The sequence below is a fragment of the Aeromonas sp. R4-2 genome (genome assembly GCF_040908295.1).
GTDB lineage: Bacteria > Pseudomonadota > Gammaproteobacteria > Enterobacterales > Aeromonadaceae > Aeromonas > Aeromonas veronii.
Genome location: NZ_JBFODL010000024.1, coordinates 2,501 through 58,787, shown reverse-complemented (window position 1 = coordinate 58,787; position 56,287 = coordinate 2,501). Strand labels below are relative to the sequence as shown.

At 55.7% G+C, this 56,287-nt stretch carries 52 protein-coding genes and 2 pseudogenes (2 of these 54 cut by a window edge); 23 read left to right on the top strand and 31 right to left on the bottom strand.

The window, feature by feature from the left end; genetic code table 11:
* The 7 genes from AB5Y99_RS18455 to AB5Y99_RS18425 all read right to left on the bottom strand — a co-directional run.
* On the bottom strand, positions 1–211 hold the 5' portion of the coding sequence (locus tag AB5Y99_RS18455) for a nitrous oxide-stimulated promoter family protein (protein ID WP_139732665.1). It extends 194 nt beyond the left edge of the window; the window shows 211 of its 405 coding nt (coding positions 1–211); it begins with the start codon at positions 209–211; its stop codon lies off the left edge, out of view.
* Between the two features lie 87 nt (positions 212–298).
* Positions 299–2,101, bottom strand: coding sequence for an aminopeptidase P family protein (locus AB5Y99_RS18450; RefSeq protein WP_368210443.1), 1,803 nt, complete (start codon positions 2,099–2,101; stop codon positions 299–301).
* A 33-nt stretch (positions 2,102–2,134) separates the two neighbouring features.
* Entirely contained in the window at positions 2,135–2,800 is a 666-nt protein-coding gene (locus AB5Y99_RS18445; RefSeq protein WP_368210440.1) for a GntR family transcriptional regulator, read from the bottom strand.
* Between the two features lie 193 nt (positions 2,801–2,993).
* Positions 2,994–4,619 (bottom strand): phosphoenolpyruvate carboxykinase (ATP), encoded by a 1,626-nt coding sequence (gene pckA / locus AB5Y99_RS18440; protein WP_368210437.1) that lies wholly within the window; start codon positions 4,617–4,619, stop codon positions 2,994–2,996.
* A 149-nt stretch (positions 4,620–4,768) separates the two neighbouring features.
* Positions 4,769–5,653, bottom strand: a complete 885-nt coding sequence (hslO, locus tag AB5Y99_RS18435; RefSeq protein WP_005340140.1) for an Hsp33 family molecular chaperone HslO — start codon at positions 5,651–5,653, stop codon at positions 4,769–4,771.
* Between the two features lie 77 nt (positions 5,654–5,730).
* The gene (gene hslR / locus AB5Y99_RS18430; RefSeq protein ID WP_005340141.1) at positions 5,731–6,129 is read right to left on the bottom strand and encodes a ribosome-associated heat shock protein Hsp15; all 399 of its coding nucleotides are present in this window, start codon (positions 6,127–6,129) and stop codon (positions 5,731–5,733) included.
* 255 nt (positions 6,130–6,384) lie between these two features.
* Positions 6,385–6,765, bottom strand: a complete 381-nt coding sequence (locus AB5Y99_RS18425) for a hypothetical protein (RefSeq protein ID WP_005340143.1) — start codon at positions 6,763–6,765, stop codon at positions 6,385–6,387.
* A gap of 185 nt (positions 6,766–6,950) precedes the next feature.
* Here AB5Y99_RS18425 and AB5Y99_RS18420 point away from each other — a divergent pair, with 185 nt between their 5' ends.
* Together AB5Y99_RS18420 and ydiK are read left to right on the top strand one after the other, a co-directional pair.
* Positions 6,951–8,339 (top strand): phosphatase PAP2 family protein, encoded by a 1,389-nt coding sequence (locus tag AB5Y99_RS18420; RefSeq protein ID WP_368210435.1) that lies wholly within the window; start codon positions 6,951–6,953, stop codon positions 8,337–8,339.
* A complete protein-coding gene (gene ydiK, locus AB5Y99_RS18415; protein WP_058059023.1) occupies positions 8,336–9,421 on the top strand; it encodes an AI-2E family transporter YdiK in 1,086 nt (361 codons plus the stop codon). The genes AB5Y99_RS18420 and ydiK overlap by 4 nt, the downstream gene beginning before the upstream one ends.
* Positions 9,422–9,791: 370 nt before the next feature.
* On the opposite strand, the gene AB5Y99_RS18410 is transcribed toward ydiK, so the two are convergent.
* Complete coding sequence (locus AB5Y99_RS18410; RefSeq protein ID WP_368210432.1) at positions 9,792–10,358, bottom strand: GNAT family N-acetyltransferase; 567 nt, start codon at positions 10,356–10,358, stop codon at positions 9,792–9,794.
* Between the two features lie 134 nt (positions 10,359–10,492).
* On the bottom strand, positions 10,493–11,059 hold the full coding sequence (locus AB5Y99_RS18405; protein WP_368210430.1) for a hypothetical protein: 567 nt from the start codon (positions 11,057–11,059) through the stop codon (positions 10,493–10,495).
* Between the two features lie 366 nt (positions 11,060–11,425).
* On the opposite strand from AB5Y99_RS18405, the gene dhaR reads away from it, so the two are divergent.
* Positions 11,426–13,327: a dihydroxyacetone kinase operon transcriptional regulator DhaR gene (gene dhaR / locus AB5Y99_RS18400; protein ID WP_368210428.1), complete on the top strand. Its 1,902-nt coding sequence runs from the start codon at positions 11,426–11,428 to the stop codon at positions 13,325–13,327.
* An 89-nt stretch (positions 13,328–13,416) separates the two neighbouring features.
* Here the strand turns inward: dhaR and AB5Y99_RS18395 are convergent, their stop codons facing one another.
* The 8 genes from AB5Y99_RS18395 to AB5Y99_RS18360 all read right to left on the bottom strand — a co-directional run bounded on the left by AB5Y99_RS18395 (position 13,417) and on the right by AB5Y99_RS18360 (position 21,102).
* On the bottom strand, positions 13,417–14,499 hold the full coding sequence (locus AB5Y99_RS18395) for a glycerol dehydrogenase (protein ID WP_120416030.1): 1,083 nt from the start codon (positions 14,497–14,499) through the stop codon (positions 13,417–13,419).
* A gap of 132 nt (positions 14,500–14,631) precedes the next feature.
* Positions 14,632–15,348 (bottom strand): dihydroxyacetone kinase phosphoryl donor subunit DhaM, encoded by a 717-nt coding sequence (dhaM, locus tag AB5Y99_RS18390; protein WP_368210425.1) that lies wholly within the window; start codon positions 15,346–15,348, stop codon positions 14,632–14,634.
* A 1-nt stretch (position 15,349) separates the two neighbouring features.
* Entirely contained in the window at positions 15,350–15,979 is a 630-nt protein-coding gene (dhaL, locus tag AB5Y99_RS18385) for a dihydroxyacetone kinase subunit DhaL (protein ID WP_368210422.1), read from the bottom strand.
* A gap of 9 nt (positions 15,980–15,988) precedes the next feature.
* On the bottom strand, positions 15,989–17,059 hold the full coding sequence (gene dhaK / locus AB5Y99_RS18380; protein ID WP_040067692.1) for a dihydroxyacetone kinase subunit DhaK: 1,071 nt from the start codon (positions 17,057–17,059) through the stop codon (positions 15,989–15,991).
* A 238-nt stretch (positions 17,060–17,297) separates the two neighbouring features.
* Positions 17,298–18,656, bottom strand: a complete 1,359-nt coding sequence (locus AB5Y99_RS18375) for an NCS2 family permease (RefSeq protein ID WP_069529272.1) — start codon at positions 18,654–18,656, stop codon at positions 17,298–17,300.
* A gap of 305 nt (positions 18,657–18,961) precedes the next feature.
* Positions 18,962–19,174 carry an RNA chaperone/antiterminator CspA gene (gene cspA / locus AB5Y99_RS18370; RefSeq protein WP_005316548.1) on the bottom strand — a complete coding sequence of 71 codons (213 nt, stop codon included), beginning with the start codon at positions 19,172–19,174 and terminating at the stop codon, positions 18,962–18,964.
* Positions 19,175–19,768: 594 nt separating this feature from the next.
* Positions 19,769–20,053, bottom strand: a complete 285-nt coding sequence (yjbD, locus tag AB5Y99_RS18365) for a DUF3811 domain-containing protein (protein WP_005340165.1) — start codon at positions 20,051–20,053, stop codon at positions 19,769–19,771.
* Between the two features lie 146 nt (positions 20,054–20,199).
* Positions 20,200–21,102, bottom strand: a complete 903-nt coding sequence (locus AB5Y99_RS18360; RefSeq protein WP_335873684.1) for a cation diffusion facilitator family transporter — start codon at positions 21,100–21,102, stop codon at positions 20,200–20,202.
* 460 nt (positions 21,103–21,562) lie between these two features.
* On the opposite strand from AB5Y99_RS18360, the gene AB5Y99_RS18355 reads away from it, so the two are divergent.
* A complete protein-coding gene (locus tag AB5Y99_RS18355; RefSeq protein WP_019445191.1) occupies positions 21,563–21,688 on the top strand; it encodes a hypothetical protein in 126 nt (41 codons plus the stop codon).
* 72 nt (positions 21,689–21,760) lie between these two features.
* Here the strand turns inward: AB5Y99_RS18355 and AB5Y99_RS18350 are convergent, their stop codons facing one another.
* Positions 21,761–22,504, bottom strand: a complete 744-nt coding sequence (locus AB5Y99_RS18350; protein WP_335873787.1) for a transporter substrate-binding domain-containing protein — start codon at positions 22,502–22,504, stop codon at positions 21,761–21,763.
* Positions 22,505–22,927: 423 nt separating this feature from the next.
* Between AB5Y99_RS18350 and AB5Y99_RS18345 the strand changes: the two are divergent.
* A pseudogene (locus tag AB5Y99_RS18345) lies at positions 22,928–23,969 on the top strand (IS481-like element ISAs19 family transposase).
* 123 nt (positions 23,970–24,092) lie between these two features.
* Here AB5Y99_RS18345 and AB5Y99_RS18340 read toward each other — a convergent pair.
* The 3 genes and pseudogenes from AB5Y99_RS18340 to AB5Y99_RS18330 all read right to left on the bottom strand — a co-directional run bounded on the left by AB5Y99_RS18340 (position 24,093) and on the right by AB5Y99_RS18330 (position 25,560).
* A complete protein-coding gene (locus AB5Y99_RS18340) occupies positions 24,093–24,755 on the bottom strand; it encodes a DJ-1/PfpI family protein (protein WP_368210419.1) in 663 nt (220 codons plus the stop codon).
* Between the two features lie 109 nt (positions 24,756–24,864).
* Positions 24,865–25,135, bottom strand: a pseudogene (locus AB5Y99_RS18335) (IS3 family transposase); the annotation flags it as partial.
* Positions 25,136–25,299: 164 nt separating this feature from the next.
* On the bottom strand, positions 25,300–25,560 hold the full coding sequence (locus tag AB5Y99_RS18330; RefSeq protein WP_368210417.1) for a hypothetical protein: 261 nt from the start codon (positions 25,558–25,560) through the stop codon (positions 25,300–25,302).
* Between the two features lie 165 nt (positions 25,561–25,725).
* Here AB5Y99_RS18330 and AB5Y99_RS18325 point away from each other — a divergent pair, with 165 nt between their 5' ends.
* The 4 genes from AB5Y99_RS18325 to AB5Y99_RS18310 all read left to right on the top strand — a co-directional run bounded on the left by AB5Y99_RS18325 (position 25,726) and on the right by AB5Y99_RS18310 (position 28,525).
* The gene (locus AB5Y99_RS18325; RefSeq protein ID WP_148503515.1) at positions 25,726–25,938 is read left to right on the top strand and encodes a 3-keto-5-aminohexanoate cleavage protein; all 213 of its coding nucleotides are present in this window, start codon (positions 25,726–25,728) and stop codon (positions 25,936–25,938) included.
* Between the two features lie 95 nt (positions 25,939–26,033).
* The gene (gene hemB / locus AB5Y99_RS18320; protein WP_368210414.1) at positions 26,034–27,059 is read left to right on the top strand and encodes a porphobilinogen synthase; all 1,026 of its coding nucleotides are present in this window, start codon (positions 26,034–26,036) and stop codon (positions 27,057–27,059) included.
* An 88-nt stretch (positions 27,060–27,147) separates the two neighbouring features.
* Positions 27,148–27,384, top strand: a complete 237-nt coding sequence (locus AB5Y99_RS18315; RefSeq protein ID WP_368210413.1) for a hypothetical protein — start codon at positions 27,148–27,150, stop codon at positions 27,382–27,384.
* Positions 27,385–27,847: 463 nt separating this feature from the next.
* Positions 27,848–28,525 carry an ester cyclase gene (locus tag AB5Y99_RS18310; protein WP_368210410.1) on the top strand — a complete coding sequence of 226 codons (678 nt, stop codon included), beginning with the start codon at positions 27,848–27,850 and terminating at the stop codon, positions 28,523–28,525.
* 357 nt (positions 28,526–28,882) lie between these two features.
* Here AB5Y99_RS18310 and AB5Y99_RS18305 read toward each other — a convergent pair whose 3' ends face one another.
* From AB5Y99_RS18305 to AB5Y99_RS18285, 5 genes are all read right to left on the bottom strand, one after another.
* Positions 28,883–29,302, bottom strand: coding sequence for a hypothetical protein (locus AB5Y99_RS18305; RefSeq protein WP_076665050.1), 420 nt, complete (start codon positions 29,300–29,302; stop codon positions 28,883–28,885).
* A 5-nt stretch (positions 29,303–29,307) separates the two neighbouring features.
* Positions 29,308–31,677, bottom strand: coding sequence for a hypothetical protein (locus tag AB5Y99_RS18300; protein WP_368210409.1), 2,370 nt, complete (start codon positions 31,675–31,677; stop codon positions 29,308–29,310).
* Positions 31,670–33,223, bottom strand: a complete 1,554-nt coding sequence (locus AB5Y99_RS18295; RefSeq protein WP_368210407.1) for a site-specific integrase — start codon at positions 33,221–33,223, stop codon at positions 31,670–31,672. Before AB5Y99_RS18295 ends, AB5Y99_RS18300 begins: the two co-directional genes overlap by 8 nt.
* A gap of 5 nt (positions 33,224–33,228) precedes the next feature.
* Positions 33,229–34,551: a tyrosine-type recombinase/integrase gene (locus AB5Y99_RS18290; RefSeq protein ID WP_368210406.1), complete on the bottom strand. Its 1,323-nt coding sequence runs from the start codon at positions 34,549–34,551 to the stop codon at positions 33,229–33,231.
* 173 nt (positions 34,552–34,724) lie between these two features.
* Positions 34,725–35,312 (bottom strand): single-stranded DNA-binding protein, encoded by a 588-nt coding sequence (locus AB5Y99_RS18285; RefSeq protein WP_005340181.1) that lies wholly within the window; start codon positions 35,310–35,312, stop codon positions 34,725–34,727.
* 426 nt (positions 35,313–35,738) lie between these two features.
* On the opposite strand from AB5Y99_RS18285, the gene AB5Y99_RS18280 reads away from it, so the two are divergent.
* The 9 genes from AB5Y99_RS18280 (at position 35,739) to AB5Y99_RS18240 (ending at position 45,559) form a co-directional block, all read left to right on the top strand.
* On the top strand, positions 35,739–36,386 hold the full coding sequence (locus AB5Y99_RS18280) for a LuxR C-terminal-related transcriptional regulator (RefSeq protein ID WP_368210403.1): 648 nt from the start codon (positions 35,739–35,741) through the stop codon (positions 36,384–36,386).
* The gene (locus AB5Y99_RS18275) at positions 36,386–36,829 is read left to right on the top strand and encodes a curli production assembly/transport protein CsgE (RefSeq protein ID WP_201958546.1); all 444 of its coding nucleotides are present in this window, start codon (positions 36,386–36,388) and stop codon (positions 36,827–36,829) included. Before AB5Y99_RS18280 ends, AB5Y99_RS18275 begins: the two co-directional genes overlap by 1 nt.
* Positions 36,830–36,840: 11 nt before the next feature.
* Complete coding sequence (locus AB5Y99_RS18270) at positions 36,841–37,242, top strand: curli assembly protein CsgF (RefSeq protein ID WP_019445195.1); 402 nt, start codon at positions 36,841–36,843, stop codon at positions 37,240–37,242.
* Positions 37,243–37,249: 7 nt separating this feature from the next.
* Entirely contained in the window at positions 37,250–38,089 is an 840-nt protein-coding gene (locus AB5Y99_RS18265; protein ID WP_005355003.1) for a CsgG/HfaB family protein, read from the top strand.
* Positions 38,090–38,276: 187 nt separating this feature from the next.
* Entirely contained in the window at positions 38,277–38,798 is a 522-nt protein-coding gene (locus AB5Y99_RS18260) for a curlin (protein WP_064341412.1), read from the top strand.
* 34 nt (positions 38,799–38,832) lie between these two features.
* Entirely contained in the window at positions 38,833–40,422 is a 1,590-nt protein-coding gene (locus AB5Y99_RS18255; protein WP_368210402.1) for a curlin, read from the top strand.
* Positions 40,422–40,847 (top strand): hypothetical protein, encoded by a 426-nt coding sequence (locus tag AB5Y99_RS18250; RefSeq protein WP_368210399.1) that lies wholly within the window; start codon positions 40,422–40,424, stop codon positions 40,845–40,847. The genes AB5Y99_RS18255 and AB5Y99_RS18250 overlap by 1 nt, the downstream gene beginning before the upstream one ends.
* An 89-nt stretch (positions 40,848–40,936) precedes the next feature.
* On the top strand, positions 40,937–43,765 hold the full coding sequence (gene uvrA / locus AB5Y99_RS18245) for an excinuclease ABC subunit UvrA (RefSeq protein WP_158110948.1): 2,829 nt from the start codon (positions 40,937–40,939) through the stop codon (positions 43,763–43,765).
* A gap of 120 nt (positions 43,766–43,885) precedes the next feature.
* Positions 43,886–45,559: a diguanylate cyclase gene (locus tag AB5Y99_RS18240; protein WP_368210396.1), complete on the top strand. Its 1,674-nt coding sequence runs from the start codon at positions 43,886–43,888 to the stop codon at positions 45,557–45,559.
* Here AB5Y99_RS18240 and AB5Y99_RS18235 read toward each other — a convergent pair.
* Positions 45,556–45,687 (bottom strand): hypothetical protein, encoded by a 132-nt coding sequence (locus tag AB5Y99_RS18235; protein WP_019445201.1) that lies wholly within the window; start codon positions 45,685–45,687, stop codon positions 45,556–45,558. The genes AB5Y99_RS18240 and AB5Y99_RS18235 overlap by 4 nt on opposite strands.
* Positions 45,688–46,017: 330 nt before the next feature.
* On the opposite strand from AB5Y99_RS18235, the gene AB5Y99_RS18230 reads away from it, so the two are divergent.
* The 3 genes from AB5Y99_RS18230 (at position 46,018) to AB5Y99_RS18220 (ending at position 50,306) form a co-directional block, all read left to right on the top strand.
* Positions 46,018–46,614, top strand: coding sequence for an OmpW family outer membrane protein (locus AB5Y99_RS18230; RefSeq protein ID WP_005340187.1), 597 nt, complete (start codon positions 46,018–46,020; stop codon positions 46,612–46,614).
* Between the two features lie 222 nt (positions 46,615–46,836).
* Positions 46,837–48,816 (top strand): methyl-accepting chemotaxis protein, encoded by a 1,980-nt coding sequence (locus AB5Y99_RS18225; RefSeq protein WP_323894303.1) that lies wholly within the window; start codon positions 46,837–46,839, stop codon positions 48,814–48,816.
* 8 nt (positions 48,817–48,824) lie between these two features.
* Positions 48,825–50,306 (top strand): ABC transporter substrate-binding protein, encoded by a 1,482-nt coding sequence (locus tag AB5Y99_RS18220; protein WP_368210394.1) that lies wholly within the window; start codon positions 48,825–48,827, stop codon positions 50,304–50,306.
* Positions 50,307–50,379: 73 nt separating this feature from the next.
* On the opposite strand, the gene AB5Y99_RS18215 is transcribed toward AB5Y99_RS18220, so the two are convergent.
* Positions 50,380–51,180, bottom strand: coding sequence for a GNAT family N-acetyltransferase (locus AB5Y99_RS18215; RefSeq protein WP_368210391.1), 801 nt, complete (start codon positions 51,178–51,180; stop codon positions 50,380–50,382).
* Between the two features lie 329 nt (positions 51,181–51,509).
* Between AB5Y99_RS18215 and metF the strand changes: the two genes are divergently transcribed.
* Entirely contained in the window at positions 51,510–52,400 is an 891-nt protein-coding gene (metF, locus tag AB5Y99_RS18210) for a methylenetetrahydrofolate reductase (protein ID WP_005340191.1), read from the top strand.
* Between the two features lie 69 nt (positions 52,401–52,469).
* Here the strand turns inward: metF and AB5Y99_RS18205 are convergent, their stop codons facing one another.
* Positions 52,470–53,534, bottom strand: coding sequence for a DUF3103 family protein (locus tag AB5Y99_RS18205; protein ID WP_368210389.1), 1,065 nt, complete (start codon positions 53,532–53,534; stop codon positions 52,470–52,472).
* A 122-nt stretch (positions 53,535–53,656) separates the two neighbouring features.
* Positions 53,657–54,832: a benzoate/H(+) symporter BenE family transporter gene (locus AB5Y99_RS18200; RefSeq protein WP_368210386.1), complete on the bottom strand. Its 1,176-nt coding sequence runs from the start codon at positions 54,830–54,832 to the stop codon at positions 53,657–53,659.
* Positions 54,833–54,951: 119 nt separating this feature from the next.
* Between AB5Y99_RS18200 and AB5Y99_RS18195 the strand changes: the two genes are divergently transcribed.
* A complete protein-coding gene (locus AB5Y99_RS18195) occupies positions 54,952–55,521 on the top strand; it encodes a helix-turn-helix domain-containing protein (RefSeq protein WP_368210383.1) in 570 nt (189 codons plus the stop codon).
* Positions 55,522–55,537: 16 nt separating this feature from the next.
* On the opposite strand, the gene AB5Y99_RS18190 is transcribed toward AB5Y99_RS18195, so the two are convergent.
* Positions 55,538–56,287: the 3' portion of an NnrS family protein gene (locus tag AB5Y99_RS18190; protein WP_368210382.1), read on the bottom strand. Its footprint extends 447 nt past the window's final position; the window shows 750 of its 1,197 coding nt (coding positions 448–1,197); its start codon lies off the right edge, out of view — the gene reads right to left on this strand; it ends in the stop codon at positions 55,538–55,540.

The window sequence follows — 56,287 nt, the reverse complement described above, 5'->3', positions numbered from 1 at the left end:
GGCCATAACGGCAGCGACGCAGGCGCTGATGGGCGAAATCCCGCAACTGGCGACAGTGGCGGCAATGGGGATCCTGATGATGGTGCTGGCAGTAGAGGCGGATCATGGCGCTGACCGTCTGCTGCTCGCGCATGAGTCTGGGATGGTCACTCGCCTTTTTGCTGACTGCGGCGTGTGAGCCCCGGGCTGGGCTGGCATGATGACTTTTCATGGCCGCCATTCTCCTGACCTGCTCGCTTGGGGTGTTGATACAGGTCAAAAGGGGGGATAAAAAACAGGGCCCGCAGGCCCTGTGTCATCAGATGAGGCTGGTTGCCTGCTCCAGCCAGGCGAGATCCTCGCCCTCGAGCAGCGGGCTCAGGCGGCGGAACACCTCGACATGGTATTCGTTGATCCAGCGGAATTCGGCCGGGCTCAGCAGGCTGCGGTCGATCAGGCGGGTATCGAACGGCACGTAGGTCAGCCGCTCGAAGCCCAGCATCGGCAGCTCGCCAACCTGTTCCTGCTCGGTCACGACTACCAGGTTCTCGCAGCGGATACCGAAGCCATCTTCGCGGTAGTAGCCCGGCTCGTTGGAGAGCACCATGCCCGGTTGCAGGGCGACCAAGCTCCCTTTCGGCGCGATGCGCTGGGGCCCTTCGTGGACGCTCAGGAAGTGGCCGACGCCGTGGCCGGTGCCGTGGTCGTAGTTGTAACCGGCTTGCCACAGCGGCATGCGGGCCAGCACGTCGAGCTGAATTCCGGCGGTGCCGCGCGGGAAGCGGGCCTGATCCAGCGCGATATGACCCTGCAGTACGCGGGTAAACATCGCTTTCTGCTCGTCGCTCACCTCACCCACCTTGATGGTGCGGGTGATGTCGGTGGTGCCATCCATATACTGGGCGCCGGAGTCCAGCAGATAGAGGCTGTCCTGGCCAAACGCGCGCGGGGTGCCATTGGTGTGGTGGTAGTGGCACATGGCGGCGTTGGGGCCGAGCGCGGAGATGGTATCGAAGCTCGGCTCGACGTAGTGCTCCTGCTCGCGGCGGAACGCTTCCACCTGATCTGCCAGAGTGCCTTCATCCACCCCTTCGAACTCGCCGGAGGCGACCAGCCGATCCAGCCAGGCGAGGAAGCGGGTCATGGCCACGCCATCACGCAGGTGAGCGGCACGCATGCCGGTCAGCTCGATCTCGTTTTTGCATGCTTTCGGCAGCATGGTGGGGTCTTGGCCAGCCACCAGAATGGCACCCGCCTCTTCCATGACGAGCTGGGTCCAGGCGTTGGCGCTGTCCGGATCGGCCAGCACCTTCTGCTGATCTTCACCGATGCGCTGCAGCACGTCACCCAGCTTGTCGATGGGGTAGACGGAGACATCCTGCCCTACGTGTTGGGTGAAGGCGAAGCAGTCAATTTTGTCGGTATCGACGAAGAAATCCATGCTGGTGTTGGCGTAGAGCACCGCAAAGCCCAGCACCACCGGCAGCCGGTCGATATCGCGGCCGCGCAGGTTGAGCAGCCAGTTGATGGGCTCGGCCTGGGTCAGCAGCACCGCATCCAGCCCGCGCTTGCGCAGGTCGGCCGCCAGCTGTTCACGTTTGGACTGGCTGGACTGGCCCGCCAGCTCCTCGCTGTAGAGGATGACCGGGCTCTTGGTCGGCTCCGGGCGATCGCTCCAGTTCAGGTCGATGGGGTTCTGCTCGACGCGGATCAGCTCGATACCGCGCTCGGCCAGCACGGCCTTGGCATTCTTGTACCAGGTCAGGCTGTGCAGACGGGCATCGAAGCCAACCCGGGAGCCTGACGGCAGCTGCTCGGCCAGCCACTGCACATGGGGATTTTCAACGAGGTGGAGGAATTCGAACAGTTCGGCGGGAGTTTGCATCCGCGCCTGCACCGTATAGCGACCATCGACAAAGAGGGCTGCTCGCTGGGCCATGATGATGGCGACCCCGGCAGAGCCGTTGAAACCGGTGATCCAGTCAAGCCGCTCGGCATAGGCGGGGATGTACTCGCCGAGGTGCTCATCATCGTGGGGGACGATAAAGGCGTCCAACTCCTGCATGGCCAGCTCGGCCCTGACTTGGGCGACGCGGGTTTCAATTATCTCGAAATTATTCATGTCGTTAGTGCCAGATGGTTGCTATATGAGTGTTCAGTTTTTATGGCCGCTGGCCAGGATCCGCTTGATCGACTGACCCGCTGCTTCGATATGCTGCCTGAGCAGCACCACCGCCTCGTGCTTGCGCCGGGCGCGGCACAGTTCCAGCAATTGGGCGTGTTCACGCTCCGCCTTGTCCACCCCGTCGCTGGCAAACAGCAGCTCGAAGCGGACATAGCGGTCACAGCTCAGATTGATCTGGGCGATCAGTTCAAGTGCCTGGGGGCGACCGGCTGCCTGATAGAGGGTGGCGTGAAAGCTGTGGTTCAACTCGGCCCAATGTTCGATCTGGGTGCCTGACTCCAGGGCGTGATCAAACTGGGCGAGGATCGCCTCCGCTTGCGCGAAGGTGGCTTCCGTCATCTTGTCGACGGCGTGAAACAGGGTATCGGCTTCCAGCAGCGCTCGCAAATAAAAGAGCTCGTCGATGGCCGAGGCGTCCAGCATGGTGACCACGGCGCCGCGATGGGCTTCGAACTTCACCAACCCCTGCGCTTCCAATTGCATCAGGGCTTCGCGTACCGGGATGCGGCTCACGGCCAGCTCCTTGGCGATGGCATCCTGACGCAAGGGGGCGCCAGCGGGGAACTCCCCACGGAGGATCCGGCCACGGAGGTTTTCCATCACCATCTGGGTTCGGGTCTTGTAGGGTGGGGTCATGGTCGGGTCACGATTGGGCGTTACAGAATTGTATATTGTATAAAGTTTGGCTGAATCTAACCTGTCACAATGGGCAAAGGCAAGGTTTTGCCCCCTTTAACGGGGCCGATGGCGGCGTTCGGGGCTCCACAAAAACAAAAATGCCGGTCAGCATGGCTGACCGGCATGGTGTCACTGATACGAAGCGAGCCTGTTACAGCTGCGGGCCTGCCGCAACCAGACGTTTGCCTTCGTCGTTATCGGTGAAGCGCTCGAAGTTCTTGATGAAGCGCCCTGCCAGATCGACGGCCTTGGCATCCCACTCGGCCTTGTCGGCGTAAGTGTCGCGCGGGTCGAGGATCGCCGGGTTCACATCGTGCAGCGCGGTCGGGATCTCCAGATTGAAGATCGGCAGCACCTTGGTCTCGGCCTTCTCGATGGAGCCATCCAAGATGGCGTCGATGATGGCGCGGGTATCCTTGATGGAGATGCGCTTGCCGGTGCCGTTCCAGCCGGTGTTGACCAGATAGGCCTCTGCACCTGCCGCTTCCATCCGTTTCACCAGCTCCTGACCGTACTTGGTCGGGTGCAGGGAGAGGAAGGCTGCGCCGAAGCAGGAGGAGAAGGTTGGAGTCGGCTCTGTGATGCCGCGCTCGGTACCGGCCAGTTTGGCGGTGAAGCCAGAGAGGAAGTGGTACTTGGTCTGCTCCTTGGTCAGCTTGGAGACCGGGGGCAGCACGCCGAAGGCGTCGGCAGTCAGGAAGATCACCTTGGTGGCGTGACCTGCCTTGGAGACCGGCTTGACGATGTTGTCGATGTGATAGATGGGGTAGGAGACGCGGGTGTTCTCGGTCTTGGAGCCATCATCGAAGTCGATGGTGCCATCTGCGGCAACAGTCACGTTCTCCAGCAGCGCATCGCGACGGATAGCGTGGTAGATGTCCGGCTCAGCCTCTTCGGAGAGCTTGATGGTCTTGGCGTAGCAGCCCCCTTCGAAGTTGAACACGCCGTGGTCATCCCAGCCGTGCTCGTCATCGCCGATCAGCTGACGCTTGGGATCGGTGGAGAGGGTGGTCTTGCCGGTGCCGGAGAGGCCGAAGAAGATGGCGACGTCGCCGTCCTGACCCACGTTGGCGGAGCAGTGCATGGAGGCAATGCCGCGCAGGGGCAGGAAGTAGTTCATCATGGAGAACATGCCCTTCTTCATCTCGCCACCGTACCAGGTGCCACCGATGAGCTGCATCTTCTCGCTCATGTTAAAGGCAACAAAGTTCTCGGAGTTGAGACCCTGCTCCTTCCAGTTCGGGTTGGTGCACTTGGCACCGTTCATCACCACGAAGTCAGGCTTGAAGGTTTTCAGCTCTTCATCGCTCGGACGGATGAACATGTTTTTCACGAAGTGTGCCTGCCAGGCCACCTCGGTGATGATGCGCACGGCCAGGCGGGTATCCGGGTTAGCACCGCAGAAACCATCGACCACAAACAGGCGCTTGCCGGAGAGCTGTTTGGTGACCAGCCCTTTCAGATGTGACCACACTTCCGGGGTAATCGCTTTGTTATCGTTTTTACCCTGGTCAGACCACCATACAGTATCCTGGGTAGTGGCATCTTTGACGATATATTTATCTTTCGGGGAGCGACCGGTGAAGATACCGGTGTTTACGTTGACGGCGCCCAGCTCGGTCACCACACCGCGCTCGAACCCTTCCAGGTCAGGGCGTGTCTCTTCCGCGAAAAGCTGCTCGTAAGAGGGGTTGCGAACGATTTCTTGGCTGTTTTTGATGCCGTACTGGTCCAGTCCTAATTGTTGGGCCAGGGTGGGTTCTGCCACGATTGTCATTGTATTCTCCTGGGTTCAGAGGTTGGTAGGGTTCTATCTGACGGTCATCCTATCACTTAGGTGGTAGAGTTTAGCGATCGCCATCAAACTTTATAAAATAGGGTATTTTTTTGTTATTAAAGTTAAAGGCGGGTTTTGCCCGCCTTTAATTAGTGTAACTGGTTTGCATCATTGCCGGGAGCCCTGCTGAACAGGGTTTCGACATCGATCCCATTAAATTGGTACTGGGCGCCGCAATAATCACAGTGCATGTCGATCTTGCCGAGCTCCTGCACCATCTCCATGACCTCTTCCTTTTCTATCTGCAACAGGGCCCCTTCGCAGCGCTCGCGGGAGCAGGTGCAGCGGAACTCGACCGCCTGCGGATCGAACACCCGCACCTTGTCCTGATGGTAGAGACGGTAGAGGATCTCTTCTGCCTGCAGGCCGAACAGCTCTTCATCCTTGATGGTGCTGGTGAGCTGGGTCAAGTGATCGAAGTCGTTGCTGTGATCCTCGCTCTGGGCGGGCAGCTCCTGCAGCATGATGCCGGCAGCGCGCGGCGCACCTTCGTGATAGCCGGTGCGGATCCACAGCTTGGTGGCCAGCTGTTCGGAGCGGGCAAAGTAGTGCTCCAGGCAGCCCGCCAGAGTATCGGCGTCCAGCGCGATGATGCCCTGATAGCGCTCGCCCTGCTCCGGGGTGATGGTGATGATCAGCTGGCCGTTGCCAATCAGGCTCTGCAGCTTGCCATCGCTCGGCAGCTCGCCTTCATAGCGGGCCACGCCGCGCAGCTGCTGGTTGTTGTCACCGTTGATCACGGCCAGACGCACCGGGCCATCGCCCTGCAGCTGCACCGTGATGGAGCCTTCAAACTTGAGGGTGGCGGTCAGCAGGCTGGTGGCGACCAGCAGCTCGCCCAGCAGTTTTTGCACCTGCACCGGGTAGTTCTGGGCTTCCACTACGTGGCGGTAGGTGTGATCCAGCTGGACCAGCTCGCCACGCACTTCGTACTCTTCAAACAGATAGCGATACAGCAGATCTTGGTTGCTCATCATGTATTCCTGGCTTTTCGGTGAGGTAAATCGGGCGGGCTGGGGTTGATGCCAGCCCGGTATCAAATCGGGGTCGGTCAGTACTGTTTGACCTTGAGCAACTGGCGTCGCTCCTGCTTGTCGGGGCGGCGCTCGGGGCTGGGGGCAAACTGGCTGTTGAAGCGGCGCGCCTCGCTGTTCTCGGCCCGTTTTTTCAAGCTCTCGGCGGTCTCTTCATAGAGCTGCTGGGCCAGCGGGGCCGATTTGCGCTGCTCGCTCAAGGCCAGCACCCGCACTTCGCGTTCATCCTGCCCCTGCCAGAAGCGGATCAATGCACCCACTTCCACCTGTTTGCCCGGTTTGCTGCGCTGACCATTGTAGTGCACCTTGCCCCCGTCTATCTGATCCCGCGCAATGGAGCGGGTTTTGTAGAAACGGGCCGCCCACAACCACTTGTCGAGACGAACCTCGAGGGCACTTTCTGCATGATTGGGCATGAACAGGCTCCATAACGGGGAAAAGAGGTGGTCGATTATACCAGAGCACGGGGTCGGGATAGAAACCGGGCAGCCGCCGTGCGGGGCGCAAACCATGTCAAGGTGATGCAACATATGGGCAGTTTGCTGATTCACAAGGGAAAGCGCTGCTTTATCGGGTATCCATGGGGGCTGGGAAGGGCCTTCATACCGCGCATATAACGCTGCCGCCCCGGTTGGGGGCGGCAGCGTTCACATCCATCGACCATATCAGAGTCAGAAGTGATCGTGCTGATCCGGCTTCTTCTGGTCGTGGGGACCTTCGCTGTGGGCGATGGCGGTGCGGATCAGATCAACCCCGGCACGGATAATCAGCACCCCCATGTTGACCAGCTTGACGCAGACCCACATGAAGGTGATGAGCAGGATCAGCTTGAGCACGGTCTGGAAGGCTTCCAGGAAGTTCTGCTCCAGCTGGGCGGTCAGGCCGTTGGCGCTGGTCATCAGCCAGGTGTAGACCTCGCGCACGAACGGGATGCGGCTTGGCATCTCCAGCACATCCAGTGCGGCAGGGAGCGCCTGGAAGATGACGATGCTGCCGAACAGGATCAAAATGACACCGATGGCGATGCCGAGGAAAAAGCCGAACTGTCTCATGGAGGGCTCCAGCGTTTGCTGCATGAAATTGAAGATAGCCGCCAATAGTAGGGAGTGCCCTGCTTCATCGCAATCTTCCGTGCACCGCCAGCGCGGCGGGAACGGCGGCAATCCGGCCGCTACCGTTGCCCAACTATCTGATTTCTGGGAGGCTTGTCGCCATTGTGCATAGGGAAAGCAAATTGATGTCGAGAACCCTCTTTTTACTGTTGCTGGCGCTGTTTGCCACTCTGCCAGCCCTGAGTGCCGAACCGGCGGCTCCCTCGGCGGCGGCCTGCGCCATCCGCCATCAGGATCAACTGCTGCTGGTGCAGGATCGCATCTCCTCCCGCTACAGCCTGAGCGGCGGCTATATCGATGGCGACGAGCGCCCCGAGCAGGCGGCGCTGCGCGAACTCTATGAAGAGACCGGCTTGCAGGGGGAGGTGGTGCAGGAGCTGGGTCGCTGGCAGAAAGCGCAGGTCTTTGCCTGCCGCACTCTGGAGCCTATCGTCGCCCAGCAAGATTCCGATTTTGTCTCGCTGCTGAAGGCCCCCAATCTGGGTGGGGAGATCCTTAACGCCCGCTTGATCGCGGTGGATAAGCTCCCCCGCGCGCAGCGCCGTTTCCCGGATCAGCTCGACTGGCTGCAAGCCAGGCTTGATCAGGTGCCCGAGAGCGAGGTGCGCTGGCAGGCCGATTTTGTGGCGCAGGGCAATGCGCTGCATCAGGCCGAGATCCCGCTGATGATGCGTCTGCAACAGTGGCTGGGGCCCGATGTCTGGTGGCTGTTGGTCAGCAATCTGTTTGGTTCAGGCGGCTTTCAGCTTGCCCTGATACCTTTGCTGCTCCCGCTGCTGGGGTGGCCGCGGCTGCGTCAGCTGCTCTTTGCCATGCTCTGGCTCGGGCTGCTGGTGCAGGCGAGCAAGGAGGGGATCGGCTGGCCGCGTCCCTTCCATCTGCAACCTGAACTGGCGACTCACAGCGCCCAGGGCTTTGGCATGCCGAGCGGCCATACCGCCTCGGCCCTGCTGTTCTGGGGGGCGCTGCTTGGCTGGCTCTGGCCTGCCCGGCGCGGGCTGGCCTATTCGCTGGCGCTGCTGCTGGCCCTCACCACCGGTCTGGCGCGGGTCTGGCTTGGGGTGCACTTTATCTCCGATGTGGCGGTTGGCCTGCTGATTGGCGCCTTGTCGCTGGCCGCTCGCCCCTGCTGGCGTGCCGACAGGCAGTCGGCGGCTTGGCTGCTGCTGATTGCATCTGCGCTGGCGCTCGGGGGGCTGACCCAGTCGGCCCATCTGGCCGGGATCAGCATGGCGGCCCTCGGGCTCTGGGTTGGCGGTTTGCGCTCCCTGACCCGCGGCGGTTATCCCCCCATTGTGATCGGCGCGGTCACCTTGGCGGGGGGCGCGGTGATAGGGGCGGGGCTCTGGGCGCTGCCGCTGCTGACCAGCAGTTCGCTGGCTATCCTGCTTGGTCAGTTTGTGCTCTTTTTCGGGCTGGGGCTCTGGTTGAGCGCTGGCCTCTGGTGGATACTCTCTTTCTTGAAATGCGACACACGACCCAAGGGCAACGGCTCTGACAAGGGAACTCTATGAATGTGAAAAAAGTGGATTTGGCCAAGATAACCCTGGGGGTGCTGTTTCTCAGCATCCTGATTATCTCCTGTTTCTTGGTGTTGCAGCCCTTCCTGCCTGCGCTGGTGTGGGCCACCATGATCACCATCGCCACCTGGCCGCTGATGTTGATGGTGCAGCGCCTGTTGTGGGGCAAGCGCACCCTGGCGGCCCTATTTATGACGCTGGTGCTGCTGCTGATGTTTGTCATCCCGCTCTTTATGACGCTGGCCAATGTGGCGGAGAAGGCACCTATGCTGATCGAGCTGGGTACCCATATCAGCCAGTCACCGCCGCCGGAGCTGCTCTGGCTGCAGCAGATCCCGCTGGTGGGCGACAAGCTCTATGACTTCTGGCAGCAAATTCTGGCGAGCGGTGGTCAGGTGCTGTTTGCCAAGCTGGCCCCCTATTTCGGTCAGACCGCCCGCTGGTTGGCCTCTCAGGCCGGTAATCTGGGGCTGCTGTTCGTCCACTTCCTGCTGACGGTCGGTATCTGCGGGGTGCTCTATCACTCCGGTGAAGTGGTGGCGACCGGCATTCGCCGCTTCGCCCACCGGCTGGCGGGTCAGCGTGGCGACAACGCTACAGTGCTGGCTTCACAGGCGATCCGTGCCGTGGCGATGGGGGTGGTGGTGACCGCACTGGTGCAATCCTCGGTGGCCGGTGTCGGCCTGCTGATTGCCGGTATCCCCTACGCCATGGTGCTGGTGGTGGTGATGTTCCTGTTGATCGTCGCCCAGATCGGCCCCTTCCCGGTGCTGCTGGCCTGTATTGGCTACCTCTACTGGAGCGGCGACACCACCTGGGGCACCTTCCTGCTGGTGTGGTCACTGATTGCGGGCACCATGGACAACTTCCTGCGCCCCTTCCTGATCAAGCGGGGCGCCGACCTGCCGCTCATCCTCATTCTGGTGGGTGTTATCGGCGGCTTGTTGACCATGGGGATCATCGGTCTCTTTATCGGCCCGGTGGTGCTGGCGGTGGGCTACACCCTGCTGGATGCCTGGATCAAGGAAGATGACCAACCGGCGACTGCGGCGGTTGAAGCGCCCAAGGCCGAGTGACGATTCGGTAAAAAGACGATTCAGTCTCCATCTATGATGCAAAGAGCCGCCCGGTGTGAACTGGGCGGCTCTTTTGTTTGTGGTGATCGTGGTTTATGGCGATCGAGTCAGATTGGTTGATCCTTGCCAGCCTCCATATCCCACATATGACCGTCTCATGTAGGTTCGATTAGCGAAGCGTAATCGGACGATCGAGATGCCGCTGTTCCGGTATTTCCTTGAATCAGCGGCACCTGGCAGAGGGGAAATTCGAGTAGCCGTTATAGCGGGGGAATTGATTTACGCGAACGTCCGATTACGCCTTACGGCTAATCGAACCTACAGGCTAATGGAGCGAAGCGGAACGATGCTTGACCACTTTGTTATATTTTCATAGCCCAATGATACTTTCAATATCTTTATCATTTAATAAAAAAATTGGTGCACCTAGAGTTCCCTCGTGGGTTTTCATAACGCATAAGTCAGCATATAGACCTTTAGACAATTGAAAGTTCTCACCAGATTGAGTTTCAAGTTTTTGAACAAAACTGAAGCCAAACTTTTCATAAAACGATATTTTTTCAGCGGGACACAAAAGACAAACATCCGAGCCATCTATAATAGAGGATAATATTTTCGTGCCAATTCCGCTCCTTCTATATTGCTCTTTGACAAATATTTTATGTAGATATTTTGGATATTTTTCCTCTGGATGAACAAACATTAGAGCGTACCCATAAAGCTCCTCATTTTCGTGGGATATCGCTACTTTCAAATGTCCGCAATCGTAACACTCAGCCAAAATAGACTTTATGTATGCTAATGCATTGTTGCGATCTGATTCCTCAAAACCCATAAAGTGAAGAATTAAATTTGGATTAACCGCAAGATCAGCAAGCATACCACCGGCTTCGAGATTATAAATTTCATCAATAAAGCAACTAGGGTCGTACTTCATAGTTCGCCTCAAAATATAACGCCGTGTTAAGGTGGGAATACCGCCTAGATAAACTGTCCGCAGACCGCGCTCACCACCCAAAATCACCTCATACCGAAAATGCCACTCAGTATGAATCCCTCTTAAGCGCCTTGTTATGGCACTGCACACATGAAGATCGGCTGTACTCGACTTAAAAACAACTTCTCAATATCAAACCGCTTAATAAAAGGGTCATTACAACCAAGCTCTCGGTATAGAAAGACCGTTTTGCAAATTAAAAATGCTGTAAGCTTTATAATATCATCATTATGAATAGTGTTAGCACTTTGCTCATAAGCATATCTGCTTTGGGTAAACAAATCTTTGTTTGTAGTAATAACCTCAACGCCAAAGGTATCAAATAAATAACGTTGCACATTCATTGGCAGTGCGTCGTACAGTACAAGTAAGTCATGGGCATTTGAGTTTTTAGGCAGAGACCTTTTCTTATTGAACTCATAAGTTTCATTGAGCTTCCCATGATTACTAGTCACAGTGGCATGGAAACTTTTAAGTATTATCTCAATACTCAATGCACACATTGTTCTTTGGATTTCCATCCGCTGATGGGGCGACTCAGTGCAAATCGTGTAGTAGTCGTATGCATTTTCGAGCATCCACGGCCTAAAATCTACACTATCAATCCCAGCAATACTCGGACAAAATATAACATCACTCAATGAATTGTCCCTCTGCGCCATAACAGTGATTAGATGGAAGGCGGTACTAATCCGTTAATAGAGCCTTCCATATAACTCCGGTTCACCCTGTTTTTCGCTACTGAGCAAAAATACACTTTCGGAGCGGCAATGGAAAGCGCCATCCAACCTCCTTTTCATAAACAAGTCAGTAGTGTGATCGGGGGCTATATATCAAAAAATCGCAGGAGTGCCGCGCCTTCTGCCACTGGCTCGGCCAGCAATTTACCGATGGCGAACCCGACCGGGAGGAGGGCGGGGTTACCACCCTCTGAGGCAGGTCACTGAATCGGGGGCGCTGGCGTGGTTAAATGGTCGGCTTACATCTTGCCGGATATTGCTGTGACCATGCCATCTGACCTTCAGCCGCTTCTTGCTTGGCCTGACTATCTGCAGGCATCCTGGCTGCGCTGCGCCCACCAGACCAGTGCCACCCTCTGGCATCCGCCCCACTGCGCCAAGGGGCAGACCTTGCAGAGCCTGCGTCAGCGCAAGCGCGACCTGCTCACCACCGGCGAGATGGCCCTCGAAGATCTCTACGAATTTATGGAGGGGCGCCCCTGCGCCCTGCTGCTCACCGACGAGAGCGGCTGCCTGCTGGCCCAGACCGGCCATCCCGACACCCTGCGCGAGCTGGCGGCGCTGGGGTTTGGCCCCGGCGCCTTTTTCAGCGAGGGGCGCATCGGCACCAACGCCATCAATCTGGCGGCGCTGGAGGGAGTGCCGCTCTGCGTCAGCGGCCCCCAGCACTTCAATCAGACCCTCCACCCCTGGCACAGCTGCGCCAGCCCGGTCTACAACAGCAATGGCCGTCAGGTCGCCATCATTGCGTTGATCTGCAAGGTGGAGGAGGCGAGCGCCGGCGATCTGGCGCTCACCGTCAGCGCCGGGCGCGAGCTGGCCCATCTGCTGCAGATGGAGACCCTGATGCAGGAGTCCCAGCACCACCTGAGCGAGCTCTACGCCCTGCTCGATGGCATGGATGACGGTGTGCTGGCCTGGGATCCGCAAGGGCGGCTGCGCTACCTCAACGCGCTGGCGGCCAACCGGCTGCGGCTCGATCCGGCGCTCTGTCTCGGCCAACCGCTGGAGCAGCATCTGCTGTTACCGCAGCGGTTGCAGCTGGCCATCAAGGGGCAGACGCCGCTCAGCCATGTGGAGGTGACGCTGGAGCGGCTCGGCGCGCAGGAGGGGGAGTTCATCAATGCGCTGGTGAGCCTCAAGCCGCTACCGGGGCCGGAGGGGGTCAGCTTTATCGCCCTGCTGCACCCGGTCGATCGGCTGCGGGCCATTCACCAGCTGCGCCAGACGGTGCCCGAGCTGTCGGCGCTGGTGGGGGAATCGAGCGCCATGCGCAAGCTGCTGCGCTACGCTCGGCAGGCGGCCCAGAGTCAGGGGCCGATCCTGCTGCGCGGTGAGGAGGAGGTGGGCAAGGCCCAGCTGGCGGAGGCGATCCACTTCGGTAGCGAACGGGCCGCCGGGCCGCTTATTACCCTCAACTGCAAGGCGCTGCCGAGCGAGCGGATGGCGCTGGAGCTGATGGGTTCCGACGAGGCGGGGCAGGAGCGGGCGGGCAAGTTCGAGCTGGCCCACGGCGGTACCCTGGTGCTGGAGCAGGTGGAGTGCCTCTCCGCTCCCATGCAGGCGGCGCTGCTGCAACTGCTCAAGACCGGCCGCATCCAGCGCTTCGATTCGGCCCGCATCCTGCCGCTCAAGGTGCGGATCATCGCCACCAGCAGCGCCCCGCTGGAGCAGCTGGTGCAGGAGGGGCTGTTTGGCCGCCAGCTGCTCTATGCCTTGCAGGCGTGCGAGCTCTGGCTGCCGGGGCTGCGGGAGCGCGCGGCGGATCTGCCGGGCCTGATCAGCCAGCAGCTAGGAGCGATGGGGCGCGAGCCGGTGCGTCAGTTCAGTCCGGCGGCCCTCGATTGTCTGCTCGCCTATCCCTGGCCCGGCAATCTGGGGGAGCTGCGCAGCGCCGTCGAGCATGCGCTGCTTCATGCCGGTCAGGGGCCGATCCCGCCTGAGGCGCTGCCCGCCGCCATTCGCCACGGCTATCAGCGGGTGGCGGACGAGGTAGTGGGGCAACCGCTGCTCACGCTGGCGGAGCTGGAGCGGCAAGCCATCTTGCGCTGCGCTCACGCCTGCAAGGGGCAGGTGAGCCAGATGGCCCAACATTTGGGTATCAGTCGCACCACCCTGTGGCGGCGGCTCAAGTTGCTCGAGATCGATCCCGCCGACTATCACGGCTGACGGTGAGCCGTCGCCAAGAGGCCCGCAGAAAACGAAAAGGCCCCGCAGATGCGGGGCCGATTTATATGGCAAGCTCTGCCGTGGCGCGGTTACAGCCCCAGCTGGTGGGCAGTGACGATGGCCGCCAGCACATCCTCGGCGGTGACCTTGAACGGCATATTGTGGATGGTCTCGCCCTCGGCGGTGGAGGCTTTGGCCACCTCCATCAGGCGCGCCATATCCAGCTCCTTGACCCCCATCATATGCAGGTTGGTCGGGAGACCCACCGAGCGGCAGAAGTCCAGCACTGTCTCGATCTCAGCCATCGGCGCGTTCTCCAGCACCAGCTGTACCAGGGTACCGAACGCCACTTTTTCACCGTGGTAGAGGTGGTGACACTCGGCGAGCTGGGTCAGGCCGTTGTGGATGGCGTGGGCGGCGGCCAGCCCGCTGCTCTCGAAGCCGATACCGCTCAGATAGGTGTTGGCCTCAATGATGTTCTCCACCGCCTTGGTGCAGAGCCCCTGTTCTACCGCCAGCTTGGCTTTGTAGCCATCGGCCAGCAGGGTCTTGTAGCAGAGCTCGGCGATGGCCTGCGCCGCCAGCGTGGAGGCGCCCCCGGCCATGGTCTGGCAACCGGAAACCTTGTTGGCGCGCGCCTCGAAATAGGTGGAGAGCGCATCCCCCATGCCGGAGACCAACAGCCGCACCGGGGCGCGGGAGACCACGCCGGTATCCATGATGACCATGTTGGGGTTGGTCGGGATCATCAGGTATTCGCTGAACTGCCCTTCCGGGGTGTAGATGACCGCCAGCGCGCTGGTGGGGGCATCGGTGGAGGCGATGGTCGGCACTATGACCACCGGCACCTTCTGGTAGAAGGCGACCGACTTGGCGGTATCCAGCGTCTTGCCGCCGCCGATGCCGATGATGACGTCAAACGGGGTCTGCTGGCAGCGGGCCAGCAGGCGGTCGATCTCGGGGCGGGAGCACTCGCCATTGAAGCAGTCGAACTCGGGCTTGATGCCTGCGCCGTGGAAGCTGGTGGCCACGGTATCGCCCACCAGCTTGGTGACGAAGGCGTCAGCCAGGATCAGTGGCTTGCTGCCGAGCGCTTTGACGTAGTTGCCGATATTGGCGAGGGCCCCGTTGCCTTGCACGTATTTGCTGGGGCTGATGATAATGCGGTCCATATTCTATCCCTCTCTCTTTACTAATTAAGAATCGGGGCGAAGGGGCGGCTGTGCCGGGGACTCCTTCGTCTTGAATGAAGCTGCACTGGCTCAGCGAGCGAGTGCAGCCCCTTGAAACAATGGTGTGCGGCGTCAGTCGCCAAAGCGCTCGTCGGCCAGCTGCTGGAAGCAGGCCAGTGCGGCGGTGGCATCCTCGCCGCGCGCCAGCAGGGTGAGCTGGTCGCCCTGACGCACGTTGAGCATGGCGAGCCGGGTCAGGCTGCGGGGGTTGGCTTCTTTGTCCCCCTTTTGCAACTTGAGTTCAGCGGCAAAGGGCTTGAGGGCTGCCACTAGTCGGGCGGCGGGGCGCACATGCAGGCCGTGGGGGTTATCCACCACCACCTCACAGCGCAACCAGCCGTCGTCGGCAACGGGTGCCGTCTCGGTAGCGGTCTGCGCCGCGCTGGCTGGCAGCATCGCCTGTTTCGGGCCCAGCGCGCCGAGCGCTTCGGCGGCTACCTCGTCCAGCGTCAGGCCGGAACCGGCCGCCACCACGGCGGCCAGGGTACCCTCCACCAGCGGGGCGGGGCAGAGCCGCACCCTCGCGCTCAGCTCCGGGGGCAGCAGTTCGAGGGCGGTCTCTGCGCTCAAGAGGGCGCTGCCCAAGTCCATCAGCACCAGCACACCGCTGCCGTCGTCCGCTTCTTCAATCGCACTCATCACCGCGATGGCATCGGTACCGATGGGGTGGTCGGGGTCATCGACCCCGGCCGCCAGCAGCAGGCGGGCCGGGCTGCCGAGCTGGTCGGCCAGCGCTTTCAAACCGGCCGCCAGCATGGCGCAGTGAGAGACAACTACGATTCCGATCATGTCACAACCTCGCTCTGTCACGCAGGGCGGTCAGCAGTAGCAGGGTCGAGGTGGCCCCGGCATCCTGATGGCCGATGCTGCGCTCGCCAAGATAGCTGGCGCGCCCCTTGCGGGCCTGCATCTGGATGGTGGCCTCGGTACCGGCAGCGGCAGCCGTGACTGCCTTGTCCAGCGCGTCGTTGAGGGGCAGATCTTGCTGCTGCGCCTGTTGCAGGGCGGCCAGTGCCGGCCACCAGGCGTCACACATGGTCTTGTCGCCCGGCTCGGCACGGCCGCGAGAAACAATGCCCTCGACCCCGTCACTCAGCATTTTGCACAGCTGACTGAGGCTCAGGCTCTGGCAGGCATCGCTGCTGGCTGCCGCTCGGATAAAGAAGGTGCCGTAGAGCGGGCCGCTGGCACCGCCGACCGAGGAGAGCAATGTCATGCCGGTGGTTTTCAGTACCTGCCCGATATCCTTGTCTGCCACTGCTGGCAGCTTCTCGGCCACCTTGGCGAAGCCGCGCTGCATATTGAGGCCGTGGTCGCCGTCGCCGATGTCGGTATCCAGCGCGGTGAGGTAGTCACGCTGCTCGGTAAAGATGTGTTCGCAGTCGAGCAGCCAGTTGACGATGTGATGCTTGCTTAACATGGGTTCTCCTTAGCAGCCGCGACGCAGGGCGGGGGTGTGAACGGGGGCATCCCACAGGGTCATCAGCTCATCATCCACCTTGAGCAGGGTGATGGAGATGCCGGTCATGTCGAGGGAGGTGCAGTAGGGGCCGATCAGGTTGCGCACCAGATGGATGCCCGCCTCCTCGCACAGGGTGGCAAGGCGACCATAGACGCCATAGAGCTCGGAGATGGGGGTGCCACCGAGGCTGTTGACCAGCGCGATGACTCGATCGCCCGCATTCAGCGGTTCGATAAAGGTGTGCTCCTCCTGCCAACTGCCGCTGGTGCGATCCCAGTGGCGCAGGGTGCGACCATAGGGGGTGTTGTCAGCAAGCTCGCTGAACATGTCATCCACCAGGGTATTGAGGTCGGTGAAGGGGCGGCGCTCGATGCCCGGTTCGCCGTGGATACCAACGCCGAACTCCAGCTCGTTGTCCGCCAGAGTGAAGGAGGGCTTGCCAGCGGCCGGCACTGTGCAGGCATGCATGGCCACGCCTATGGTGCGGCTCTGGTTGTTGATGCGACGGGCCAGCGCCTCGCAACGCGCCAGGTCGTAGCCCGCTTCGGCGGCGGCACCGACCAGCTTCTCGCACAGCACGGTCGTGGCAACCCCACGGCGACCGGCGGTGTAGAGGCTGTCTTTGACCGCCACATCGTCATCGATCAGGGCGAAGCCCACCTTGACCCCGTCACCGTGCAGCAGCTCGACCGCGGTCTCGAAGTTGAGCACGTCGCCGGTGTAGTTCTTCACCAGAAACAGCACGCCCGCGCCGCCATCAACGGCCTGACCGCACTCGTACATCTGATCCGGGGTCGGAGAGGTAAAGATCTCGCCGGGGCAGGCGCCATCCAGCATCCCTTTGCCCACCAGACCACCGTGCATCGGCTCGTGGCCGCTGCCACCGCCGGAGACCAGCGCCACCTTGCCCATCACGGGGGAGTCGGCGCGGGTGATGTAGTGGGGTTCGATACGTACCTTGAGCTCGGGGTGGGCGGCTGCCATCCCCATCAGTTGTTCACGGACCACAGCATCGACGGCATTGATCAGTTTCTTCATGGCTCACTCCTTGGCTTGCCACCGCACGGGTGGGCAAATGGTTGATGGAGCCAGTCTAACGACAGAAAAAGGGATAAAAATGACGGCCTGTTTGGTTCGGATTTGAAACAGCAGAAGGGGTATGGGTGTTTCAATCTGAAACGACGCAGGGCAAACAGGCGGGAAACTGTTAGCTGACTCACAGCCATGAAAAAGGGCCCCGCAGGGCCCTTCGCTATAACCGGAATATGCGGACGGGTTAGATGGCCCAGCCACCGGCATAGAAGATCACCAGCGCCAGGGCGATGATGACGGTGCCGACGTTCAGCTTCTTCCACTCGGCAGCGAAGATGCGGCCAACGACCAGCGCCACGAAGCCCAGCATGATGCCGGTCACGATGTTGCAGGTCAGTACGATGAAGACGGCGCACAGCATGCCGGAGAGCGCATCGACCGAGTCGCTGAAGTCCAGCTTGGTGACGTTGCCCAGCATCAGCAGACCGACGTACATCAGGGCCGGTGCGGTGGCGTAAGCCGGTACCAGATAGCTGAGCGGGGAGAGGAAGATCATCAGCAGGAACAGCACGCCTACCAGCGCGGCGGTCAGACCGGTCTTGCCACCGGCCGCGGTGCCTGCGGCGGATTCGATGTAGACGGCAGCCGGAGCACCACCAACGGCGCCTGCCACCATGCTGCTGACGGAGTCGGCAGTCAGGGCCTTGCCGCCGCTGATGATGTGGCCACGTTCGTTGATTAGGCCCGCCTGTCCGGCCACGGCACGGATGGTGCCGGTGGCGTCAAACACAGCAGTCATCACCAGCGCCAGTACGGTCGGAATCACCACCGGATTGAGGGCGCCCAGCAGATCCATGCTGCCTACCAGCGAGCCCTTCTCACCGGTCAGGCTCGGCATGGCGAAGAAGCCCTGCCAGGTCACTTTCGGGTCGAAGATAAGGCCGAGGATGGAGATGGCGATAATCACCATCAGGATTCCACCCGGCACCTTGCGACGCTCCAGACCGAAGATGGCGGCCAGACCCAGCACCGTCATGATCACCGGGAAGGAGGTTACTTCACCCAGTTGAACCGGCAGACCGGCCCCTTCGTTCTTGATCACCATGCCAACGCCGTTGGTGGCGATCAGCAGCAGGAACAGACCGATACCGATACCGGTGCCGTGGGCGATGCCGGAGGGGAGGTTGTCCAGGATCCACTGGCGCACGCCAGTGACGCTGATCAGGGTAAACAGCACACCCATCAAGAAGATGGCGCCCAGCGCGACCGGAATGCTCAGTCCCTGACCCAGCACCAGACTGAAGGCGGTAAAGGCGGTGAGGGAGATGGCGCAACCGATAGCCATCGGCAGCTTGGCCCACAGGCCCATCAGCAGGGAGCCGAAGGCGGCGATCAAACAGGTGGCCACAAACACCGGGCCCTGCTCAAAGCCGGCAGCGCCCAGCATGTTCGGCACCACTATGATGCTGTAGACCATCGCCAGGAAGGTGGTCAGCCCCGCGACCAGCTCCTGACGCACGCTGCTGCCGCGCGCAGAAATGGAAAAATAAGAGTCCAGAAAGCCGCCTGTCCCTGTTTGGGCGGCCATATCTTGCTTTGCCATAACTAATCCTGAAAGTGTGAAGGAAATCGTTTGCGTTGGTGGCGCGCAAAATAGCAAGAATTCGCGGCAAATACAGCGGATAACCTGACTTTTTCGTCACTATTTTACATTTTGAGTCCATTCGGAGCTCATTCTAAGACTCAAGCGGTGAGAGCATGTAAGGGAGGGAGCAAGCGGTCGGGGGAGGGGAGATCTGTGAGGAAAAAGCGGGGAAAAACAAAAAACCCGCCTAAGCGGGTTTTTTTAAATTCTTGCAGAGCGGTCAGCAGTTGGCATGAGCCATCAGCAGCATGCTCCGGCTTGAATTACAGACCAACTACGTTGGCAGCAGCCGGGCCTTTCTGGCCTTGCTCGATGGTGAACTCAACGCGCTGACCTTCGTCCAGGGTTTTGAAGCTGGTGGACTGGATAGCGGAGAAGTGTACGAACACGTCTTTGCTGCCGTCAGCCGGGGAGATGAAACCAAAACCTTTCTCAGCGTTGAAGAACTTAACGGTACCAGTCATTTTGTTAGACATAATAATTTCCTTAAATAGTGTTGAATGCCACCTAAATGGCAATTTTTGATTTTTCGTCAGCAATACGTATGGGGAGCACTAAAGAAGGAGAATTATTTGATAAGAATTATCCGAGGATAACGCTTATGCTAATCACTGCTTTACTAAAATGACTGCCTAACATAATCAGGTCTGAACTGCCGAACCATCGAGAAAGATTAAAACACGCTCTCATTTTTAAAGCAAACTTTATCTCGATATTAATGTTTTGTAACAGCCAAAAATATCGTTTTTTATAGTAAACATGATGCATTTCAACGGCATAGAAAAATCAGTGCAGACTCATATCACCCTGTGACAAGCCAGATTCGGCTTTTTTGTCCTGACTATGTAGCCAGTTCTGGCAAAAAATATGAGAAAAAATGTAAAGGTGGCGATAGATGGGGATTGTCAGTTGTCGTTCTCTCTAACTCACAATGTAAATCACTTCTTTGCTGCTGCGATTAGCTTCTGAGCGGCAAAACAATGGCAGCGCCAAATCTGGCTCATCGAGCATCGCCCAGACATGCAAACGCCCGCAGGCACAAGTGCCAGCGGGCGTTTTGCAAGAAGGGATCAGCGCTTGCTGCGAAACTTGTTGCTGACCGAATCAATCCAGCTGAAGGTTTCCGGCAGTACCTGGTTCTTGGCGCGCTCTTTGGCTTTCTCGCGAGCCAGCTTGGAGGCTGCCTTGGCTGCTTCGGCGCGGTCGGCCACAATTTTCAGGCGACCCTCTTCGCGGATCTTGTTCCGCTCTCCGTTGGTCAGCTGGTGGTCTGCATTGGCTTGTGCCTTTTGCAATAACAAGGCTATCTCGGCTTTTTCGGCCTCGGTCAGATCTTTCATTTCCAGCTTTTTCACGGCGCGCTCCTGCGGCAGGGTGGTTAGACACCCTAACACAGTTGTGCCGATCACTTCTTATGCAATCGGCTTTCCGGCAGTAAAAATGCGGGTTTGTGCCAACTTTCCGTTATTTCGCTGCCACTTTCCCGCCTGTTTGCCACATTTCAATTTATGGCGAGCGGTGAGGGCATCTCTTGCTCCTCCGGCTCGACGTGGATCAGCACGATGGCGTGGGGCAACTGCGCCATGATGGCGTGTTCGATGCGATCACAGATATCGTGGGCTTCGCCGATGCTCATCTCCGGGGGCAGGGTGAGGTGGAAGTCGATATGGCGACGACGACCGGCACGACGGCTGCGCAGATCGTGAAAACCGCTGGCGGCAGGGCAGCATTCGGTGATGATGCGGCTGGTCATCACCAGCTCTTCCGGGCTCATGCTCTGGTCGATCAGCGGCTGGAAGGCCTCGTTGAGCATGCTGATCGCCTCTCTGACAATAAAGATGGCGACCGCAATGGCGACCAGCGGGTCGAGGATGGCGAGTGAATAGCCGAACAGACCGGCCAGCCAGATCCCGCCAAGACCGACGGCGACCCCGGCGGAGGTGAGCACATCCGCCTTGAGATGGAGCGCATCGGCCGCCAATGCAACTGACTCTTCTTCCCGGGCCACCTTGTAGAGGTAGGTTGAGACGCCGCTGTTGACCAGCGCCGAGATCACCATCACCAGCACGCCCCAGCCAATGCTTTCAATCGGGCTGGGGGTGAGCAGCTTGTCGACGGCTTCGAAGATGATCCAGCCCGCGGCCAGCAAGATAAGCAGTGCTTCGATGACGCCGGAGACATTTTCAATCTTGTCGTGACCATAGGGGTGGCGCTCATCGGGCGGGAGATCGGACTTTTTCACCGCGAACAGGGCGATCAGGGCCGCCACCAGATCCATGGCGGAGTGGATCGCCTCCGAGATGATACTGACCGAGCCGCTGGCGAAACCGGCCACCATTTTCATGATGATCAGACTGATATTGGAGCAGACCGACACCATGGCGGCTCTGGTTTTTCTGTTCATGTACAGCTTCCTGAATAAAAACGGATATTTCGGTGCGGCGCGCATTATATCCGGCTGACCGGAAATAACCTATTCGGTGTTGTAACCTGATGTTTCCGATGATATTGCGAATGCTTATTAAAATGGTGGCCTCTTGAGCGGCAATAAATAATGAGAGGGATTTATATTTATCCGTGAAAATATCTAGGTAACGATGGCTTAATATAAGCGTGACAACATTTAATAATGCGAATTACTCTTTTTTGGTCTTTCCTGTCGAGGTCGTTTGGCCTCCCCGCTCAAGGGGCTGCGCGCGACATCTTTTGGACGAGAATGAGGCTGGATCCGGATGCCACTGGAGGGTATGCTGGGTCTGGTGATGGTCTTGCACCATCCCACCAAGCGTACTGAAGTTGATGATTCGGATGGCATGCTGGCTCCCATGAGGAACCAACTGTCTGGGTAACATTTTTGGAGTTTGATGATGAGTAACAAAGAACATCACAACGGCAAAGATGCCAAGAAAAAACCGCAGATGTCACTGAAAGAGAAACGCGAAGCCAAACGTCAGAAAGCAGAACTGAAAAACGGCAGCGCAATGAAGTAACGCTCCCCTACTGCTGTTCCTTCGGAGCCAGTACAAAGCCAGCCCTTACCGGCTGGCTTTTATGTTTGTGGCTCACGGCGTGGCGCCGTAAGCCGCGAAAATCTGGTGATAACGACCATCCTGACGCATCGCCTCAAGGCGCTTATCAAACAGATTGCGGGCATCGGCCGTTCGGAAGGCAAAGTGATAGACGGTGGGCGGGAAGAGGTCTGCTTGCCTGACCTGATTGCGCTCGTAGTGCTCGCCTGCCTGAGCGGTGGCAATCAGATGATCGAGGTAGTAGTAGAACACCCGCTCCTCCAGTACGACTGCATCCACCCTGCCGCGCATTAGCTGATGTACCTGCACCTGCTGCTTGGCTACCTCCTCATAGTGGGGATTCTGGTTGGCCATGGTGGCGAACGCGCCCCCCAGAATGATCCTTGCCCGTTGAAAAGCGGTGACCCGTTTTGAATGCAGGTCGTCCAGAGTACTGATGTGGGTGCTGCGCAGGGTGAAGATCCGGTTATGGAAGGTGATAACGGGCTGGGTCAGAACGTGAGGATCAACCATACCGGGTCTGACGTTGATGATGGCATCCAGCTTTCCTGACTCGAACAGGCGGAAGGTACGCTCCAGTGGCAGAAATTCAAAGCTGGGCTCATAGCCGCTGCCAGCGAACGCCTCTTTCAGCAGATCCAGCTCGATGCCGCGATTCTCGCCTTCGATGACATAAGGGGGGATGGCAAAGCTGACCCCGACCTTGAGTGGCTTTGCCTGCAACTGGCCGGAGAGCATGCTGGTCAGCATTAGCAATAAAGGGGTGAGCAGTTTCATTGCACTTTTCACAAAGCGTTCCTGTGGAGAATATCCATCACTGTAGGGAAGGCAACCAAAAAGCGTTATATCCCTTTCGGGCTGAGAGGTTAGCCTGAGTGCATAAAAAAAGACCCTGAGTTATCAGGGCCTTTTCAATATTCTGTTCTTAGAACGGTTATGGTTACCTTGAGAAAATGGACAGTCCATTAAGTCATTGTTAAACAACACATAAGAGCCAACCACAATCAAAACTGTAAAGAATTACGTTAAAAAAGTCACGAAAACCAATAAAACTTTACAAAAACACATCAAGCTATCTTGTATGCGATGATATGTATGGAGATGGTATTCACCTGACAGTTGCCCACAAAAGGGAGTGGTCATACGGCTTCAAACCGGATAACAAAACGGTACCCCTACCGTGTTATCCGGAGTCACCGTATGACCACCAACGAGAAAGTAGCACGTCGTAAACTCAGCCTGCTAGAGCTCGCCAAAGAGCTCAATAACGTCAGCAAAGCCTGCAAGCTCATCGGCTACAGCCGCCAGCAGTTCTACGAGATTCGCCGTAACTACCAGACCTATGGCGCCGAGGGCTTGCTCGACAAACTCCCCGGCTGTAAAGGGGCTCATCCCAACCGGGTCGCTCCCGAGATTGAGCAAGCCATCCTCGATTACTCTCTCACCAGACCAACCCATGGCCCGCTGCGGGTCGCGCAAGAACTGGCTCTGCAAGGCATCAACGTCAGTGCGGGCGGTGTGCGTGGCGTGAGGCAACGGCACGACTTGCTCTCCAAACACGACCGCTTGTTGCGCCTCGAGAAAACGCACCGGGAGCAGACCATTGAGCTCAATGACGAGCAAATTCGCCTGTTAGAGCGATTCAGTCCCGAGTTTCGCGAACGCCAGATTGAGGTCCACTACACCGGGGAACTGGTGGCGGTCGACACCTTCTTCGTCGGCGCGCTCAAGGGGGTTGGCAAGGTGTATCTGCAAACCGTGCTGGACTGCTACAGTCGCCACGCCTGGGGACGGCTCTACACCAGCAAGCTTCCGGTGACCTCAGTTCATGTGCTCAATGAAACGGTGCTGCCGTTTTTCGAGGCCCACGAGGCACGGGTCTATACCATCCTGTCGGACAACGGGCGCGAGTTCTGTGGACGACCTGACCATCATCCCTACGAGCTATTCCTGCAACTGGAGGGGATTGAACACCGGACAACCAAAGGTGCGCAGGCCGCAGAGCAACGGCTTTATCGAGCGGCTACATCGAACCTTGCTGGATGAACACTTCCGCATCAAGGGGAGGACGACCTGGTATGAGTCGGTAGAGCAGATGCAGACAGACCTGGATAGCTACCTGGAGCACTACAACACCCAGCGGCCACATCAGGGCAGGATGATGGAAGGACAGACTCCCTACAGCATGTTCAAAAAGGGTCTGAAATTGATACCGAAGGAAGTGCGCACTAAAGTAGCGTAAACAAGACACCGGTTTGAGGCCGGTGTCAGGTGATAACTAGATCTGTACATCTCCTAACGCCAGCCTAAGGGGCTGGCAACGCATACCACTAAACCCAAACACAACAACTGCAACCACCGCGGCTCATTGGCACTGGAAACGCCGAGCGTTTACAGTCCCTTTGAGGCGTTTGTTATGAGAATTTTTCAACTCTGCTGACTGAATAGTTGTGGCTATGAGTTCTTCAAAAAGTTCTAACTGTCCAGCTGGAATTAATTGGTTTTGTATACTCTTTCGTTTGGTCGAGTCAAATAAACGCTCCGCCAGCCAACCAATTAGATATATTAGGGAAAGACAACCTCCGGCAGTGGCTACATTACCTTCGATCACGAGAGGTTGGTCCTGAACGTCTCCTCCCATGCTTTGTAAGACACTCTTCGCATCAGGATTCGTGGTTAAAGGCTTACCTTTTAGTAGGCCAAGCTCGTGAAGAATGAATGACCCAGCACAAATCGAACCAATTAACTGCCTATTTGGGTCAAGATTCAGCGCTGACATAAATCTAGTATCTTTCATAGCGGCTGGAATACCACGTTTGCCACTCGTAATAAGAACTACATCGTGATTCGTAACTTCTGAAATATATCCGTCAGTTTTAACTTTTATACCAAGGTGGGAATGATGTTCAGGTTTAGTTCCCAGTATGTTAACCGTCCAACTATCGGTTGTTCGCCCAAGTAAGTCATACATAAGAAAAAAGTCTACATCTGTAAAATCATCAAATATAACAACGCCAACTTTGTACATAAATTTTAATCCCTTTCACAATTCTTATGAGTCGCATAATGCCCGCCTAAGGAGAAGTGGATCCCGATGGTTGGACACATAAGCTAATTTCTTAAGTGATTGACCCAGCTCATGCTGCGTATCTTTGCCTACCGAAGTAGGCCTCATCAGGAGTGAGGTTATTCAGGCCTTGATAGTTACGTTCTTCATTATAAAACACCATGTAGTGACCGATTTCAAGCTCGGCTTCGCCATAATCGTTCAATGAAAACATTGTCAACCCAACGGCCTTTCCCATCCATGCTTATACGTATGTCATGTTCAATTAACTTCTGTGTGAACTCTACGCTTGTCAACTAGCTACCCTGATCGGAGTTAAAGATATCGGGCGGTCCGTAGTGTAGTGTTGAAGCGCTTTCTTACTCTTGGACGGGTAAAGCTAAGGAGCAGTTCTTAACAAGAGCCATCAAATTCTCTCGAATAAGATCCTTTGATTCGTCATCCAAACGTGCATAGTACGTTTTGAACTCGATGAGCAAGTCAGCAATAGATTGAGGTACGCGAACTAAGACAGTTGGATCTTGCTTCTTACGGCCTGCGTCCTTGCGCTTTCCACCATGTTTGGGCTTTTGAAGGGCGGCGATGCGCGCTCAGCACATTCATTATTGACGTAAAGCGGTGTACCAATGCCGTCAATAAAGTGAAAAACAGGGTGCTTGTCGATATAAGAACGAGTAAGACGCATCGCATACTCAGGATTTGAAAGGTAATCAGTGCTTAATTCTCGTTGAAACTCATCAAAGGCAGCTAGTGTTTCATCGGACATTCTCGCTTTGCAGTATGACAACAATCATCCATAAACTAAAATACCTTAGTGCGTATTATGGCTTTTATGCAACAAATTCCACTTTGTAACCATTTTTTGGGGACATGACTTTAATTTTTTATATTTACAATGGAGAAGTTGATATAAAATAAAATATTGAAAAATATGGATAATTTAACTATCACTGCCGCCGTTAATGGCGGAATTATCCCAAGAAGTAAGAACCCCGCCGTCCCACATACGCCAAAAGAAATTGCATATGCTGTCGTTCAGTGCAGCGAGGCAGGCGCCAGTGTCGCGCATATCCACGCCCGTGATGAATCGGGTAAGCCAAGCTACGACAAAGACGTCTGGCGCGAGATCATTGAGCGTGTGTAACTCGCGCCTTCACACCAGAGGTATTCTGACTCGATAGTCTCGGTCGAGGGCCCCTCATCACCCTTTTAGATAACACACTCTAGGGAGTACCACCCATGGAATTCCAATATAACCACCCAACCCACGTGGGGATCACCAAACGCCTGCGCCGTTTGCGAACCACCCCAATGATCAGAGCGCTCGTTCGGGAACATGAGGTTCAATTAAGCGATTTAATTTATCCGCTATTTGTCGAAGAAACCATCACCAGTCCTGTGCCGATCACCGGGCTGCCGGGGTTGGCCCGGCTCCCTGAAACTCAGCTCGTCGATGAAATCCATGCGCTGGACGCTCTTGGGATCCGCTATGTAATGCCCTTCGGTATTAGTCATCACAAAGACGACATCGGGAGTGACACTTGGCGTCGAGACGGTCTGCTGAGTCGTATGATCAGCACGATTAAATCAGCGTGTCCGCACATGATGGTGGTCCCTGATATCTGCTTTTGCGAGTACACCACGCACGGTCATTGTGGTGTCATGGCCGATCAGGATGTTGACAATGATCAGACGGTGGCTCTCTTGGTGAGGCAGTGTATAAATGCCGCGCAAGCCGGGGCAGACATGCTCGCCCCTTCTTCCATGATGGACGGCCAGGTAAGGGCGATACGCAAGGGCTTGGATGAAGCGGGATATGAGCATGTTGCGATACTTGCACACAGCGCGAAATTTGCGTCGGCGTTTTACGGGCCATTTCGACAGGCAGTTGAGTGCGAACTCAAGGGCGACAGACGCACATATCAGCTCGACTATGCCAATGCCAGACAAGCGCTCAGTGAAGCATTGTTGGATGAACAAGAGGGCGCGGACATTTTGATGGTCAAACCCGGAACCCCTTACCTAGATATTTTGGCCCAATTACGCCGTCAAACTCTACTTCCACTGGCAGCCTATCAAGTCAGCGGGGAGTATGCGGCCATCAAATGCGCAGCGCAAATGGGTATGTTAAACGAACGGGAAGCGGTGTTGGAAACTCTGATCGGCTTTAAACGGGCGGGGGCAGATCTCATCGTCACCTACTTTGCTAAACAGTTCGCGATCTGGCACCAAGCGGCGCCAGACACGATGCCAACAAAGGGATAACGCATGGGCTTGAAAGATTACATCCTGTGCGTGTTCATCATGGCGATCTGGGGACTAAATTTTTCCGTCGTCAAACTGGGTGGATCCGATGTTGCTGACCGCTTTGAGGTTTACCCTAGCGGCCATTCCTGCGGTCTTTTTTGTTAAAAAACCAGATGTACATTGGGGATACCCGGCAGCTTATGGCCTGACGTTTTCGGTCGGAGTTTGGGGGCTGTCCACTTGGGCCATCGTGGCAGGTCCCGGCATGGCGGCGTTGCTTATTCAAACGAATGTGGTGTTCAGTTTGGGACTGGGGGGGGCTGTTAAAGCAATCCAACACTGAACACGTGTTCGCGTTCAGTGTGTGGTCGATGCTCTTTGCGCCGATCCCGTTGTGTCTTCTATCCTAGCTTCAGGTTGGGACCCAGGGTTTTATAGCTTTGATGGACAATATGACCCTACCCGGTGTGTTTTCCATTATATACCAGGCATATATGACCACGTTATTTGGCTACTGGATCTGGAACAAATTAGTGATGTCTTACCATTTGTCGCATGTGGCCCCGTTTACGTTGCTTGTACCTCTTTTTGCTCTGTTGGGTTCATAATGTTTCATGAAGTCATTTCCTCACAAAAAGTGGTAAGCTGCGCTCTGATCGCATTAGGTTTGTTGATTGGCAGTATGCCTGCCGCCAAGTTCACCGCGTTAGCACAGCGTCTCAGATAGGCTCATCCCAAGAGTACAACAAAGGAAGGTTCGTATTTTTATTCATCGCCAACCGTGTGTTCAGACCGCACGTAACCTTATGAATCGAGTTTGGAATGACAAAGTGACGGAGGCCGTGACGGATGTGATGACCTCCCACACCGTGATAGAAAGTCCTCTTCAACTGTCGGTAGGCTCTGATTCCTTTTGCGAGACGATCAGAGTGTGGCAGCGCGCCTTTCCTACATTAGAGTACAAAGAAAGCCACGTGATCATCTGTAAGAACGACATTGTGATTGAATGGACGGTGAAAGGAAAACATTTGGGAGAGTTCTTAGGTGTGGCAGCAACGGGGAAAGATCTGATCTATCAGGGCAGCTCACAACTGACGTTTGTCAATAATAAAGTCAGCTATTATGTTTCGGTCGTAGATACTCAAAGTATACTCAGCCAACTGATGGGCCGTTATGCCACTCGCACGGAACCTCTCAAGCCAAGAAGCGCTTCAGAAGAGCTGTATGCGGTCATCCCACAATTGCTCTCCCCTTTCTTAACCCAGCGTCAAGTCGAGTGCCTCTCACTATCGACACTGAATTTGTCGGTCAAAGAAGTGGCGGCGACGTTGAACATCAAAGACAGCTCCGTACAGACACACCTCAAGCGTGCCTTCGAATTGCTGAACGTCAGCAATAAAAAAATGTTCATGGCGTACATCTGTGAGAACAACACAATTGAACTCTTAATCAGAATGGGGCTCTACCTGAAGCAAAGCATCTAGCACACAACTCAAAACCCAAAAGTTAGCAGTAAAGGAAGGAGTTAGACTGTTCTGAGACATAACCTTTGATGTACTGAATCAGGATAACTTTTAGTAATGCAAACACACGCTATTTAAGTAAATAGTAGTATTTATTCTAACCAACTTAGGGGCAGAGTCGATTTAGGATGACCTGTCAGTTCAAGTCACATCGAGGTGACGAAGCTGACAGATTTCATTCAGACTAATTCACTACACGCTTAGAACTTCTGCTTTATTTAGTTTTGCACCACCGCTGATTGCTGCCACATCCGTGGCAGACCGTATTTATTTTGTAGCGAACCATGGAGTTCCGTAGCTACTTTGCTCATTGAGCACTCATTTTTCTTGTTTAGTTTCCAATGGTTCGTTTAGTTGCTCAATCGTGATTCCATGCTGGGTAGCGTTGTACAACCAAGTATGGAATTGCTCAAGTAGTCTGTTGTTCTCGGCTTCAAGTCGTGCAATGGTTCGTTCCCGCTTTTCTAGTTGATCAGCCGCAGCCTTCAAACTGGATGGAAGGTGTCTATTTCGTGCAGCAACAGCCTTAGGAGAATTACCCGAGACAAGAGCCTTAACCTCATTAAATGCGCGCTTGATACGTACCTGCTTTTGCAGTGTTTGCCTCGTGGTAGAAAGCTTGTAATCGTGTGCTACTGCCTCTACCAATCTATCCCATGTCAGCTTAGAGTCCGTGGGCCAATCATCTAGAAGCTCACAAACATTGCTAATATCCGTGTCTGTTAAGTGTTTAGCCACAATAATCAATCCTCAAAAAAATCTATTGCATCCATTTCATCTAAAGCATCAAATAGCTCATCATCAAATGATGACGGATTGTTCTCGATACCAATCATTTCATCAACCGTGACGATAACTTTCTGGCTCTCTTTGATGCGCTGAAAGTTTTCAATCTTAGGTAAACGCTTTTTACCATTCGCATCCATCGCACGATCCAACTGGGTAACATCCTCTACGTTAAGCAGCCTGATTAGAGATCCATCCTCGATATTTGGGTCTTCCATCATGGCAAGCAGTTGCTCACAGCGCTCTGTGGTCAGTTTCCTGCGCTCATAGAACTGCCTAGCCCCTTGAACACCATCATCAACCGCTTTTTTGTCCATTTTGAGAAGTTTTTTCTCCTCTTTTAGACGCTTACGAATGCGCTCACATTTGCCGTCATCGTTTTTTACACAAACTTGCTGGTCGCAGTTAATACAGTCGCGATATTTAGTGCAAACCTCTTCCATGTAGGACGTCACACACATGCCAAATTCGTTTGTATGTGCGGTTAAAGCCGTCTTGGTGTTCAATTCTTGCACTGTTCTGGGGGTCGCCACCTGCACCTGAATTTGTATAGTGCTTGTTGTTGGATTCTCCATCAAACCCTGTGAGACAAGGTCTGCCTCTCGGTCTTCAATAAAGTCCGTACCATACTCCTCCGGAGTTGTGTGGTCGTAATAACGATTGTGCCTAGGATCACTTCGCATAGCCCATTTAGCACGTTGCTCTCCATCCATTCCATTAACTGCCGCCATGGTGTCTAGCATGTGACGGATTTGATGCGAGGTCATGCTCAAATCACCGTGTCCCCAACGCTGAAAAACCGAACGCACACCTGTCGCTAGTTCTCCTGTTGTTCTGTTCTTTTTTTTCGTTGGAGCAAGGTCTTCATTCAACGTATTAATAGTCGGAATGTACAACTCGGTAGAAATGGTTGATTTTGCAGTGTCCAAGCAATTGGCAAAACCAGCATACAAAGCCTCTGACCATTTTACTTTTACATGTCCATTACCGTTATCAAATGGTATGTAAGGGAAGCCCTCTGGAAGATCTTTTCGAAGGATTACATTTAAATCTCGGAGCGTAACTTGGTAATTTTCAGTTAAGATACCCTTACGCTTTAGGAAATGGTTTCTAGATGTTCGCCACTTTTTGCAATTTTTTGCATCAGAAAGGTCACCATACCTTGACGAATCCAACCCAAGTGCCATTGCAGCTTCATCCATCGTTAGGAGTTGGTCTTCAGGGACGTAAGGACAAAGCTCGTGCCGTGGAAAGCACGAACTTTCTTCTAGCATCTTTGCAAACTTTCGTGCAGGCTCTGATTTTGCTCTCAAACGCTCTACCGCAGCTTCTACAACACCGTACATACACGTAGGAATCCACTTGTGTGCGTGCCCAAAGTCCTTACCCGAATACCATTTTATGCCTTTAATTTGGATGGTTTCGGTAAGGTCTAGCTCTTCATCGTCAGCATCCTGAGAATCTTCGGTTTCATTCCCAGCCCTGTCAAATACGGCACCATTGTCAGCCTCAAATACAATATCGTTCTCTTTTTGGTATTTAAGGATGTCCTTAACATCCTCCTTAGTGAAGCCATCCATTTTTAGCACTTCCCAAACTTTCAGCTCATCGGTATGAATGGGGTCGGAAAGCAAGTACAGAGGCTCTGAACCACGGTTTGGGGCAGCCAGCAACAAGGTTATCGTAGATGTCGTGAAAATATCCCGAGGACTTAAGTCTTCTGTTTTTTGAGCATTGATGGAGGCGAGAGCCATCAACGCATTTTCGTCAGGCATTTTGTCTTGCCTTCTCTTGTCAGCATCATCCCCTGTCGCATTTTCAGCAGGCTTTTTGAGTCCACTCTTCCACTTAAATGGCTTCAGTAATTTGTACTCAATCAAGAAGTTGAGAAGATTATTTAAACCACGCCCAGCTTGATAAGCAGCTCCTGCACTTAACGATTCCTTAGCTGCGCGTTGAGCTGCATCGAAGGCCTTCCCCGTAAGCTTGGTGGTTTCAAAATCTTCGCCCTTGTGTAACCGCTGCCAAGCTGCATTGATTGCGCGTAAGGCTTGGAATTTAACGTTGATGCCTGCTTTAGTTCCGCCTCCATAGGTAACGTAAGCTTTTGCAAAGGGAATTAAAGATTCATCCAGTAACTCACTTGGATTTTTTTGTCGGCTATTGGCACCAAAAATGGTGAAGTTACCTACATCAGGCCAGTAATTTTCATCGTAGACATACTTCTTGCTTAATGGCGCTATCTGACGTCCTAATTCGATGAAATCGGCTTGGTTTTTCGTATGCTCAAGCTCGTGCTTAGGCTTAAAAATAAATACATCAGCCATTGTTATGCTCCCTACATAGCTGGATTACTTGGCATACCGCTAGAATGGCATTGTCATTGATTGAAACGATTTGCATGTCGCCATTAGTATCTACTTTTAATCGCTCTCGCTCTTCAACCAACCATTCGAGGATTAGGTGATGCGGAGCATGTGCCCACGGACGGAATTTAGGGCATAAATAGCAAGCGATAGGGGCATAATCTTGGCAAAAACTGCTTGAGCCGCATGAGCCGACCTCACAGTTTTTTTCTCGACATGGAATGCGTGCTGCACCTGCATTTTCTGTATTGGCTTCAGCCTCGTCTTCAACCAGTTTGCCTGCGAAAGCAGAGGCATACCGAGCCAGAGGTTGGTTCATGATTTTTGAAATATGCACTGCATGCTCAGGGGCGTTAGCAACATACACTTTTACATTTTGTGTATCAGACTGGTCAAGCAAGTTGGCAATAGTAAGTATACCAGCCCCCTCCCTAGCCGCTCTGGAACCCAAGGTGTAGCGAAAACGGTAGCTTGTTGATTTTAAAGGTTTGCCAGTTCGCTCACTGATGACTTTCAGCTTTGTGACCGCACTGTTTAGCTTACTCGTTAGGTTGCTTGTTTTAATATGCGGCAGTTCGGATTTGAGATAGTCCATTAATGAATCTGGAGGTATTGATTGAATCTCTACAGTGGTGCCAACATCGATAAACAAAGGTAGTTCACCTTTTTCTTCAAGCGTCATTTTCCGTCCTAAAGCTGCTTCCACCTTAGCTGTTTGCTCTTTGATATGCAGCTCAACAACCTGTGCAACCGAATTCACTAAAGCATAAGGCTTTAGGATACTACGGAACTTTCCTCCACGTACTTTCGCCCTAGGAATCAGCACCACATACGTTGGAGATCCGGTATAATTGGTCGAATAAGAAAAGTCTTTACACTTGATAGATGCAATCTGAACAGGACGACGACCGGACGCCTTAAACATAGAGAGACAAGCATACTCATCTGTTCTAAGTGCTCCTTCAGCATATCGATGAGCAGCATGTAAACCAATTGCTTGAAACTCTAAATCACTGAATGGCCCTGTTTCAGGGTCAAGAGTAAGTACCGCTACCCCTTTATCATTGCCACCTAAACTCCATTGATCAGTCAGCTTAAACACTGCATCATCAATATGTTTATCCAGCCCCAAATAGCGCATCTGGCGCAGCATTCCCCGAACAACCGATACCTTGTACCACTCCTTCTTAGGTAATGCATTTTTAAAGGATGTAAATCCCTGTTCAGTTAAGTCATTTTGACCTGTTATCGTTTGGTAAAGCTTAAGCTGCACGGATATATTTTGGGTGTGTTTAGCAGATGAAGTTTCAGCATAAAACACCAGTGCTTCTCGAATATCCTCTTGTAACGGCTGTACAAATGAATCTAAGAAATCCACCAATACCGTGACATCCCGATTGAGAGTCCATCGGTCTGAAAGGTAATTAAACTCAAAGCCATTGTATGACATACATGTTGTTACTTTGCTTTCATTGGCAAAGTCAAAATTCACATGATGGTGATTCATTTTTATTATTCCCCTGTCCAAACATCTTCATCACGTTGTTGGACGATTGAATTTATGGTGGTTGACTCTTCTTCTTGAAGGTCTAACGCCATGTCCATTGCACGTTTATCATCATGTCGTTTTGAGTAACGTTTTGCGTTACTGGAATCTTCACTCCAGCCCATCAATTTTCGCCTATCGGCTTCCGACTTGGCTTCCGTTGTTTTTCCTTCAGCAATGCGTTTATCTGCAAACCTACTGTATTCATCGTTCCAAGTATGACGTATCCCATGGGGGTGAACCCTAAAGCCAACCACATCAGAAATATCACGAAAAATCTTATTTACCTGAGCCATTGATAAGGCGGTGTTAGTTTGCACCTTATGGTTGTGAGTAACGAACAGGTACTCGATATACTCAGAACCAGTTGCATTAGGGCGGTGATGGATAAGGTAGTTTTCATACATATCGACCAAACGTTTATCCATTGGGACTAGTCGCCCCACGGTCTTTCCTTCTGGTCTGTGCTTACGTTTGTCGCTGTAGTCAGTTTGTGAGCGGATCATAACGAAGTAACGACCGTCTTTGTCACGCTTTCTGATATCAGATTGATTGCTGTCCGTTTTTACTCTGATTTTAAGCAGTTCTCCACGGCGACAGCCAATAGCAAATAACATGTTTACGATAAGTTGATTGCGATATCGAACCGATTCTGATTTCCAAGGATTCTCTGAGGAGTCAGGGTGAACCACATCAAGGACTCGAATTTTTTCAATTGGCTCTAGAGAGCGCCAGTTTCCCCAATCAAGAGCTTCATCACTGGTGCCAAACTTGTCACCCCTCATTTTCTTGAGTTCGATCTCAGCCGTGGAATCTTTAGAGGGAAACAATTCCTCTTCGAGCCAGCCAATAAATTGCGCAAACACAGTTAGTCGGTTGTATGTTGTGTGGGGGGAAATGTCCCCCTCAGGATTGACGACAAAATTGGCTCTTGCCGTTTCAAGTTTATTTTCCTTGATGCTCACGACATTGGAGGATTTATGTCTCGCAACCATTTCACGGAATGACGCTACTGTAAGCTTTGAGTGTTTCTTAATGTTCTCAAACTCTTTCTTTGTCAGAAAATCACCCGTTTTACATCGTTCAATCAAGTCAATATTTTCAAACCGACAAATTTCCTCAAGAAAGCTAAGGTGATCAAAAACACGAGAACAGGTGTTACTTGCTTTTGATTGATTTCGGTAATGTAGGGTGACAAATAGGTTATGGTAAGGCAATGGCATACCATCCTCACCTAAAAGAATTGAGTAGCTTTCTCCACTCGCCATTTGAAATACTTTTGTCTTCATTCCGTCCTTAAACCCACTAAAACTTAACAAATACTCAAGGTAACTCCGAACCACAATATTGGCATAAAAAAAGTTTACAGAAGTTGCAAGACTCACTGTAAACTTTTATCTCAAACCCTTGTTATATTTAATTTAAATGATCAAACTTAACAAAACTAGGTCTCAAGTAACCGTCAGAACGGGATATCGTCGTCGAAATCCATCGGCGGCTCGTTATATACCGGCGGCGCAGATTGCGGCTGCTGGGCAGGACGGCCATAACCGCCTTGCGGCTGCATATTCTGCTGCGGAGCCGGTGCCGGGCGCTGCTGATTCATCGGCTGCTGGGCAGGCATGCTCTGCTGCGGCTGACCCCAGTTACCCTGGGATTGGCCACCCATGTTCTGGCCCATACCCTGACCGCCTTGCGGACGGCCACCCAGCATCTGCATCACGCCAGTGAAGCTGTCGACCAGCACTTCAGTGGTGTAGCGCTCCTGGCCGCTCTGATCCTGCCATTTGCGGGTTTGCAGTTTGCCTTCCACATAGACCTGGGAGCCTTTCTTCAGGTACTCGCCAGCCACTTCGGCCAACTTGCCCATGAAGACGACGCGATGCCATTCGGTACGCTCTTTCTGCTCACCGGTCTGCTTGTCGCGCCAGGTTTCGGAGGTAGCCAGAGTAATGTTGGTCACAGCACCGCCACTCGGCATGTAGCGTACTTCCGGGTCTTGCCCGAGGTTACCGATCAGAATGACTTTATTGATGCCTCGACTGGCCATAATCTCTCTTCCACCTTATTTACCGGCCAGGTCGAAACCTGGTCCAACACGACTAGATACCTGATTAGTTGCTGTGTGCGGGGCGCAATGTCCCGCAGACGCATGTGACGGTCATAGTAACAGTTGCGAAGCGGATTGGCAGCATCCTTAACCGGCTTGATGTGCCAAAGGTAACTGTTGGCTCCTGCTGCAGTGATGGTCGGGTTGCAGCTGTTTTGGGCGCGTCCGGCATCACATTTCTGCCATATATTCCTGTTATCCTGGCCGATTGGCGAATTGGAATCGGCTTTTAAATCGACTAAAAACATATGGTTACGATATTTATGAGATCCATTCTCATACTTTTTTAATATTGTGCTCCCATGCCTCCTTGGTAGACTCAGTCGGCCAGATTAGGTGGTTTACAGGTTCAAGGAAGAGCACACAATGAAAGCCGCATGCCCGATCGCACTGGTCACTGAAAATAATGTGCAGGCCAGCACATTTGCTGCATACCTCATCACTCATTTGAGCCGTCCCGTCCAGCTCATCCACGAGATTAATCAGCTAGATAACCAGTGTGACGGCACGCTGTTTCTCATCGATCTCGACTATATCCGCTCCGGCCAGTCACTGTGCTGGAACCGGGCGATCTCCGAACGCTTTGGCATGGCGACCACTGTGCTGCTCAATGCTCCCACTGCGACGGATCGCGACCTGCTGCTGATGTGGCCGCAGATCTGCGGTCTGTTTTTCCGTCAGGATCCGCTCGACCGGCTGGTTGCCGGGTTGCAGAAAATCCTGCTGGGCGAGTACTGGATGCCGCGCCACCTGCTGTGCGAGCTGGTCGAATACTATCGCCAGGGCAACAGTTATCTGCTGCGCAACGACACCCTGCTGACAGCCAGAGAGCAGGAGATCATCCGTTATCTGATGACGGGCGCCTCCAATGTCGAGATCGCCGACAGCCTGTTTGTCAGCGAGCACACCGTCAAATCCCACCTCTATAACGTCTTTAAAAAGCTGAATGTGAAGAACCGGATCCAGGCGGTGAGCTGGGCCAAAGAGTATCTCGATGCTCCGGACTCCCACTGATGAAAGCGCTCTCTGTGGCGTGTTGCCTCGCGCTGTTTTGGGGCTGCACGACCGTTGTGGCGGCCGAGGCCGATGCACCGCTGGAGTCGGTACAGCCGGAGCAGGAGAGTGATCGGCTGGATGTGGATGGTCTGGTGCTGGATCGCACTTTTACCCGTTTCGGTCAGGGCTTTTATAACGAATTTACCCGATTGCGCAGCGATGAAGACCCGGATGCCAGAGAAAATCTGACGATTCATGAGCGCCCGACAGCCCGCTGGGGCAGCCTGATCTGGATCACCCATAACCGGAAGGTGATTTTTAAAACCGCGCTCTCTCCCGGCCGCAATCAGCAGGAGCAGAGCGCCAAACTGGCTTGGTCACAGGTCAGGCAGACCCTCGAACAGCAGAAGATCGCGACCCTGTTCATGGATACCTTCGATTTGGAACATGATGAACTATAAGGATATTTCTCATGCGTGCCCGGTTATGGCTAGTTGCAGCACTGATAGCGCCAACGCTCCATGCGTCGGAGCTTGTCTATCGCCCCGTCAACCCCAGCTTTGGGGGTAACCCTCTCAACAGCAGTCATCTGCTTGGCACCGCCAATGCGCAGAATGATTACAAGGATCCCGCCAGTGGCAGCGGTAGCAGCGGTACCTCGGCTCTGGATCGCCTGACCTCCAACCTGCAATCCCGCTTGATCAGCCAGCTGCTGGCCGATATCGGCAAGGATGGCAGCCAGAGCGGCAGTCTGGTGACCGATGATTTTGCCATCAATGTGGTGGATGAAGATGGCACTCTGGTGGTTTCGATCACCGACCGGGTGACCAACCAGACCACCATGATCGAAGTGAATGGCCTGATTGCCGACTGAGGGCGCGATGAAACGACAACTGTTATTGATAGTGCCCCTGCTTGCGCTGGCTGGCTGTGCGACCCATATCGGCTCGCCCGTTGCCGATGAGAAGGCAACCCTGATGCCGCGATCCGTCTCTTACAAGGAGCTGATCAGTCTGCCCAAGCCAAAAGGGAAAATTGTCGCGGCCGTCTACGATTTTCGCGATCAGACCGGTCAGTACCTGCCTGCACCGGCGTCCAACTTCTCCACGGCGGTCACCCAGGGTGGGGTGGCCATGCTGAGCACGGCCTTGTGGGACTCTCAATGGTTTGTGCCGCTGGAGCGGGAAGGGCTGCAGAATCTGCTGACCGAGCGCAAGATTGTGCGGGCGGCTCAGAACAAGCCCAATGTTCCCGGCAACAATGCCAATCAACTGCCCTCGCTGGTTGCCGCCAACATCCTGATCGAGGGGGGGATCGTCGCCTATGACAGCAATGTGCGAACCGGCGGGGCGGGGGCCAAGTATTTTGGCATCGGTGCCAGCGGGGAGTATCGGGTCGATCAGGTGACGGTCAATCTGCGCGCCGTCGATATCCGTTCAGGCCGGATCCTGAACAGTGTCACCACCTCCAAGACAGTACTGTCGCAACAGGTGCAGGCCGGGGTATTCCGCTTCGTCGAGTACAAGCGCCTGCTGGAGGCCGAGGCCGGTTTCAGCACCAATGAGCCGGTACAGATGTGTGTCATGTCGGCTATCGAGTCCGGGGTGATCCGGTTGATTGCCAATGGTGTGCGGGACAATCTGTGGCAACTGGCCGACCAGCGGGATATCGACAATCCGATCCTGCAGGAGTACCTGCAAGACAATGCCCCGCTGCTTTGAGTTTTCCCGCTCGCGCAATGCCCTCCCTGGTGGAGGGCATTTTTTTTGGCCTCCATCGAATACGAATTAAGACTTTCTGCTCAGCGACAGGGCGGCGCTTTTCATCCTCGAATCAGCGGAGTGCCTGATAGGCCGCCTTTGGTCTGACAGGGATACTGTGGGCGTTTTCCAACAAGGCGATGGCGCGATGAAACACCTGTTGAGTGCTCTCTTTTTTCTGCTGATATCGGGCGCCCCGCAACTCGCCGCAGAGCCTGCCGTCTTCGACGAGCTGGCGATGGCAAGCGAGCTGGATTCCGGTCTGCAGAACGATGGGAATCAGGCGCTGTTGTGGCAACTCGGTAGCGAGCAGCAACTGCATCTCACCCAGCAAGGGGAGCTGAATCAGGCGCGCCTGCTGCAACAGGGTTGGGCCAATGAGTTGGCGCTCTCCCAGGTGGGAGATGAGAACTGGGTCAATGGCGCGCAGCTGGGCGAGGGCAATAGCGCCGAGCTCTATCAGGCGGGCATCAATAACCGGATTTGGCTGCTGCAACAAGGTAGCGGCAATGAAGCCTGGATCAGTCAGCAAGGGGTAGACAATCAGGCCCGGGCGATCCAGCTGGGTGATGGCAATCAGGCCAGCATCGAGCAAAACGGTAACGGATTGGCGGCAACCGTTATTCAGACGGGAGCCAATCAGCAAGTAAATGTCGTTCAAACCAACTGAGCCTAGGCTCAACCATTAGCACGAGAGGGAAATCATGTTTAAACGTACCATCATTGCCTCGGCAGTTCTTCTGGCGACCAGCACCGCTTGGGCGGCATCTACTGGCAATCAGGCTGAGGTGACTCAGGCTCAATTCTCCAGCGGCAACCTAGCGTACATCCAGCAGGTCGAGGAGAGCACGGCTAACAAGGCGGCGATCTATCAACAGGGTAACGACAACCTCGCCTTGACCGAGCAGCGCAATACCGGTGCTTCCACTGCTGATATCAAGCAAGCCGGTGGCAAGAACGAAGGGGAGGTATTGCAGCAGGGGGTGACCAATAAATCGACCGCGACCATTGATACTAACGGAGAGCTGAACAAGGCCTCGATTACCCAGCAGTACTACAACGGTGAGGCCACGGCCAGGGTGAGCCAGCTTGGTGATGGTAACGATGCCCGCATCAAGCAGGATGATGGCGATCGTGCCAATTCAGTGATTGAGCAGCAAGCGGATGGTAACAGCGCGCAGATCAATAACTACTGGTCTGATTATGCCAGCGCGACCATTACCCAGTCAGGAGAAGGCGGGCATATTGCGGATGTCGATCAACGCGAATCCGATGGTGCCGTTGCCAGCGTGGCTCAAGAGGGTGGCAATAACACGGCCTTAGTCGCACAACGTACAAGCAACTTCGGTTACGGCGCAAACGAGGGCACCTCTGCGGTCGTCAAGCAAAGTGGCAATGACAACACTGCCGAGGTCACTCAGCAGGGGCTGGCCAACGTGGCAACGGTGGAGCAAGGCGGGACCGCTGGCAGCGTGACAGCCCTGCAGTCTGGTGCGACCGCCGGACAAGGGAACAACCTGCTGGCCAAGCAGGCTGGTTCCGGTGAAACCGCCCTTCTGACCCAGACCGGAAGTCGTAACCAGATCGACTCTGAGCAGAGAGGTTCTGAGGATCTGTTGACCATCACCCAGAATGGTAACGAGAACATCGCCAATGCCAGACAGAGCGGAACTGGTGAAACGGCGGTCGTGACTCAGCTGGGTAATGGCAACCAGGCCGATACCAACCAGCAGGGTTCTGGCAACACTGCACAGGTCACTCAGGATGGCAACAATAACCAGGCAGTGGTTGATCAGCTGGCCAGCAGCGTGGGTGGGTTTGTCACTATCGATCAGTTGGGTAGCGACAACTATGCCAATGCAGTGCAAGAGGAAGGTAGTCGCAACAAGGTCGATATTGACCAGAACGGTACTGGCAACCAGGTTGCCGCCGCACGTGGCGTTGAGGGCAAAGGAGCCTGGACCTGGGGCTCGGACAACGAGCTGGTCGTGGCTCAGAAAGGTACTGACAACTGGGCTTATGCCGATGCGTCTCACTCTGACTCTGCGGTGACAGTGACTCAGGATGGGAAACTGAACAGCGCCAAGGTCGAATCCTATCTGGGTAGCGACAACACGCTCACCGTGAGCCAGTTCGGTGAAAAACACGTGGCCAACGTTTACGTCAATGGCGGTATGGGCGGTGGCAATAATGAAGTCGACGTAGCACAAACCGACAGCCTCAACACTGCCAATGTGACTGTCTATGGCAGCGATAACATGGCCTATGTCTATCAGGGTTCTGGTAGCAACTGATGGTTATCTCCGGATTCAGGGGCCTGCGGGCCCCTCTTTTGTTGGTGCTGCTCTGTGGGTTGATGCTGGTTTATCGCGTTTCTTCACCAGCAACTGCAAGGGAAACCGAGATAGAACCCGATCCGTCGATCCGATTGTCCCTCAATATGGTGCAGAACGAACAGGGGCTGTTACTTGCACCGACGCTGCTCAGCAAGCGCGACGTGACGGTGAGTGTCAGGTTGCTGGTGCATGGCGAAGGGGCCGCCGGGAGGACGACTCAGCGCCAGAGCCATAATCTGTCGCTACAGGCTGGAGTGGTCATGGCGGTTGGCAAAATAGGGCTGGGTTTGCGTTGCCCCTATCGGGTCGAGGTTACCGCCCGGATATGGCAAAACGAGCGGTTGCTGGTGGAGAAAAGAGAGCAGATGGCGTGCGCCGGATGATGCGCATTTCATCTCATGACTGTCTATTCATCCAGTAGTCTCTATGCCATACTGACTCGCTCAGGTTTCTGTATCGAGCGTGCAACAAGATGGAAAAGATCGTGGTCCGGGGTGCTCGCACCCACAACCTCAAGAACATCAATCTGACCCTGCCCCGCGACAAGCTGATCGTGGTCACCGGCCTCTCCGGTTCTGGCAAATCCTCTCTGGCGTTCGATACCCTCTATGCCGAGGGGCAGCGCCGTTATGTGGAGTCCCTCTCCGCCTATGCCCGCCAGTTCCTCTCCCTGATGGAGAAGCCGGACGTCGACCATATCGAGGGGCTCTCGCCCGCCATTTCCATCGAGCAGAAGTCCACTTCCCATAACCCGCGCTCGACCGTCGGCACCATTACCGAAATCTACGACTACCTGCGTCTGCTGTTCGCCCGGGTCGGTGAGCCGCGCTGTCCGACCCACGCCATTCCGCTCGCCGCCCAGACCATCAGCCAGATGGTGGATCAGGTGCTGGCCCAGCCGGAGGGGAGCAAGCTGATGCTGCTGGCCCCGGTGGTGCGGGATCGCAAGGGGGAACATACCAAGCTGCTGGAGAATCTGGCGGCTCAGGGCTACATCCGTGCCCGCATCGACGGCGAGGTGTGCGATCTATCTGATCCTCCGACTCTGGAGTTGCACAAGAAGCACACCATCGAGGTGGTGGTGGACCGCTTCAAAGTGCGCGATGACCTTGCCTTGCGTTTGGCCGAGTCGTTCGAGACGGCGTTGACCCTCTCCGGCGGCATAGTGCTGGTAGTGCCGATGGATGGGGAGGAGGGCGTCACCCCCATGACCTTCTCCGCCAACTTCGCCTGCCCGGAGTGCGGCTACTCCATGTCGGAGCTGGAGCCGCGCATCTTCTCCTTCAACAACCCGGCCGGTGCCTGCCCGACTTGTGATGGTCTGGGTGTGCAGCAGTACTTCGATCCCGCCAAGGTGATCGGCGATCCGGCTATCAGTCTAGCCAACGGCGCCATCCGTGGCTGGGACAAGCGCAGCTTCTACTATTTCCAGATGCTCAAATCCCTCTCCGAGCACTACAAGTTCGATCTGGAGACGCCGTGGGAGGATCTGCCGCCGAAGACTCAAGAGGTGATCCTGCGCGGCTCCGGTCGCACCGAGATCGAGTTCCGCTACATGAACGATCGCGGCGATGTGGTGGTGCGCAAGCACCCGTTCGAGGGGATCCTGCACAACATGGAGCGGCGCTACCGGGAGACCGAGTCCAACTCGGTGCGTGAAGAGCTCTCCAAATACATTGCCAACAAATCCTGTACCAGTTGCGGGGGCAGTCGACTGCGGGAGGAGGCGCGTCACGTATTCGTTGACAACCGCAACCTGCCGGCCATCGCCGAGCAGTCCATCGGTGATGCGCTCGCCTTCTTTGAGGGGCTGAACCTTACCGGCCAGCGTGCCCAGATTGCCGAGAAGATCTTGAAAGAGATCGTCGAGCGACTCGGCTTCTTGGTGAACGTGGGCCTCAACTACCTGAGCCTGTCGCGCAGTGCCGAGACTCTCTCAGGCGGCGAAGCGCAACGCATTCGACTGGCCAGCCAGATCGGTGCAGGGCTGGTGGGGGTGATGTATGTGCTGGACGAGCCTTCCATCGGCCTGCACCAGCGTGACAACGAGCGGTTGCTCAAGACCCTCACTCACCTGCGTGATCTTGGCAACACGGTGATCGTGGTGGAGCACGACGAGGATGCCATCCGCCTCGCCGACCATGTACTCGATATCGGCCCGGGGGCGGGTGTGCATGGCGGCGAAATTGTTGCGCAGGGCACCCCCCAGCAGATCATCGACAATCCGGAGTCGCTGACCGGTGACTACCTCTCCGGTCGCAAGCAGATCGCCATTCCTGCCGAGCGTACTCCGCTTACCGGCAAGTGGCTGAAGCTCAAGGGGGCGAGCGGCAACAACCTGCGTAACGTCAACCTGGATCTGCCGATCGGGGTGATGACCTGCGTGACTGGCGTCTCCGGCTCCGGTAAGTCGACCCTGATCAACGACACCCTGTTCCGCATTGCTCACCGCGAGTTGAACAAGGCCACCGAATCCACCCCGGCGCCCTATCGCAGCGTGGAAGGGCTGGAGCATCTGGACAAGGTGGTGGATATCGACCAGAGCCCCATCGGCCGCACCCCGCGCTCCAACCCGGCCACCTATACCGGCCTGTTTACCCCGATCCGCGAGCTGCTCTCCGGCACTCAGGAGGCACGTTCCCGTGGCTATCAGCCGGGCCGCTTCTCCTTCAACGTGAAAGGGGGGCGCTGCGAGGCCTGTCAGGGAGATGGGGTCATCAAGGTGGAGATGCACTTCCTGCCGGACGTCTACGTGCCGTGCGACGTCTGCAAGGGCAAGCGCTACAACCGCGAGACGCTGGAGGTGAAGTACAAGGGCAAGAACATCCACGAAATCCTCGAGATGACGGTGGAAGATGCCCGCGAGTTCTTCGATCCGGTGCCGGCGGTGGCGCGCAAGCTGCAGACCCTGATGGATGTGGGCCTCTCCTATATCCGTCTCGGCCAGTCGGCCACCACGCTGTCGGGCGGCGAGGCGCAGCGGGTCAAGCTGGCGCGTGAGCTCTCCAAGCGGGACACCGGTCAGACTCTCTACATTCTGGATGAGCCGACCACAGGGCTGCACTTCCACGACATCCAGCAACTGCTCAAGGTACTGCACCAGTTGCGGGATCGCGGCAACACCATCGTCATCATCGAGCACAACCTTGATGTGGTAAAAACTGCTGACTGGATCGTAGATTTGGGACCGGAGGGAGGGGCAGGTGGTGGTCGCATTCTGGTGACGGGGACGCCGGAAGAGATTTGCACCAATAAAGAGTCTCATACAGCTCGTTTTTTGCGGCCACTATTGGCGCGATAAGCCGTTATAATCGAGGGGCCTTTGGCCCCTTTTTGTTATAAAAATCGGGAGCATAGGGAGAAGCTCGTCAAGTGGTGCAGGCTTGGCATCTTAGCGTCATGGTAATGGATATATCGGGTTATGGCTCAGGCTCCGCGCAAGATTGATCATCAGTTGGCTTACTCCATGTTCCCCATCTGGCTGGGGGCGATCCTGCTATTGCTGGTCCTGCTGGCGTGGGCCCAGATCCCGGCTGCCAGCCGGATTGAAGAACAGCGAATGAAGGAGCATCTGCTGCGCGTGACCAAGGCGGTGCAGGCGGATGTGGCTGCTCTGGATGCATTCAGTCGGGATTGGGGCATCTGGGATGACAGTCACCGTTTTATGGACAACAAAAGCAGGGCGTACATCGAATCCAACCTGTTCAGTGATATGCCGATGCGGGATTTTAGTCTCAACCTGATGAGCTTCATGGATCTCACCGGCTACGAAATCTGGACGCGCACCCTGCTACCCGATGCGCCGGGGATCAATCCGGACCAGTTTCCCTACTTCCTTGATGAACTGAAAAAGCAGTTAAGGGCGCGCTCGGTGGCGCAAGGGGGCATCAATCTGCACGGGATCCGTGCTTCCCAGTGGGGGCCGCTGATGTACTCGTGGCAGCCGATCAGAAACAGTGACGAGTCGGTTCCGTTCAATGGTTTCTTGCTGGTTGTACGTTGGCTCGACAAAGCCTATCTCGAGCAGGTATCGGAGCGTACCGCGCTGCCACTGGCGATCTCCCACGCCAATCTGGATGTCACCGCTACCTTCAAACCACTGAAACCGCAAATAACGTATCGCCTGATTGACCTTGGGCTCACTCGGCTCAGGGGAGAGGTGCGACTGCTCAACAGCGATAACCAGCCGGTGCTGACTCTGGTGATTGAGGAGGAGAGAAAGATCTTGAGTGGCGTCATGGAGGGGGCGCTCTGGACCTTTATCGGCATGCTGTTTATCAGTTTTATCTGCGTCATGATCGCCATGTATCGGCTCAACAGCATTGTGCTTACCCCGTTGCAGCAGCTGGTGTCGGCGCTGCAACGCTTTGGCGATCGGCCAGATGCCACCTTGATCCCCTATATCGACAGCAGCGCCGAGATGGCGACCTTGAGCGGCAAGTTCAAGGAGATGGCCAGCAAGGTCAGTCAGCAACACGATGATTTGTTGGAAAAATCCAGCCAGATGGAGATGGCTGCATTCACCGACCCCTTGACCCGTTGTTTCAATCGTCGCTATCTCGATGGTTGGTTGCAGGCCAACCGGGCCAAACCTTGTCTGTTATTGCTGCTGGATCTTGATCATTTCAAGCGGATCAATGACCGCCTTGGCCATGACATCGGGGATCTGGTGCTGAAACAGCTGGCGGAGCTGCTGCGCAAGGTGGTGACAGGAGAGCGCGAGCCGATCATCCGGTTGGGCGGGGAGGAGTTCTTGTTGCTGCTACAAGTGGATGACGAGCAAGAGTTGGCGTTGCGGGTCGAATATCTGCGCCAGCGTGTCGCTCAGCACCGCTTTGGCAGAGAGGATGCGCCACTCTGGTTGACGGTGTCGCTGGGGTTCTGCCGCTATCCGTTGCACCCGGAGTGTCCGGATTCATTCTGGAGTCATAGCTTCAAACTGGCTGACATGGCGCTGTATCAGGCCAAAGTCGGCGGGCGAAATCGGTGGTGTGGCTACGCTGGTACCCTCTCTGCTGAGGGAATGGGCCAGACTCCGGAACAGCTTGCCGAAGGGGGGCATATCACCCTGCTGCACTCTGTCAATCCGGATTAACCCTGCCGTACCAATACCAGATAGGCCAGGGCGACAATAAAACCGAGCAGGATAAAGAGAAAGGATCCGATTCCCCACACGGCCGCGAGAAAGGCCCCCACCTTTTGCCATTTCGACTCATTTTTCATAAATAAACCATTACTTACCAGTAACTTGTATGGCGCAAAAAATACGCTGATTTACCCATATAAACAACAATTAATCGCCGCTCTGCCGCGCAATAAGATGTGGTTTGCTTGCCTCTTTTGGCGCTGTGTGCGGGGAGTTACAACCCGCAGAAACAGGCATTTCAGCTTGTTATCTGGGGATTCAACGAGATTGGGATGGCGCGCAAAGATGTCACACCAATCGATTTATTTCTGTGCAACCTTTGCTCCAAGTCAATAACTTTGCGTTTACAAGGGCATATAGTCAGCGGGCTTACAGCATCAAATGAAAACAAAAAAAGGGATTACGTGATGAAAAAATTACTTCCTCTGATGATTGCCGCTGCAGTGACCTCTCCTTTCGCCATGGCCCATCAGGCTGGTGATATTCTGGTTCGTGGTGGTTTGGCATTTGTATCGCCGCAGGAAAGCAGCACGCCTGTAGAGCTGGAAATTAATGACAACATGCAATTGGGATTGACTCTCTCTTACATGATTACTGATAACTGGGGTGTCGAATTGCTGGCTGCAACCCCCTTCTCTCATTCAGTCAAACTGGGTGGCGCTGAAGTTGCCAAGATCAAGCATTTGCCGCCGACTCTGATGGGTCAGTACTATTTTGGCGATGCTCAAAGCAAGGTTCGCCCGTATGTCGGTATTGGCGTGAACTACACCACCTTCTTTGATGAAGAGGGTCGTGGTGCACTGTCAGGAACCGATGTCAAAGTCGATGACTCCTGGGGTGTTGCCGGACAAGTTGGTATCGATATGGCGATCACTGACCGCTGGTTTGTCAACGGTTCAGCCTGGATCATGGATATCGATACCGATGTGCATACAGCGATTGGCACCATTAATACCAAGGTCGACCCGATGGCCTTTATGGTGGGTGTTGGCTACCGCTTCTAATGATTCTGACTGCGGTTCTGAACGGATCGCGGAAGATAGCAAAGTACGTCTCTTTCAGCCCGGCTTGTGCCGGGCTTTTTTCGTATGGCTGATTTTGTCTGTACTGTGATCCAACCCGATACAAATCAATTAAATACCTGCCGCTTTATTTCAGTTATTCGCCACCCCTGCCGATAGTGACTATGTTCACTTTACCTTCCCCCAATGAGTGAGGATGTCTCCATGGGCTTATCTATCGTGCAGCGGATCATCGCCGGATTCGTGTTGATGCTGCTGTTGCTGATCCTGCTTGGTGTGATCAGTACCTTTAAAATCAAGGGTATAAATGACGGCCTCTCTGCCGTATCTGACCGGGCAACTCCGCTGGTGGTGGCTGTCGCAGGTCTCAAGGGGGCATTGCAGGATAGTAACCGCTGGGTGCTGGTCTACCGCACCAGTGAAGATGCCGCCCAGTTGCCGCAACTGGCCAATCAGTTCAAGGAGCAGCAGAACCGCTTCGCCCAGCTGAGTCAGGAGATGGGTAAATTTACCGATGTAGCGGATGCTCGTGCCCGCTTCCAGCAGGTCGAGAGTGCTACCACTCAATTTTATGGCTTGGCGGATCAGGTGTTGGCCCAGCATCGGCAGTGGGTCAGCGCGCTGGAGCAGCGCCACAAGCTGGAGATGGAATTTATCCGCCTTGAGGATACCTACCAGTGGGCGGCGGATTTGCTGCTGCAACAGACCGCCAGCAAGCGCTCCATGCGCAACAAGGCAGAGCTCATTACCTCGGGTATCGCTCGCGATCTGAAGAATATCCGTCGTGCCGATACCAAAACCGACCTGAACGAGCTGGAAAAGGTGTTGAGCAAGGATATCGAGATGGCCCGCAAGCGGTTGGAGCGGGTGCTGGTGCCCGATGATGTGAAAGCGCGCTTTGTCTCCAATCTGGATCGGATGCAGGAGTTGGCGCTTGGCGCTCAGGGCTTGCTGGCAACCATGCGTCAGGCTCAGCAACTGGCGCTGTCGCTGGCCACGCAAAATCAGCAGCTGGATGCCAGTCTGGTCAACAGCCTCAATTTGCTCGATGAGATGGGCAAGTCTGCCGGAGCCATCGCCAGCGATAGCCGGATCAATGCCGATGCAGCGGTCAGTAGCGCCAGCTTCTGGATCCTGGTGGTTGCCGCGATGTCTGCCGCTGCCGCACTGGTGATCGGCTATACCACGGCGCGCAGCATTCAGCGCCCGTTGCAGATGATCAACAAGGAGCTCGATTACATGGCGGCCGGTGACATGACCCGCCGCATCAACTACCGCAGCAGTTGCGAATTTGGCAGTCTCTCTCGCTCTATCGATACGCTGGCGGGCAAGACCGGCGAGCTGCTCTCTCAAATCAATGCGGGCTCCCGTCATCTGGTGGATGAAGCGAGCCGCGCCGCCGAGATCAGCGAACGGGCCATGTCCCGGGTACAGGAGCAGAAGAGCCAGACCGATCAGGTAGCCGCCGCCATTACCGAGCTGGAAGTGAGCGCCACCGAGGTGGCCCGCTCTACCGATGGCACCAAGCGGGAAGTGGATCTGGCTGATGAAGAGGCGCGCAATGGTCGCCAGAAAGTGGCCACCACTCGCCGGATCACCGAGCAGCTGGCTGGCGCCATGGAGGAGGCGGTCGGGATCACCTACAAGCTGGGCGAATTCAGCAACAACATCGGCAGCATTCTCGATGTGATCCGCAGCATCGCCGAGCAGACCAACCTGCTGGCCTTGAACGCCGCCATCGAAGCGGCCCGTGCTGGCGATGCCGGCCGCGGGTTTGCGGTGGTGGCCGATGAAGTGCGGGCGCTGGCCAATCGCACCCAGACCTCGACCGAAGAGATCCAGGGGATGATTGAGAACCTGCAGAGCTCCAGCAAGCATGTGGTTGAAGTGATGGGGCGCAGCCAGGAGCAGACCCAGAGCTGTGTCGAGCAGACTCGCGAGATGGATGTGGCGCTGCAATCCATTGCCGATCGGATGGGTGCCATCAAATCGATGGCTGATCAGGTGGCCCATGCCGCTCAGGAGCAGATCTCCGTCAGTCAGGGGGTCGCTCGTCATATCGCCGGTATTGCCGATGTGGCATACGAGACCGAGCGGGAGGCGCGGGAATCCGCCAGCAGCAGCGAAGTGCTGGCCGACCTGGTCGCCAAACAGCAGCAATTGATCGCACATTTCAAGGTCTAGGAGGGCTTATGTCTAAAAAGTGGATTGGAGCCCTGAGTCTCCTGTTGTGTGGCCAGCTGATGGCCAGCGAGCTGGTGATTGAAAGCTGGCGAACCGATGACAAGGCGTTGTGGGAGCAGAAGATTATCCCGGCGTTTGAAGCGGCGCATCCCGGCATCAAGGTGAGTTTTCATCCGGTGCAGAACGTCAACTACATGCCCACTCTGTGGGAGAGCCTGAAAGAGGGTAAGGCGGGGGATCTTATTACCTGTCGTCCGTTTGATGACTCGCTCGCCCTGTTCAAGGCGGGCAATCTGGCCGAGCTGACCGAAATGGCAGGGATGGAGAACTTCCCGAGTTTTGCCCAGTCACCGTGGCAGACCGATTCCGGAGCCCAGACCTTCTGCGTACCCATGGCCTCGGTGATCCATGGCTTCTTCTATAACAAGAAGATTTTCAGTGAATTGGGGCTCACCTTGCCGCAAACCCGCGATCAGTTCTTTGCCGTGCTGGACAAGATCAAGGCCGACGGGCGCTATGTGCCGCTGGCCATGAGCGGTTCCGAGAGTTGGGTTGCCTCCGAACTGGGGTTCCAGAACATTGGTCCCAACTACTGGAAGGGAGAGGACGGTCGTCTGGCACTGATCGGCGGGCAGGAGCGGTTGGACAACCCGCAATATGTGAAGGTGTTCGACGAGCTGGCCCGTTGGCGTTCCTACCTCGGTGAAGGTGGTGAGAGCCGCGATTATGCGACCAGCAACGAGTTGTTCACGTCTGGCAAGGCTGCCTTCTATGTGGCGGGCTCCTGGGAGATTGCCCCCTTCACCGGCAAGGTCGATTTTGGCGTCATGCGTCCGCCGGTGGCCAAACAGGGTGATGGCTGTTTCTTTACCGACCACACCGATATCGGTATGGGGATGAATCCGGCCAGCAAGAATAAAGAGGGTGCAATGGCTTTCCTGCAGTGGCTGACGACGCCGCAATTTGCCGAGCTCTATACCAACTCGCTGCCGGGATTCTTCTCCCTCTCCAACCACTTCTTCGATGTCACCAATCCGGCGGCCAAAGAGATGATGGAGTGGCGCGATCAGTGTGACTCGACCATTCGGGTGGCGACCCAGATCCTCTCCCGTGGTACGCCCAAGTTGGGGGATGAACTGGCCGAGGTGAGTCAGGCAGTGCTGCTTGGCAAGATGGAGCCCAAGGCTGCCGCGGATCGACTGGAAAGTGGCTTGAAGGGCTGGTATGCCCCTCATCAGGGCAACAAGGCCAAGAGTGCGGATTGTCAGTGTGATACGGTTGCCCCTGCCCCTGCCCCTGCCCCTGCCCCTGCTCCGGCTTCAGCGCCTGCGACTGAGGTGTCCGCAGCTCCCGTGACCAGTGAAACGCCTGCCGTGGTGGCACCCGTAGAACCCGCATCCGCGGCCGCTGCCCCATTACCGGCGCCGTCGGATGAGGTGGAGCAGGCGCTCTCCAACGAGCTGGAGGCGCCACAGCAGCCACAGCAATAGGTCATCTGCATCAATAAGAGCGGGAGGCATCAGCCTCCCGTTTTTTTATGGCTCGCGGCCAGCATGTATCGCTTTATTGTGCTTCGTGGGGCCAGCGGCAGAGGCTGCCGATGCGGGCAACCGGGGCAAACCCCAGGGAGCGGTAAATGCGCTGGGCATGGTAATGCTCGTCAGCCACTATGATCAGCTTTTTGGCACGGGATAATCCTGCGCGAGCCACTTGACTCAGCAGCTGGCGGCATAACCCCTGGTTGCGCCACGCATGGTGCGTGCGTACTAACTGGAAGCGCCCAAGTGTGCCGCAAAAGAAGAGGCCGCAGCTGGCGACCAGTTGACCCTCTCGCCAGATCCCCCACCAGTCCCCGAGGCCATCGGCAATCATGGCCTGATAGAGCGCCTGGCGGGATCGCAGATAGGGAAGATAGCTCTGTTCCGAGTGCCCCTCATCCCGCTCATGGAGTTCGAAGTCGAGCCACTCAGGCCAATCAGCAGTGGTGAAGGTACGTGCCTCAACCTTGTTCATGTCGCCGTGAGGAGGTGGGCAACTCTGTTCATCCAGCGCCAGTACCACGCACTCCATATATTGGTAACCCGTTGCGACAAAACCGGCGATCCGGCTGTTTTGTCCGGCCGCCAGTGGCCATTGGAAGGTGCGGTGGCGCACTCGAGGATCCTGGCCGATCAGCTGATCGAATGCGGCTTCCAGCCAGCCTTTATCATGGTCGCTGGGCGGGTTGGGGAGTAGCAGGTAGTTGCCGAAGTAGTAGTCGGGAGCATCCGGCGTGCGAACCGCCCAGAACTGATCGTGCTGAACGACCTCGCCCTGATAGCGATCGAACAGCAAGTCGGTGGCAAAGCCGGGGTGGGTATCCATGATGGTGCTCCTGCAAAGACTCATTCTGTTATCGGCAGGAGTGGGAAATAGATGAAAAGGGGCCGGAGAAACCTCCGGCCAAACAATCACACGCAGATTCAGAACGTCCAGGACGATCTGCCCCCATCATAACTCGACTGGGGCAATTTTGGGATGGGCACTTTTCGGTTACGTACCGTTAATTTTGTAAATATGAAGTTCGTCAGATCGGATGTGAGGTAAATCCCTGTTGACTTTGTGTCGTTTTACTCATAAATATAAAGACGTTTAGACGTCCAAACATCCGTTTTGACGTAGGCAGATGGATTGCAGGACAGGGAGAAGAGCAGATGGGTTTTCACAGTGCACGTCAGGTTGAGGCGCTCAACCAGAGCTTGGCAGATTTGAATGGCGATATATCGGTCAGTTTCGAGTTTTTTCCACCCAACAGTGAAGGGATGGAGAATACCCTCTGGCAGTCCATCGAACGGCTGAAAGTGCTGGAACCCAAGTTTGTCTCCGTCACCTATGGCGCCAACTCCGGCACCCGTGATCGCACCCACAAGGTGATCAAGGACATCAAGGAACGGACAGGCCTGATTGCGGCGCCGCACCTGACCTGTATCGATGCCAGTCGCGACGAACTGCGCACCATCGCCCGTGATTACTGGAACAGTGGTATTCGCCATATCGTGGCTCTGCGCGGTGATTTGCCGCAGGGGTTGGAGAAGCCGGATATGTATGCCACCGATCTGGTTGCCCTGCTCAAGTCAGAGGCGGACTTCGATATCTCGGTTGCCGCCTATCCGGAAGGTCACCCGGAGGCCAAGAGTGCGCAATCCGACCTGCTCAACCTCAAGCGCAAGATCGATGCCGGTGCCAACCGCGCCATCACTCAGTTCTTCTTCGATGTGGAAACGTATTTGCGCTTTCGGGATCGCTGCGCCGCTATCGGCATCGATGCTGAAATCGTGCCGGGGATCCTGCCGGTCTCCAACTACCAGACACTGGCCAAGTTTGCCGGTTTTACCAACGTGAAGATCCCACGCTGGATGCATCAGCGTTTCGAGGGGCTGGATAACGATCAGATGACCCGCAATCTGGTGGGGGCTAGCATCGCCATCGATCAGGTGCGCGTGCTGAGTCAGGAAGGGGTGAAGGATTTCCACTTCTATACCCTGAACCGCTCCGAGCTGACTTATGCCATCTGCCATACTCTGGGGGTTCGTCCCAAGGGTTGACCGGTGGCTACCGCGATAAAAGCAAAAAGCCAATGAGTTGCTCATTGGCTTTTTCGTTATGGCCGATTATCAAGGTCTGGTCGGGGCGATCTCTTTTGGCTCAAGATCGATAACCGCATTACCGGCAGCCCCCGGATACTGGTGATAGACCTGATCCTGCTCCAGTGTGTAGAAGGTATCCAGATAGTCGTCGTTATTGGTCATCCAGGAGTCGGGCAGTGCCTTGACGATGCGACCGCCGAGATCGAGGAAGGGCAGGGCTTCCGGCACGCCACCCGCAGTAAAGCCGAGTTTGAGAGCTTCAATCAGCAGGGTGCTCAGCTCCTTGTAGTTGACGTTGTCATCCTGCTCCATCATCACCACATCGACGGCACCCCAGCGATAGCGATCCCAGTAAACCAGGATCTGGTTGGGGGTGTAGTCTGTGTTGTCATAGTCGAGGTAGGGCATGTCGACAATATCGACCACTGGCTCATCCCGACTGGGATTGACCCCTGCGACCACCGCATACACTTCGGCTGCGCCGAGCAGCCAGGGCTCCTGATCATCCTTCAGTCTGATCTTTTTCAGGATACTGGTCTTGAGCGGCGCCGTGCTGGCCGCCACTCGCGGGGCGCTTTGCAGATCCGCATCGGCCAGCGCTTTGCGCATCACCTTCAAGCCTGCGTTTTTGGCTTTGACGGGATCGGCTTCGACTACCAGAACCGGCCGGGCCGGTGCCTTGTCCACATCCAGATAGACGGGATTGCCAGCGCTGTCGAACGCTTCAATGGCGCTCCAGCTCTTCTCATCCCCACTAGGAACATAGGCGACCAGCGGTTCGACGCCCTGTTGCAGTGCGGCGGCCTGATCGGTGTTGGCCAGTCGCAACTGCATCAGTTGCTTGACCTCGCCATCCAGTCCTTGCCGGCTGATGGCCGCCTGGTTGGCATCGCTCGCCTGCCGTTTAAGCCGTGGACTGGCCTTCTGCAGCAGGTTGGGAAGCGGGCTCTGGTATTGCTGATTGCTCAGCAGGGGCAGCAGGTTTTTCTGCTGAAGTGCGAGCTGGCGAGCCAGCTCTCGATCCGTATCGGCAGCCTGGACGCTCGTAGCACCCAGTATGGCCAGTAGTAACAAGACAGCCTGATTTTTCATTTTTATACTCCGTTGTATGGAACCTGACAGGGCACCATGTCCGGGAAGATTGGTGCCCTGGCACCACTAGAAGGAAATTAGTTTCACTTGTGAATCATTTTATCTGGATAGTGTGCAGAGGTTCACGGTTTGAGGTTCAATTGATTCCTTTGTCGATATGATTGGAACTGATAGATAGCCAGACCAATCAGCAGACCCCAGCAGGCTGCCGCGATGCCGAGCAGGCTGATCCCGGACGCGGTAATGATAAAGGTGAGCAGCGCAGCTTCTCGCGCTTGATCCTGTTGCAAGGCAGAGTGCAGGCTGCTGCCGATGGTACCTAGCAGGGCCAAACCAGCGACGCAGGTGACAAGGGCTGCCGGAAAGGCGCTAAACAGGGCTGTGACGGTCGCACCGAAGCAGCCGGTCACGAGATAAAAGCAACCCGCCCAAACCGCAGCAGGCCAGCGGCGCTTGGTATCCGGGTCGACCTCTTTTCCCATGCAGATGGCGGCAGTGATGGCGGCCAGATTGAAGGCATAGCCGCCAAAAGGGGCGAGCAGCAGGCCGGTCAGGCCGGTCCAGCTGATCAGCGAGGAGGTGGAAGGCTGATAGCCATGGGCTCGCAAGATGGCAATCCCCGGCATGTTTTGCGATGTCATGGTGACAATGAACAGCGGTAGTGCGATACCAAACAGAGCATCAAGGGAGAAGGCTGGCCATGTCCAGACCGGGCTGGCGAGTTGCCAGTGAAGGGTGCCCAGTTGCAAATCCCCCCGCACGCTGCAGATCAGCATCCCCACTCCCAGTACCAGCACCATGGTATAGCGGGGCCAGAGATGACGACCCAGCAGGAAGGTCAGCAGCAGGGTGCCAAGCAGCAAGGGATCTTGCGGGGCGACCTTGAACAGATCCAATCCGAATCTGAGCAGCACGCCAGCGAGCATGGCGGCGGCCAGTGGAGCCGGGATATGTTTCATCAAACGGTCGAACCAGCCGCTGATGCCACACAGCGTGATCAGCAGGGACGAGATCACAAAGGCGCCGATGGCTTCCGCCAGAGTGAAGCTGCCCAACGTGGTGATCAGCAGTGCCGCGCCCGGTGTGGACCAGGCGGTTAGTATGGGTATGCGGTAATAGAGAGAGAGGCCGATGCAGCTCACCCCCATGCCGATCCCCAGCGTCCAGAGCCAGGAGGCGACTTGAGCAGTATCAGCACCTGCTGCCGTGGCGGCCTGGATGATCAGGATGACGGAGCTGGTGTAGCCGACCATCACGGCGATAAAGCCTGCGACCAGATGGGGGAGTGCGAAGGGCATGACTCTTCCTCTTGGCGTTGTGACGCGCTGTGCGTTATTACGTACAATACAGCTTTGACTATAACGCTGTGCGCTATAGCGCACAAGGTGCATCGTGCAAGAGTAATAAAGAGGCAGTTATGCAAGAGATGAGTCAGCATCTGGCTGCTCGACTGAAGGGGCTCCGCAGCGAGCGCGGCTGGAGCCTGGATGCCGCCGCGCGCGAAACGGGTGTCAGCAAAGCGATGCTGGGGCAGATTGAGCGGGGAGAGTCCAGCCCGACGGTGGCGACGCTATGGAAGATAGCCACCGGTTTTCGAGTCTCATTTTCCAGTTTTATTGAGCCCACACCCGCCACGCAGGAAGAGGTGCTCTATCGCACCGCCGATGCCATTCGCCAGCAGCCTGCGGGAGAGGGCATGCAAGTGGCGCCGCTCTTCCCTTATGAAAACCGGTTTGGTTTCGAGTTGCTTGAACTGACCCTGTTGCCGGGTTACCAGCGTGAGTCCGAGTCCCATGAGCCGGGAGTGACCGAGCATGTCATCGTCATCAGCGGCATGATGGAGGTGCTGGTGGAAGGGGAGTGGCGCTCACTGGTGCAAGGGGAGGCGGTGCGTTTTGCTGCCGATCGTCCCCACGGTTATCGGAATCTCGGCATAGCCTCGGCGATCTTCCACAACCTGATCCACTATCCGCTGGCAACACCCTGAACATGTTCCGCAGTCATCAACCCGGTCGACCATCTGCTCTGGGGCGGATCAGTATCGGGGTATAGACCCAGACAAACAGACCATAGGCAGCGATCCAGGCAAGCGCGCTGAGGTTCCAGCCATGCAGTGTATAAGCAGGCCAGAACAGCGGAATCGCTACCCGCATTGTGGCGGCAGCGATAACCAGGGCGAATGCGCCAGTGATCCTGCGTCCTACCTGCAAGGCCCGACCGCTATGGCCGAGGGAGACTCGCGCAATCATGCCCAGGATCATGGTGCCCATACAGCCTGCGCTGAGCAGGTGACTGGCCATCGACAACGTGATGGGCAGACCCGCGCTATGTGCCGCAAGGGAGAGCAGGCCAAGAGGGATAAACAGATAGGCGAGATGGAGTGACCACAGCAGGGGATGCGCAAGGGTCGATGGCAGATGCCAACGTAGTTGCCGCCACAGATGCAAACTCGCCGCCACTATATAGAGAGGCACTATATATATGCTGGTGACCCATTGGGTGGGGAGCAGCAACCAGCAGAGCAAGATAAGCCACTGTGTCGCGAGCGCAGTCCGTTCTAGCCAGAGTCGAGGTGCAGCTTTCTCCTGACCGGTTGTTCGGGCGGTGAAGAACGGAATCACCCTTCCACCCATCACGGCGATCAGGGTGGTAAACAACAGCACAGTGGTGATCAATATGTGCTCAACGGTGGTCCAATCGGCCTGCCATAACCAGCTGGCACCATTGAGCAAGGTCAGTATCAGCAACAGGGG

What these genes read in the sequence shown, in the direction of transcription:
- AB5Y99_RS18395 (WP_120416030.1), bottom strand. Translation starts at nt 14,499, where the DNA reads ATGGACCGCATTATCATCAGCCCCAGCAAATACGTGCAAGGCAACGGG.
- AB5Y99_RS18295 (WP_368210407.1), bottom strand. Translation starts at nt 33,223, where the DNA reads ATGAATCACCATCATGTGAATTTTGACTTTGCCAATGAAAGCAAAGTA.
- dhaK (WP_040067692.1), bottom strand. Translation starts at nt 17,059, where the DNA reads ATGAAGAAACTGATCAATGCCGTCGATGCTGTGGTCCGTGAACAACTG.
- cspA (WP_005316548.1), bottom strand. Translation starts at nt 19,174, where the DNA reads ATGTCTAACAAAATGACTGGTACCGTTAAGTTCTTCAACGCTGAGAAA.
- AB5Y99_RS18275 (WP_201958546.1), top strand. Translation starts at nt 36,386, where the DNA reads ATGAAAGCGCTCTCTGTGGCGTGTTGCCTCGCGCTGTTTTGGGGCTGC.
- hslO (WP_005340140.1), bottom strand. Translation starts at nt 5,653, where the DNA reads ATGAGCAACCAAGATCTGCTGTATCGCTATCTGTTTGAAGAGTACGAA.
- AB5Y99_RS18350 (WP_335873787.1), bottom strand. Translation starts at nt 22,504, where the DNA reads ATGAAACTGCTCACCCCTTTATTGCTAATGCTGACCAGCATGCTCTCC.
- AB5Y99_RS18205 (WP_368210389.1), bottom strand. Translation starts at nt 53,534, where the DNA reads ATGAAAAATCAGGCTGTCTTGTTACTACTGGCCATACTGGGTGCTACG.
- hemB (WP_368210414.1), top strand. Translation starts at nt 26,034, where the DNA reads ATGGAATTCCAATATAACCACCCAACCCACGTGGGGATCACCAAACGC.
- AB5Y99_RS18260 (WP_064341412.1), top strand. Translation starts at nt 38,277, where the DNA reads ATGAAACACCTGTTGAGTGCTCTCTTTTTTCTGCTGATATCGGGCGCC.
- AB5Y99_RS18280 (WP_368210403.1), top strand. Translation starts at nt 35,739, where the DNA reads ATGAAAGCCGCATGCCCGATCGCACTGGTCACTGAAAATAATGTGCAG.
- uvrA (WP_158110948.1), top strand. Translation starts at nt 40,937, where the DNA reads ATGGAAAAGATCGTGGTCCGGGGTGCTCGCACCCACAACCTCAAGAAC.
- metF (WP_005340191.1), top strand. Translation starts at nt 51,510, where the DNA reads ATGGGTTTTCACAGTGCACGTCAGGTTGAGGCGCTCAACCAGAGCTTG.
- dhaL (WP_368210422.1), bottom strand. Translation starts at nt 15,979, where the DNA reads ATGTTAAGCAAGCATCACATCGTCAACTGGCTGCTCGACTGCGAACAC.
- AB5Y99_RS18220 (WP_368210394.1), top strand. Translation starts at nt 48,825, where the DNA reads ATGTCTAAAAAGTGGATTGGAGCCCTGAGTCTCCTGTTGTGTGGCCAG.
- AB5Y99_RS18300 (WP_368210409.1), bottom strand. Translation starts at nt 31,677, where the DNA reads ATGGCTGATGTATTTATTTTTAAGCCTAAGCACGAGCTTGAGCATACG.
- AB5Y99_RS18290 (WP_368210406.1), bottom strand. Translation starts at nt 34,551, where the DNA reads ATGAAGACAAAAGTATTTCAAATGGCGAGTGGAGAAAGCTACTCAATT.
- AB5Y99_RS18255 (WP_368210402.1), top strand. Translation starts at nt 38,833, where the DNA reads ATGTTTAAACGTACCATCATTGCCTCGGCAGTTCTTCTGGCGACCAGC.
- ydiK (WP_058059023.1), top strand. Translation starts at nt 8,336, where the DNA reads ATGAATGTGAAAAAAGTGGATTTGGCCAAGATAACCCTGGGGGTGCTG.
- AB5Y99_RS18410 (WP_368210432.1), bottom strand. Translation starts at nt 10,358, where the DNA reads ATGAAGTACGACCCTAGTTGCTTTATTGATGAAATTTATAATCTCGAA.
- dhaR (WP_368210428.1), top strand. Translation starts at nt 11,426, where the DNA reads ATGCCATCTGACCTTCAGCCGCTTCTTGCTTGGCCTGACTATCTGCAG.
- AB5Y99_RS18235 (WP_019445201.1), bottom strand. Translation starts at nt 45,687, where the DNA reads ATGAAAAATGAGTCGAAATGGCAAAAGGTGGGGGCCTTTCTCGCGGCC.
- AB5Y99_RS18215 (WP_368210391.1), bottom strand. Translation starts at nt 51,180, where the DNA reads ATGGATACCCACCCCGGCTTTGCCACCGACTTGCTGTTCGATCGCTAT.
- AB5Y99_RS18230 (WP_005340187.1), top strand. Translation starts at nt 46,018, where the DNA reads ATGAAAAAATTACTTCCTCTGATGATTGCCGCTGCAGTGACCTCTCCT.
- AB5Y99_RS18340 (WP_368210419.1), bottom strand. Translation starts at nt 24,755, where the DNA reads ATGTACAAAGTTGGCGTTGTTATATTTGATGATTTTACAGATGTAGAC.
- dhaM (WP_368210425.1), bottom strand. Translation starts at nt 15,348, where the DNA reads ATGATCGGAATCGTAGTTGTCTCTCACTGCGCCATGCTGGCGGCCGGT.
- AB5Y99_RS18330 (WP_368210417.1), bottom strand. Translation starts at nt 25,560, where the DNA reads ATGTCCGATGAAACACTAGCTGCCTTTGATGAGTTTCAACGAGAATTA.
- AB5Y99_RS18315 (WP_368210413.1), top strand. Translation starts at nt 27,148, where the DNA reads ATGTTGCTGACCGCTTTGAGGTTTACCCTAGCGGCCATTCCTGCGGTC.
- AB5Y99_RS18425 (WP_005340143.1), bottom strand. Translation starts at nt 6,765, where the DNA reads ATGAGACAGTTCGGCTTTTTCCTCGGCATCGCCATCGGTGTCATTTTG.
- hslR (WP_005340141.1), bottom strand. Translation starts at nt 6,129, where the DNA reads ATGCCCAATCATGCAGAAAGTGCCCTCGAGGTTCGTCTCGACAAGTGG.
- AB5Y99_RS18250 (WP_368210399.1), top strand. Translation starts at nt 40,422, where the DNA reads ATGGTTATCTCCGGATTCAGGGGCCTGCGGGCCCCTCTTTTGTTGGTG.
- AB5Y99_RS18325 (WP_148503515.1), top strand. Translation starts at nt 25,726, where the DNA reads ATGGATAATTTAACTATCACTGCCGCCGTTAATGGCGGAATTATCCCA.
- AB5Y99_RS18240 (WP_368210396.1), top strand. Translation starts at nt 43,886, where the DNA reads ATGGCTCAGGCTCCGCGCAAGATTGATCATCAGTTGGCTTACTCCATG.
- AB5Y99_RS18200 (WP_368210386.1), bottom strand. Translation starts at nt 54,832, where the DNA reads ATGCCCTTCGCACTCCCCCATCTGGTCGCAGGCTTTATCGCCGTGATG.
- AB5Y99_RS18450 (WP_368210443.1), bottom strand. Translation starts at nt 2,101, where the DNA reads ATGAATAATTTCGAGATAATTGAAACCCGCGTCGCCCAAGTCAGGGCC.
- AB5Y99_RS18195 (WP_368210383.1), top strand. Translation starts at nt 54,952, where the DNA reads ATGCAAGAGATGAGTCAGCATCTGGCTGCTCGACTGAAGGGGCTCCGC.
- AB5Y99_RS18355 (WP_019445191.1), top strand. Translation starts at nt 21,563, where the DNA reads ATGATGAGTAACAAAGAACATCACAACGGCAAAGATGCCAAGAAAAAA.
- AB5Y99_RS18420 (WP_368210435.1), top strand. Translation starts at nt 6,951, where the DNA reads ATGTCGAGAACCCTCTTTTTACTGTTGCTGGCGCTGTTTGCCACTCTG.
- AB5Y99_RS18360 (WP_335873684.1), bottom strand. Translation starts at nt 21,102, where the DNA reads ATGAACAGAAAAACCAGAGCCGCCATGGTGTCGGTCTGCTCCAATATC.
- pckA (WP_368210437.1), bottom strand. Translation starts at nt 4,619, where the DNA reads ATGACAATCGTGGCAGAACCCACCCTGGCCCAACAATTAGGACTGGAC.
- AB5Y99_RS18225 (WP_323894303.1), top strand. Translation starts at nt 46,837, where the DNA reads ATGGGCTTATCTATCGTGCAGCGGATCATCGCCGGATTCGTGTTGATG.
- AB5Y99_RS18285 (WP_005340181.1), bottom strand. Translation starts at nt 35,312, where the DNA reads ATGGCCAGTCGAGGCATCAATAAAGTCATTCTGATCGGTAACCTCGGG.
- AB5Y99_RS18445 (WP_368210440.1), bottom strand. Translation starts at nt 2,800, where the DNA reads ATGACCCCACCCTACAAGACCCGAACCCAGATGGTGATGGAAAACCTC.
- AB5Y99_RS18310 (WP_368210410.1), top strand. Translation starts at nt 27,848, where the DNA reads ATGAATCGAGTTTGGAATGACAAAGTGACGGAGGCCGTGACGGATGTG.
- AB5Y99_RS18375 (WP_069529272.1), bottom strand. Translation starts at nt 18,656, where the DNA reads ATGGCAAAGCAAGATATGGCCGCCCAAACAGGGACAGGCGGCTTTCTG.
- AB5Y99_RS18265 (WP_005355003.1), top strand. Translation starts at nt 37,250, where the DNA reads ATGAAACGACAACTGTTATTGATAGTGCCCCTGCTTGCGCTGGCTGGC.
- AB5Y99_RS18270 (WP_019445195.1), top strand. Translation starts at nt 36,841, where the DNA reads ATGCGTGCCCGGTTATGGCTAGTTGCAGCACTGATAGCGCCAACGCTC.